Origin of the sequence: Nocardiopsis salina YIM 90010 (genome assembly GCF_000341025.1) — a bacterium.
GTDB classification, from domain to species: Bacteria; Actinomycetota; Actinomycetes; order Streptosporangiales; family Streptosporangiaceae; genus Nocardiopsis; species Nocardiopsis salina.
Genome location: NZ_ANBF01000099.1, coordinates 1 through 52,944, shown reverse-complemented (window position 1 = coordinate 52,944; position 52,944 = coordinate 1). Strand labels below are relative to the sequence as shown.

At 70.3% G+C, this 52,944-nt stretch carries 40 protein-coding genes and 4 pseudogenes; 26 read left to right on the top strand and 18 right to left on the bottom strand.

What is annotated here, in order from left to right; genetic code table 11:
• Positions 1-616: Lrp/AsnC family transcriptional regulator (locus D474_RS0111450; RefSeq protein ID WP_017613709.1), on the bottom strand; the 616-nt coding region annotated here is incomplete at its 3' end.
• Between the two features lie 127 nt (positions 617-743).
• On the opposite strand from D474_RS0111450, the gene D474_RS0111445 reads away from it, so the two are divergent.
• Together D474_RS0111445 and D474_RS0111440 are read left to right on the top strand one after the other, a co-directional pair.
• The gene (locus D474_RS0111445) at positions 744-1,976 is read left to right on the top strand and encodes a M20 metallopeptidase family protein (RefSeq protein WP_017613708.1); all 1,233 of its coding nucleotides are present in this window, start codon (positions 744-746) and stop codon (positions 1,974-1,976) included.
• Complete coding sequence (locus D474_RS0111440) at positions 1,973-3,307, top strand: MFS transporter (protein ID WP_017613707.1); 1,335 nt, start codon at positions 1,973-1,975, stop codon at positions 3,305-3,307. Before D474_RS0111445 ends, D474_RS0111440 begins: the two co-directional genes overlap by 4 nt.
• Before the next feature lie 2 nt (positions 3,308-3,309).
• Here the strand turns inward: D474_RS0111440 and D474_RS0111435 are convergent, their stop codons facing one another.
• The 3 genes from D474_RS0111435 to D474_RS0111425 all read right to left on the bottom strand — a co-directional run bounded on the left by D474_RS0111435 (position 3,310) and on the right by D474_RS0111425 (position 5,541).
• Positions 3,310-3,819 carry a MarR family winged helix-turn-helix transcriptional regulator gene (locus D474_RS0111435; protein WP_026118396.1) on the bottom strand — a complete coding sequence of 170 codons (510 nt, stop codon included), beginning with the start codon at positions 3,817-3,819 and terminating at the stop codon, positions 3,310-3,312.
• An 85-nt stretch (positions 3,820-3,904) separates the two neighbouring features.
• Positions 3,905-4,564 (bottom strand): TetR/AcrR family transcriptional regulator, encoded by a 660-nt coding sequence (locus D474_RS0111430; RefSeq protein ID WP_017613705.1) that lies wholly within the window; start codon positions 4,562-4,564, stop codon positions 3,905-3,907.
• Positions 4,565-4,578: 14 nt separating this feature from the next.
• Complete coding sequence (locus D474_RS0111425; RefSeq protein ID WP_017613704.1) at positions 4,579-5,541, bottom strand: acyl-CoA desaturase; 963 nt, start codon at positions 5,539-5,541, stop codon at positions 4,579-4,581.
• A gap of 553 nt (positions 5,542-6,094) precedes the next feature.
• Between D474_RS0111425 and glmU the strand changes: the two genes are divergently transcribed.
• From glmU to pth, 4 genes are all read left to right on the top strand, one after another.
• Positions 6,095-7,558 carry a bifunctional UDP-N-acetylglucosamine diphosphorylase/glucosamine-1-phosphate N-acetyltransferase GlmU gene (glmU, locus tag D474_RS0111420; protein ID WP_026118395.1) on the top strand — a complete coding sequence of 488 codons (1,464 nt, stop codon included), beginning with the start codon at positions 6,095-6,097 and terminating at the stop codon, positions 7,556-7,558.
• A gap of 16 nt (positions 7,559-7,574) precedes the next feature.
• Entirely contained in the window at positions 7,575-8,543 is a 969-nt protein-coding gene (locus tag D474_RS0111415; RefSeq protein WP_017613702.1) for a ribose-phosphate diphosphokinase, read from the top strand.
• Between the two features lie 369 nt (positions 8,544-8,912).
• Positions 8,913-9,557 carry a 50S ribosomal protein L25/general stress protein Ctc gene (locus tag D474_RS0111410; RefSeq protein WP_017613701.1) on the top strand — a complete coding sequence of 215 codons (645 nt, stop codon included), beginning with the start codon at positions 8,913-8,915 and terminating at the stop codon, positions 9,555-9,557.
• Between the two features lie 71 nt (positions 9,558-9,628).
• Positions 9,629-10,249 carry an aminoacyl-tRNA hydrolase gene (gene pth / locus D474_RS0111405; protein WP_017613700.1) on the top strand — a complete coding sequence of 207 codons (621 nt, stop codon included), beginning with the start codon at positions 9,629-9,631 and terminating at the stop codon, positions 10,247-10,249.
• A gap of 18 nt (positions 10,250-10,267) precedes the next feature.
• Here the strand turns inward: pth and D474_RS0111400 are convergent, their stop codons facing one another.
• Complete coding sequence (locus D474_RS0111400) at positions 10,268-11,365, bottom strand: endo-1,4-beta-xylanase (protein ID WP_017613699.1); 1,098 nt, start codon at positions 11,363-11,365, stop codon at positions 10,268-10,270.
• Between the two features lie 356 nt (positions 11,366-11,721).
• Between D474_RS0111400 and D474_RS0111395 the strand changes: the two genes are divergently transcribed.
• From D474_RS0111395 to D474_RS0111380, 4 genes are all read left to right on the top strand, one after another.
• Positions 11,722-12,546: a 3'(2'),5'-bisphosphate nucleotidase CysQ gene (locus D474_RS0111395; protein ID WP_017613698.1), complete on the top strand. Its 825-nt coding sequence runs from the start codon at positions 11,722-11,724 to the stop codon at positions 12,544-12,546.
• 49 nt (positions 12,547-12,595) lie between these two features.
• Complete coding sequence (gene cysD, locus D474_RS0111390) at positions 12,596-13,528, top strand: sulfate adenylyltransferase subunit CysD (RefSeq protein ID WP_017613697.1); 933 nt, start codon at positions 12,596-12,598, stop codon at positions 13,526-13,528.
• Positions 13,529-13,799: 271 nt separating this feature from the next.
• Positions 13,800-15,068: a sulfate adenylyltransferase subunit CysN gene (cysN, locus tag D474_RS0111385; RefSeq protein ID WP_017613696.1), complete on the top strand. Its 1,269-nt coding sequence runs from the start codon at positions 13,800-13,802 to the stop codon at positions 15,066-15,068.
• A 389-nt stretch (positions 15,069-15,457) separates the two neighbouring features.
• Positions 15,458-16,618: a S8 family peptidase gene (locus D474_RS0111380; protein ID WP_017613695.1), complete on the top strand. Its 1,161-nt coding sequence runs from the start codon at positions 15,458-15,460 to the stop codon at positions 16,616-16,618.
• 246 nt (positions 16,619-16,864) lie between these two features.
• Here D474_RS0111380 and D474_RS0111375 read toward each other — a convergent pair whose 3' ends face one another.
• The 3 genes from D474_RS0111375 to D474_RS0111365 form a co-directional block, all read right to left on the bottom strand.
• Positions 16,865-18,091 (bottom strand): phosphotransferase, encoded by a 1,227-nt coding sequence (locus D474_RS0111375; protein WP_017613694.1) that lies wholly within the window; start codon positions 18,089-18,091, stop codon positions 16,865-16,867.
• A 58-nt stretch (positions 18,092-18,149) separates the two neighbouring features.
• Positions 18,150-19,973, bottom strand: coding sequence for a hypothetical protein (locus D474_RS28365; RefSeq protein WP_051050956.1), 1,824 nt, complete (start codon positions 19,971-19,973; stop codon positions 18,150-18,152).
• Between the two features lie 203 nt (positions 19,974-20,176).
• Positions 20,177-20,569 (bottom strand): hypothetical protein, encoded by a 393-nt coding sequence (locus D474_RS0111365; RefSeq protein ID WP_017613693.1) that lies wholly within the window; start codon positions 20,567-20,569, stop codon positions 20,177-20,179.
• Positions 20,570-20,934: 365 nt separating this feature from the next.
• Between D474_RS0111365 and purN the strand changes: the two genes are divergently transcribed.
• From purN to D474_RS0111350, 3 genes are read left to right on the top strand one after another with little or no spacing between them, the layout of a single operon-like run.
• A complete protein-coding gene (gene purN, locus D474_RS0111360; protein ID WP_017613692.1) occupies positions 20,935-21,570 on the top strand; it encodes a phosphoribosylglycinamide formyltransferase in 636 nt (211 codons plus the stop codon).
• Positions 21,567-23,138: a bifunctional phosphoribosylaminoimidazolecarboxamide formyltransferase/IMP cyclohydrolase gene (purH, locus tag D474_RS0111355; protein ID WP_017613691.1), complete on the top strand. Its 1,572-nt coding sequence runs from the start codon at positions 21,567-21,569 to the stop codon at positions 23,136-23,138. Before purN ends, purH begins: the two co-directional genes overlap by 4 nt.
• Positions 23,139-23,167: 29 nt before the next feature.
• Entirely contained in the window at positions 23,168-24,025 is an 858-nt protein-coding gene (locus D474_RS0111350) for a bifunctional methylenetetrahydrofolate dehydrogenase/methenyltetrahydrofolate cyclohydrolase (RefSeq protein ID WP_017613690.1), read from the top strand.
• Positions 24,026-24,162: 137 nt separating this feature from the next.
• Here the strand turns inward: D474_RS0111350 and D474_RS0111345 are convergent, their stop codons facing one another.
• Positions 24,163-24,729: an FHA domain-containing protein gene (locus tag D474_RS0111345; RefSeq protein WP_051050957.1), complete on the bottom strand. Its 567-nt coding sequence runs from the start codon at positions 24,727-24,729 to the stop codon at positions 24,163-24,165.
• A 557-nt stretch (positions 24,730-25,286) separates the two neighbouring features.
• Between D474_RS0111345 and D474_RS28360 the strand changes: the two are divergent.
• Both D474_RS28360 and D474_RS0111335 read left to right on the top strand, forming a co-directional pair.
• Positions 25,287-25,764: pseudogene (locus D474_RS28360) on the top strand (DUF3017 domain-containing protein).
• A gap of 188 nt (positions 25,765-25,952) precedes the next feature.
• The gene (locus D474_RS0111335; RefSeq protein WP_017613687.1) at positions 25,953-27,170 is read left to right on the top strand and encodes an NADP-dependent isocitrate dehydrogenase; all 1,218 of its coding nucleotides are present in this window, start codon (positions 25,953-25,955) and stop codon (positions 27,168-27,170) included.
• A gap of 544 nt (positions 27,171-27,714) precedes the next feature.
• Here the strand turns inward: D474_RS0111335 and D474_RS0111330 are convergent.
• On the bottom strand, positions 27,715-28,980 hold the full coding sequence (locus D474_RS0111330; RefSeq protein WP_040703352.1) for an LCP family protein: 1,266 nt from the start codon (positions 28,978-28,980) through the stop codon (positions 27,715-27,717).
• 172 nt (positions 28,981-29,152) lie between these two features.
• Positions 29,153-30,244: a galactokinase family protein gene (locus D474_RS0111325; protein WP_239647042.1), complete on the bottom strand. Its 1,092-nt coding sequence runs from the start codon at positions 30,242-30,244 to the stop codon at positions 29,153-29,155.
• A gap of 210 nt (positions 30,245-30,454) precedes the next feature.
• Between D474_RS0111325 and D474_RS0111320 the strand changes: the two genes are divergently transcribed.
• The 5 genes from D474_RS0111320 (at position 30,455) to D474_RS0111300 (ending at position 36,016) form a co-directional block, all read left to right on the top strand.
• The gene (locus tag D474_RS0111320) at positions 30,455-31,564 is read left to right on the top strand and encodes a YihY/virulence factor BrkB family protein (protein ID WP_026118391.1); all 1,110 of its coding nucleotides are present in this window, start codon (positions 30,455-30,457) and stop codon (positions 31,562-31,564) included.
• A 152-nt stretch (positions 31,565-31,716) separates the two neighbouring features.
• Entirely contained in the window at positions 31,717-32,877 is a 1,161-nt protein-coding gene (locus D474_RS0111315) for a glutamate--cysteine ligase (RefSeq protein ID WP_026118390.1), read from the top strand.
• Between the two features lie 41 nt (positions 32,878-32,918).
• Positions 32,919-34,157, top strand: a complete 1,239-nt coding sequence (locus D474_RS0111310; protein WP_017613683.1) for an amidohydrolase — start codon at positions 32,919-32,921, stop codon at positions 34,155-34,157.
• Positions 34,158-34,289: 132 nt separating this feature from the next.
• The gene (locus D474_RS0111305; protein WP_017613682.1) at positions 34,290-35,390 is read left to right on the top strand and encodes an adenosine deaminase; all 1,101 of its coding nucleotides are present in this window, start codon (positions 34,290-34,292) and stop codon (positions 35,388-35,390) included.
• Positions 35,387-36,016 carry a PH domain-containing protein gene (locus D474_RS0111300; RefSeq protein WP_017613681.1) on the top strand — a complete coding sequence of 210 codons (630 nt, stop codon included), beginning with the start codon at positions 35,387-35,389 and terminating at the stop codon, positions 36,014-36,016. The genes D474_RS0111305 and D474_RS0111300 overlap by 4 nt, the downstream gene beginning before the upstream one ends.
• Positions 36,017-36,504: 488 nt before the next feature.
• Here the strand turns inward: D474_RS0111300 and D474_RS0111295 are convergent, their stop codons facing one another.
• Entirely contained in the window at positions 36,505-37,329 is an 825-nt protein-coding gene (locus D474_RS0111295) for a purine-nucleoside phosphorylase (RefSeq protein ID WP_017613680.1), read from the bottom strand.
• Positions 37,330-37,529: 200 nt separating this feature from the next.
• On the opposite strand from D474_RS0111295, the gene D474_RS0111290 reads away from it, so the two are divergent.
• The gene (locus D474_RS0111290) at positions 37,530-38,912 is read left to right on the top strand and encodes an NAD(P)H-quinone dehydrogenase (RefSeq protein ID WP_017613679.1); all 1,383 of its coding nucleotides are present in this window, start codon (positions 37,530-37,532) and stop codon (positions 38,910-38,912) included.
• Positions 38,913-39,105: 193 nt separating this feature from the next.
• Here D474_RS0111290 and D474_RS0111285 read toward each other — a convergent pair whose 3' ends face one another.
• Positions 39,106-40,374: a hypothetical protein gene (locus D474_RS0111285; protein ID WP_026118389.1), complete on the bottom strand. Its 1,269-nt coding sequence runs from the start codon at positions 40,372-40,374 to the stop codon at positions 39,106-39,108.
• Positions 40,375-40,592: 218 nt separating this feature from the next.
• Positions 40,593-42,054: pseudogene (locus D474_RS28355) on the bottom strand (dicarboxylate/amino acid:cation symporter).
• Between the two features lie 365 nt (positions 42,055-42,419).
• Here D474_RS28355 and D474_RS34065 point away from each other — a divergent pair.
• Positions 42,420-42,614, top strand: a pseudogene (locus tag D474_RS34065) (Uma2 family endonuclease); the annotation flags it as partial.
• Positions 42,615-42,814: 200 nt separating this feature from the next.
• On the opposite strand, the gene D474_RS0111275 reads toward D474_RS34065, so the two are convergent.
• The 3 genes from D474_RS0111275 to D474_RS0111265 all read right to left on the bottom strand — a co-directional run bounded on the left by D474_RS0111275 (position 42,815) and on the right by D474_RS0111265 (position 46,661).
• Positions 42,815-44,581, bottom strand: coding sequence for an acetyl/propionyl/methylcrotonyl-CoA carboxylase subunit alpha (locus D474_RS0111275; RefSeq protein WP_017613678.1), 1,767 nt, complete (start codon positions 44,579-44,581; stop codon positions 42,815-42,817).
• A gap of 239 nt (positions 44,582-44,820) precedes the next feature.
• Complete coding sequence (locus D474_RS0111270; RefSeq protein ID WP_017613677.1) at positions 44,821-45,051, bottom strand: acyl-CoA carboxylase subunit epsilon; 231 nt, start codon at positions 45,049-45,051, stop codon at positions 44,821-44,823.
• Complete coding sequence (locus D474_RS0111265) at positions 45,048-46,661, bottom strand: carboxyl transferase domain-containing protein (RefSeq protein WP_017613676.1); 1,614 nt, start codon at positions 46,659-46,661, stop codon at positions 45,048-45,050. Before D474_RS0111265 ends, D474_RS0111270 begins: the two co-directional genes overlap by 4 nt.
• 323 nt (positions 46,662-46,984) lie before the next feature.
• Here D474_RS0111265 and D474_RS0111260 point away from each other — a divergent pair, with 323 nt between their 5' ends.
• Positions 46,985-49,546, top strand: coding sequence for a phosphoenolpyruvate carboxylase (locus tag D474_RS0111260; protein WP_026118388.1), 2,562 nt, complete (start codon positions 46,985-46,987; stop codon positions 49,544-49,546).
• A gap of 70 nt (positions 49,547-49,616) precedes the next feature.
• On the opposite strand, the gene D474_RS0111255 is transcribed toward D474_RS0111260, so the two are convergent.
• Complete coding sequence (locus tag D474_RS0111255; protein WP_017613674.1) at positions 49,617-50,237, bottom strand: Uma2 family endonuclease; 621 nt, start codon at positions 50,235-50,237, stop codon at positions 49,617-49,619.
• A gap of 130 nt (positions 50,238-50,367) precedes the next feature.
• Between D474_RS0111255 and D474_RS28350 the strand changes: the two are divergent.
• The 3 genes and pseudogenes from D474_RS28350 to D474_RS0111240 all read left to right on the top strand — a co-directional run bounded on the left by D474_RS28350 (position 50,368) and on the right by D474_RS0111240 (position 52,911).
• Positions 50,368-51,212, top strand: a pseudogene (locus D474_RS28350) (biotin--[acetyl-CoA-carboxylase] ligase).
• Positions 51,213-51,290: 78 nt separating this feature from the next.
• Complete coding sequence (locus tag D474_RS0111245) at positions 51,291-51,812, top strand: PH domain-containing protein (protein ID WP_040703355.1); 522 nt, start codon at positions 51,291-51,293, stop codon at positions 51,810-51,812.
• A 97-nt stretch (positions 51,813-51,909) separates the two neighbouring features.
• Positions 51,910-52,911, top strand: a complete 1,002-nt coding sequence (locus tag D474_RS0111240; protein ID WP_017613671.1) for an adenylate/guanylate cyclase domain-containing protein — start codon at positions 51,910-51,912, stop codon at positions 52,909-52,911.
• Positions 52,912-52,944: the final 33 nt, after the last annotated feature.

The window sequence follows — 52,944 nt, the reverse complement described above, 5'->3', positions numbered from 1 at the left end:
CGGGGCGGCGGCCGAGCCGGCGGGCGATCTCGGCAGCGCTCCGGCGGCCGTCGTGGCAGAGCGCTTCCACCAGGGGTGCGTCCCGGCGCACCGGACGGGGCTGTCCCTGCGGCCCCGGGCGCGGGGAGGTCGGCCGCAAGCGCGCCTGCTGGCGGGCGTCGAGCGCGTCCAGCCGCCACCGGCTGCCCTCCCAGTGCAGCGTCGACGCAACATGCGTGCGGCACCGCACCACCCCTGGGGTCCGCGGGAGGTCGTCCAGCACCAGGCGCGAGAGCGCGGCCTGGTCGGGCACCATCACCGTCAGGAACAGGTCGGGGTCACCCGCGGTCTCCTCCACCGACACCGCGCGCGGGTCGCCGCACAGCACCTCGCGTACGCCGTGCCGGTGCGGCGCCTCCACGTCCACCTCGACGAACGCCAGACGCAGGTCCTCGGCGGTTCCGGTCGGGTAGGCGCTCATCCACGCCACTCCCTGCTCGCGCAGGCGTTCCCACCGTGCCGCAGCGGTCGCCGGTCCCACGCCCAGCGTTCGGGCGATCTCGGTCCAGGTCGCACGCGGTGCGATCTGCAGGGCGTGCACCAGGGCGCGGTCCCGTTCCTCCAGCGGACCTTGCACGGAAACCCTCCTCGGTCGCCGCTCGATGATCGAATCGTCCAGAACCCACCATCGTTCTTCTCGTGTTCGGAAAATACCCGGTGACCCGTTTCCTTCGATGACTCAGGTCACACAGGGAGAACAGCGAATGACGACGTACGACGACTCAGCGGAGCTGGGCGACGACCTGGTCGCCCTCCGTCACGACCTGCACCGGCACCCCGAGATCGGGCTCGACCTGCCCCGGACCCAGGAGCGTGTCCTGCGCTCCCTCGACGGTCTGCCTCTGGAGACCTCCACCGGGACCGGGTGCTCCTCGGTCACCGGGGTGATGCGCGGGGGAGATGCGCCACCGGTCCTGCTGCGCGCCGACATGGACGCTCTGCCCGTGCAGGAACGCACCGGCCTCGAGTACGCCTCCCGCGTCGACGGCGCCATGCACGCCTGCGGCCACGACCTGCACACCGCGATGCTGGTCGGCGCCGCCCGCCTGCTCGCCGACCGCCGCGGCGAACTCCCGGGTGACGTCGTGTTCATGTTCCAGCCGGGGGAGGAGGGCTGGGACGGCGCCGGCCTCATGCTGGAGGAAGGCGTCCTGGAGGCTGCCGGCCCCTGTGTGGGCGCAGCCTTCGGGATGCACGTCTTCTCCGCGGTCCTGCCGCACGGACACCTCGCCACCCGGCCGGGCCCGATCCTGGCCGCCCAGGACGAAGTGCGCGTGACCGTCCGCGGCTCCGGCGGGCACGGTTCCACCCCGCACCGTGCCAAGGACCCGGTCACCGCGGTCAGCCAGATGATCGTGTCCCTGCAGACCATGATGACCAGGGAGTTCGACGTGCTCGACCCAGCGGTGCTCTCCGTCGGGTCGCTGCACTCGGGGGCGGCCGCCAACGTCATCCCGGACACCGCGAGCTTCGCGGCCACCGTCCGAACCTTCTCCGACGCCACACGCGACCGCCTCCTGAGCACACTGCCGCGTCTGGTCCACGGCATCGCCTCCGCCCACGGTGTCGAGGTCGATGTCGAGGTCCTGCCCGGCTACCCCGTCACCGTCACCGACCATGGCGAGACCGCGTTCGCCGCCGGCACCGCAGTGGGCCTGTTCGGGGGCGAGCGGCACCACACCCTCGAGAAGCCGCTCATGGGCTCGGAGGACTTCTCCAGGGTCATGCAGGCGGTACCCGGCAGTTTCATCGGCCTGGGCGCCGCACCGGTCGGCGCCGACCTCGAACAGGCCCCCTTCAACCACTCGCCGCTGGCCGTGTTCGATGACGGCGTGCTGCCGGTCGGTGCCGCCCTGTACGCCGAGCTGGCCCTGCGCCGCTTCGCAGCGGCCACCTCCCCCTCCGGGGCCGCCGGAGCCGAGGGGGCGGACCGATGAGCACCGCGAGCACCACCGACGTCCCCCTCCGGGTGCGCCGCAAGGCCGTGTTCGCCGCGTCCCTGGGCAACTTCATCGAGTGGTTCGAGTTCACTCTCTACGGGTTCTTCGCCGCGATCATCGCGCTGAACTTCTTCACCTTCGACGGCGGAGAGTCCTCGCTCGTGGCCACGTTCGCCGCCTTCGGGGTCTCCTTCGTCTTCCGCCCCCTGGGTGCGATCGTCTTCGCCCACTTCGGCGACCGCACGGGACGGCGTACCACGCTCTCGGTGGCCGTGATCAGCATGTCACTGGCCACGTTCGCCATCGGTGTCACCCCGAGCTACGAGACCGCGGGCGTGCTCGCACCGGTGCTGTTGGTCCTTGCCCGGCTGGTGCAGGGCTTCTCCGCAGGCGGGGAGTTCGGCGGCGCCACCTCGTACATGGTCGAGTACGCGCCGAGAGGCCGCCGGGCCTTCTACGGCAGCTGGCAGTTCTTCACCCAGCTCCTCGCGGGTCTGTGCGCCGCCTGTACGGGCGCGGGGCTGAGTGCGGTGCTGACCGAGGTCGACCTGGTCGAGTGGGGCTGGAGGATCCCGTTCGTGCTCACCCTGCCGCTCGGGCTGATCGGCCTCTACCTGCGACTCAAGCTGGACGAGACCCCGGAGTTCACCGAACGCCGACGGACCCCTCAGCCGAAGGCGGTCGGGAGTGCTCCGATCCTGGTGGCTCTGGGCGACCACTGGCGCATCCTGGCCTCGATCATCGGCTTGATGATCACCGGGACGACGATGTTCTACATGATGCAGGCTTTCTGGCCCGCGTTCCTGGTCGAAGAGGTCGGGATGCGTCTCGCGGACATGTACGGGGCGATGATCGTGGGCATCTGCGCGAACCTGGCCCTCATCCCGCTGTGGGCGGTGCTCTCCGACCGCATCGGGCGGCGCAAACCCTTCCTCGTGGCGACCCCGGTGCTGCTCCTGATCGTGGCCGCGCCCGTGTACTGGTTGCTGCTCCAGGGCGAGTTCGCCACGGCGGTGATGGGTTACCTCCTCGTGGCTCTGGCAGGCTCGCCGATGATGGGGGTCCTGGCCACAGCGATGGCCGACTCCTTCCCCACTGCGGTGCGCTACAGCGGGCTGTCGCTGGCCTACAGCCTGGCGGTCTCGATCTTCGGCGGCTTCACCCCGCTCGTGCTCTCCGCGATGGTCGAGGGCACCGGGAACCTGATGAGCCCGGCCTATTACCTCATGGCCACAGCGGTCGTCTCGACCGTGGCGGCGGCGCTCTTCGGGGAGCCGGCCCTGGGCCCGGAACCAGCATCCGAACCGGATCGTGTACCGGCCGACTGAGCTCAGCTCTTGGGGCTCTCCGGCCCCTGGTCGAGGGGCGCGAGCAGGCTCCGTAGCAACGCGGCGAGCTGTTCGCGGTCCTCGGTCTCCATGGGGGTGAGCAGCCCCTCCTCGTAGCTGACGAGGGAGGCCAGCGCGGCGTCGATGCGTTCGGCCCCCTTGTCGGTCAGCCGCACGAGCACCCCGCGCTTGTCGGCGGGGTCGGGACGGCGGCGCACGAACCCGGCCGCGGCGAGGCGGTCCACCCGGTTGGTCATGGTGCCGGAGGTGACCAGGGTGGCGCGCAGCAGCCGGCCGGGGCTGAGCTCGTAGGGCGGGCCGGAACGCCGCAGTTCCGCCAACACGTCGAACTCCCACGGTTCGATGGCGTGCTCGGTGAAGACGGTGCGGCGGGCACGGTCAAGGTGCCGGGACAGACGCGAGACACGGCTGAAGACCTCCAGCGGCCGCACGTCGACGTCCGGACGCTGGGTCCGCCACGCCTCGATCAACCCATCCACCTCATCGCGCATGGGTACCAGCCTATCTCTTGACATCAAGATAGTGGGGCGGGTATGCGAAGTGCACACCCGCCCCACGAGGCTTCCGTCCCCAGGTTCAGCGCTTCGAACGCCGTTCCTTGGTCTCCAGTTGCGGTTTGGACTCCAGGCTGGACAGCCCGTTCCAGGCCAGGTTGACCAGGTGGGCGGCCACCACCTCGCGGCGGGGTTTGCGCACCTCGAGCCACCACTGGCCGGTCAGGGCCCACATGCCCACCAGTGCCTGCGCGTACATCGGAGCCAGGGCGGGGTCGTAACCGCGCTCCTCGAACTCGGCCACCATGATGTGCTCGACCTGGCTGGCGATGTCGTTGATGAGGCTGGCGAAGCTGCCCGTCCCCGAGGCCACGTGGGAGTCGCGGGTCAGGACCCGGAACCCGGTGGTGTTCTCCTCGACGTAACGAAGCAGCGCCAGCGCTGCCTTCTCGATCTTGCTGCGGGCGTGATCGGCGGTCAGGGCCTCGCCCATCATGTCCAGCAGGGTGCGCATCTCACGGTCCACCACAACCGCGTAGATGCCCTCCTTGCCGCCGAAGTGCTCGTAGACCACGGGCTTGGACACACCGGCACGCGCAGCGATCTCCTCGACGGAACTCGCGTCGTAGCCGCGCTCGGCGAACAGCTCGCGCCCGATCTCGAGCAGCTGTTGCCGACGCTCCTTGCCCGTCATGCGCTTGCGGCGCACGCGGACCTTCTGATCGCTGTCGGCTGCTCCCATGATGGCTACCGATCCTAGACCGTCACGCGCTTGGCGGCGAGTCGTTCCTTGTTGGGCCAGCGGACCTTGGTGGCCCAGCCGAATTTCTCGAAGATCCAGATGAGACGGGCCGAGATGTCGATCTGGCCCTTGAGGACACCGTGCCGCGCGCAGGTCGGGTCGGCGTGGTGCAGGTTGTGCCAGGACTCCCCGAAGGAGGGGATGGCGAGCCACCACACGTTGCGGGAGCGGTCGCGGACCTCGAAGTTCTCCTCGCCGATGGTGTGGCAGATGGAGTTGATGGACCACGTCACGTGGTGCAGCAGGGCCACGCGCACCAGGCTCGCCCAGAAGAACGCGGTGAAGGCGCCCCACAGGGACATGGTGACCAGGCCGCCGATGAGTGCCGGCGCGAAGAGGGAGAAGAGCACGATCGGCAGGAAGAGCCGGTCGATGAGGACGATGTCCTTGTCCTTGAGCAGGTCGGGGGCGAACCGACGCGGCGAGGTCTTCTTGTCGTCCAGGTACATCCACGCCATGTGTGCGTAGTAGAGGCCCTTGGCGACGGACTTCCAGTCGTCGCCGAAGCGCCACGGCGAGTGCGGGTCGCCCTCGGCGTCGGCGTACTTGTGGTGGCGCCGGTGGTCGGCCACCCACTTGATGACGCTGCCCTCGATCGCCATGGAGCCGGCGATCGCCAAGGCGATCTTGAGCGGCCGCTTGGCGCGGAAGGAACCGTGGGTGAACAGGCGGTGGTAGCCGACGGTGATGCCCAGACCGCTGATCAGGTAGAAGACCGAGGCGATCGCGATGTCGACGAAGGTGAGCCCCCAGCCCCAGAAGAAGGGGACGGACGCCAGGAGGGCGATGAGCGGGGTGAACACGAACGCGAAGACGGTGTAGCGCTCCGCTTTGCCCCGGGGCTCGGGCTCGTACTCGGGGATCGGTTCGCGCTTCTTCTTGGTTTCGCTGGTCGGGATGTCAGGAGCAGCGGTCATGGTTCAGAAGTACCTCGTTGCGGGGGCCGGTAGACGGTGTTTTCCCAGTTCGGGACGGTGTCAGGCCGGGCAGGCCCAGCCCCTCGCGGCGTCCCAACCTATACCTACGTAACCGTAACCTACGTAGGCGTAGGCTTGGCAAGCCCCCGTGAAGACGCGCTATGTTTGATCCGGAGCAGACGGATGTGGCGACTTCTCGCCCGCCGCTTTCCCGGATGATGTAATGGCAGCATGTGGGGTTTTGGTCCCTATCGTCCAGGTTCGAGTCCTGGTCCGGGAGCTGGGAAGGCCGCCGCCCCGAGTGCGGGCACCGGCGGTACTGCCGACGCGGCCCATCTCACACAGCGCACGGCGAGCGCCCCGCGACGGGCGCGGGCGGCTCCGACCCCCCTTCCACCGGGCGTGACGCCCGCTGGGGCGGATGTGACGCGCATGTATCCTTCCCATGTTGGCCGCAGGTCTCGACGGCCGCCCGTGCGGCACCCGCGGGTCGCGCGCCGCCGAAGGGTGAGCCGACACTTCAACCGCCAGCTATCACGAGGGGTCTCCTTCTGTGAGCGTGAACCGACCGGCTGCCGTCATAGTCCTCGCAGCGGGCGAGGGCACCCGTATGAAGTCGAAACTTCCCAAGGTCCTCCACGAGATCGGCGGCCGCAGCATGCTCGGCCACGTCGTCGCGGCGGCCCGGGACGTCGACCCGAAGCATTCGGTCGTCGTGGTCGGCCACGCACGTGATCAGGTCCGTGAACACCTGGCGCGGGTGGCCCCCGGGGTCGACACCGCCGTCCAGGAGGAGCAGAACGGTACCGGCCACGCGGTGCGCATGGCGGTCGAGCACCTTGCAGAGACCGGAGCCGACCTCTCCGGAACCATCGTCCTGACCTGTGGGGACACCCCGCTCCTGCGCGGTGGGACCCTGAGCGAGCTGGTCGCCGCCCACCAGAGCGAGAGCAACGCGGTGACCGTGCTGTCCGCGCGCGTTCCCGACGCCCACGGCTACGGCCGCATCGTGCGCGACGCCGACGGCTCGGTGACCGGCATCGTCGAACACGCAGACGCCTCCGAGGACGAGCGCGCGATCGACGAGATCAACTCCGGCATGTACGCCTTCGACGGCTCTCTGCTGGCCAAGGTCGTGCAGCGCCTGTCCACCGACAACGCCAAGGGCGAGGAATACATCACCGACGCCCTGTCGATCCTGCGCGGCGACGGCCACAGGGTCGGCGCCTGGGCCGCCGACGACCGGCACGAGGTCCAGGGCGTCAACGACCGGGTCCAGCTCGCCGAGGCCCGCCGCCTGCTCAACGAGCGGGTGGTCGAGCAGCACATGCGCGCCGGGGTCACCGTGGTGGACCCCGCCACCACGTGGGTCGACGTCCAGGTGCGCATCGGTGCCGACACCGTCGTCGAGCCGGGCTGCCGGCTCATGGGAGAGACCGCCATCGGTGAGGACGCCCTCGTGGGGCCCCGAGCCGTTCTCACCGACACGACCGTCGGTGACGGCGCCGAGGTCCGGGAGACCACTGCCGACCGGGCCGAGATCGGGCCCGGGGCCGGCGTGGGCCCCTACACCTACCTCCGGCCGGGTACCAGCCTGGCCGAGCGGACCAAGGCCGGTGCCTTCGTCGAGGTCAAGAACGCGACGATCGGCACCGGCTCCAAGGTTCCGCATCTGACCTACGTGGGAGACGCCGACATCGGTGTGAGCAGCAACATCGGCTGCTCCTCGGTGTTCGTCAACTACGACGGGGTCAACAAGTCCCGGAGCACCATCGGCGACCACGTGCGTATCGGCAGCGACAACACGATCGTCGCCCCGGTGCATGTGGGCGACGGAGCCTACTCCGGCGCGGGGAGCGTCGTTCGCGAGGACGTCCCGCCCGGGGCACTGGCGGTTTCCGAAGGGCACCGACAGCGCAACATCGAGGGTTGGACCCAGCGCAAGCGGCCCGGGACGGCCGCCGCGGACGCGGCGGACCAAGCGGATCGGCACAGAGCCGACGACAACCAGCAGTGAGTGTGGGGGAAAACACGTGACCGGGATGAAGGCCACCGGCCAGAAACAATTGATGCTCTTCTCGGGGCGCACGCACCCGGCCCTGGCCGAGGAGGTGGCGAAGGAACTGGGGATCGACGTGGTTCCCACCCGGTTCGACACCTTCGCCAACAGTGAGATCTTCGTCCGTTACCTGGAGTCGGTGCGCGGCAGTGACGCCTTCGTCCTCCAGACCCATGCGGACCCGGTCAACGAGTCGATCATGGAACACCTGATCATGGTCGATGCGCTCAAGCGGGCCTCCGCCAAGCGCATCACCGTGGTCACCCCGTTCTTGGGCTACGCGCGCCAGGACAAGAAGCACCGCGGGCGCGAGCCCATCTCGGCCCGCCTGATGACCGACCTGTTCCGTACCGCGGGCGCGGACCGGATGATGGCAGTGGACCTGCACACCGACCAGATCCAGGGCTTCTTCAACGGCCCGGTGGATCACCTGTTCGCCCTGCCGATCCTGGCGGACTACGTCGGCGGTCAGCTGGACCTGTCGGACATCACGGTGGTCTCCCCGGACGCCGGCCGTGTGCGCACCGCCGACCGCTGGGCCGACCGTCTGGGGTCGCCCCTGGCCATCATCCACAAGCGCCGTGACCCGGACGTGGCCAACCAGGTCAAGGTCCACGAGGTCGTCGGTGAGGTCGAGGGCCGCACCTGTGTGCTGGTCGACGACATGATCGACACCGGTGGAACCCTGGTCAAGGCCGCCGAGGCCCTCTTCGAGCAGGGGGCGAGCAAGGTCGTGGCCGCTGCCACCCACGGTGTGCTGTCCGGTCCGGCCGCCGAGCGCCTGCAGAACTCGCGGATCTCCGAGGTGATCGTCACCAACTCGCTGCCGATCCCGGAGGAGCGTTCCTTCGAGAAGCTCACGCAGCTCTCGATCGCCCCGCTCGTTGCCCGCGCCGTCAGTGAGGTCTTCACCGACGGTTCCGTCACGAGCCTGTTCGAGTAACCTCTCCCGGAGAGGATCGAGCCACCCCCCGAGCAGGCGTCGCCACACACCGTCTCCGGCGGGCGTCCCCCTCATGGGAGCCCGCCGGTGGGTGTGTACGGAGTCGTCGGTGAAGCCAGTAGACTTGGCCGAGTGTCCCCGTGTCCAGCGGAGCCCGTTCGGGCTGCGCGGTGAAGCGCGGGCAGGGGTGCGCGACGAGCGTTCCCGGGCCGGACGGGTCCGGTGACGGCTCGCCGGGCACGCCTGGAACCAGGGTGGTCGTGTCCCCCGGACGGGGTGACCCCGCCGTATCCCCGCCGCGGCGGGATTCGTTCGTACTACTGGAGTCGTGTTCCCCGTGCTGCGGGGTTGAACCCGAGGAGTTTTGTCGTGTCCGAGGTACGTATCGCTGCCGAGCCCCGCACGGAATTCGGCAAGGGCGCCGCTCGTCGCGTCCGCCGCGCGGGCAAGGTGCCGGCCGTCCTCTACGGCCACGGCACCGAGCCCCGCCACCTGAACCTGCCGGGCCACGAGCTCATGCTCGCCCTGAAGACCCCGAACGTCCTGATGCGTATCGACGGCGTGGGCAAGGACAACCTCGCCCTGCCCAAGAGCGTTCAGCGTGACGCCATCAAGGGCTTCGTGGAGCACGTCGACCTGCTGGTCGTCGCCAAGGGCGAGAAGGTCGAGGTCGAGATCCCCGTGACCGTGACGGGTGAGGTCCAGACCCCGGGTGTGCTCAACCAGGAGCTCGTCGCCGTGGCCGTCGAGGCCGAGGCCACCCACATCCCCGAGGGCGTCGAGATCGACGTCGAGGGCCTGGAGTCCGGCGAGATCCGGACCGCGGGTGACCTGAAGCTGCCCGCCGGCACCACGCTGGTGACCGACGCCGAGACCACCGTTCTGACGGTCTACACGCCGCAGACCGAGGACGAGGCCGCCGAGGAGGAGGCCGCCGAGGAGGAGGCCGCCGCCGAGGGCGAGTCCGCTTCCGAGGGGCAGGCCGAGGGCGAGAAGGCCGAGGCCGCCGAGTAGGGCGCCTGCACCAACGCACGACGCGCGGTTCCGGCTTCCGGGGCCGCGCGTTCGTCGTAGGGTCGGGTTCCATGAAGCGCCTGCTGGAAGCACTGGGGATCAGGAAGACCGAAGACATGACCGAGCGCTGGCTGGTGGTGGGGTTGGGAAACCCCGGGCCGAAGTACGCCGGGAACCGGCACAACGCCGGGTTCATGGTGGTGGACGCCCTGGCGGCCGCCGAGAACGAGCGGTTCAAGGCGCACCGGTCCAACGCCGAGATCGCCGAGACCCGCCTGGACGGGGTTCCGGCGATCCTGGTCAAGCCGCGCACGTTCATGAACCTGTCGGGCGGCCCGGTGGCGTCGCTGGCGCGGTTCTACAAGATCCCGTCCGAGCGCACCGTCGTGGTGCACGACGAGATGGATGTGGACTACGGGGCTCTCAAGCTGAAGAAGGGCGGCGGCTCGGGAGGCCACAACGGTCTCAAGTCCCTCACCGCCTCCCTGCCCGGCCCCGACTACCTGCGTGTGCGCTTCGGTGTGGGCCGCCCGCCCGGCCGGATGGACCCGGCTGCCTACGTGCTGCGTGACTTCGCCTCCCCCGAGCGGGCGGAGCTCGACCTCAACGTGGAGCGGGCCGCCGACGCGGTCCGGACGATCCTCACCGACGGCCTGGCCAAGGCGCAGAACATCTTCCACACGGCCGCTTGAACCGATCTGTGCGCGGCGTCAGCCGGAGGACCGCAGGGTCTCCCGGAGGGCGCCGTAAGCGGGTTTCGGCTTCAGGTCGTCGTCCATGATCGCGCCCGCACCCTTGCCGGGGAAGGTGCTCGGGATCCACGAGTACCGGTCGGTGTAGCCCCAGACGGTGAAGGACGTACAGCTGTCGGCGTTCAGGCACGCCTGCAGGGCGCGTGCGTAGAAGTCGGCCTGTTCCGAGAGCTGTTCCTCGGTGCCCCCGTCGCCCTCGCCGGATGTCTCCACACGCACGTCGACCTCACTGAGCGCCGTCCGCAGGCCGAGGTCGCCGAACCGGTCGAGGTTCTCCTCCATGCTCTCCGGGTAGCCGGCGGCGGGGGTCAGGTGCGCCTGCACCGAGAGCCCGTGCACCGGGACCCCGTCGGCGAGCAGCTCCCTGACGAGGTCGAGGTAGGCGTCGCTCTTGTCGTTGACGTCCTCGATGCTGTAGTCGTTCAGGAACAGCTCGGCCTCCGGGTCGGCGGCGTGCGCCCATCGGAAGACGTCGGAGATCACCTCCGGGCCGAGTTCGCGCAGCCAGATGTTTTCCTCGGTGCGCAGCCGACTGTCGTCGTCGATGAGCTCGTTCCCCACGTCCCACTGGTGGATCCTGCCCTTGTAGCGGCCCACGACCGTGGTGACGTGCTCGTGCAGGATCTGTCTGAGCTCCTGCTCGCTGTAATCGCCCTCTTCCAACCAGTCCGGGTTCTGCTGGTGCCAGAGCAGGGCGTGCCCGCGCACCTCCTGGTCCTTGCGGGCGGCGAATTCCACGATCCGGTCCGCGAGGGAGAAGTCGTACGTGTCCTCGGACGGGCGCAGCTCGGACCACTTCATCCGGTTCTCCGGTGTGAGGGAGTCGAACTCCTGGCCGAGGAGGGCGGTGTAGGCCTTGTCGTGGGTGAAGGGGTCGGGGTGGTCCTCGGCGTCGAGGTGGCCGCCGCCCGCGACGGAGCTCCCGATGTGGAATCCCTGCGGGGCGCTGTCCCGCAGGGTGAGGTCCGCCTCCCCGGCCGCTCCGGGGGCGAGCGGTAAGAGGGCGAGGGCCAGAGCGGTGGCGGTGATCGAGGTGGCCTGGCGTCGCTTCGGCATGGGTGCCTCTCGAATCGTCTACCCGGTGGACGGGCCGACCGGGCTCTTGGTGTCGATATGGCCAGATTCCTCCGCTTTGCTGGACCCACCCGCGCAACAGGCCGGTACTTGGGGCGATTTTTCAACTACTTTCAGTTACTGTTCTCTGCGTCGAACGTGTCTGTGGCCGGGGGTTGCCCCCCGAGGGTCGGTTGCCGGTTCCGTACCATGGGGACCGGAACGGGCGCGTTCGAGGGTGTGCGGGTCGGCGGAGGTTCCGGACCGTGTTGGGAGGATTCGGGCCGTCCGGACCCGCGTACGTGGAAAACTGGGCGCCGACGCCAGGCCTCCACCGCCAGTGGACGACGTGGCCGGCGATGACCAACCGTGGGGCGGGAGCAGACGAGTCGGTGAAGAGCATCCGGAACGATCATGAGGTGGCCCGTGACCTCGCGGGCGAGGCGGGACAGCTGCTGCTGCGCCTGCGCGCCCGGCACGGCTTCGACGAGCCCGAGGTGCTGCGGACGCTGGGGGACCGCACGTCGCACGAGTTCCTGTTCTCCGCGCTCGGGCGTCTGCGCCCGAGTGACGCGGTGCTGTCCGAGGAGGGTGTGGACGACGAGGCGCGGCTGAGCTCCCGGCGGGTGTGGATCATCGACCCGCTCGACGGAACGCGCGAGTTCGCCGAGCCCGGCCGCACCGACTGGGCCGTGCACGTGGCTCTGTGGGAGAACGGCGAGCTGGTCGCCGGTGCGGTCGCCCTGCCCGCGCAGGGCAGCACGCTCTCCACGGTCGACCCGCCGTGGCTTCCCGAGGAGCGCCCCTCCGACCAGCGCCTGCGCATCACTGCGAGTCGCACACGGCCGCCGGAGTTCGTACAGCGCATGGCCAACCAGCTCGGCGCCGAGGTCGTGCCGATGGGCTCGGCCGGTGCGAAGATCTGCGCGGTCCTGCTCGGTGTGGCCGACATCTACGTGCACTCCGGCGGACAGTACGAGTGGGACAGTGCAGCGCCTGTCGCAGTGGCGGGTGCGGCCGGTCTGCATGCCTCCCGTGTCGACGGTTCCGAGCTGCGTTACAACCGGGCGGACCCCCGGCTCCCGGATATCCTTGTATGTCGATCGGAATTGTCGGGTATGTTGTTGGCAAGCATCCGCGACGGCGCGGATCTGGACAACGCCGGGCCGCACGCGGGGGGCTGACCCGTACGCCCCACCGCCGTCGGCCAAGTCGGTACACGAAGGCGGATTCATGGGTCAGGCGAGTCAGCAGGCACCCGGGCGTCACCAGCTGTCCCAGCTGGACGTCCTGGAGGCCGAAGCCATCTTCATCATGCGCGAGGTCGCTGCCGAGTTCGAGCGACCCGTGCTGCTCTTCTCCGGGGGCAAGGACTCCATCGTGATGCTCCGCCTCGCGGAGAAGGCCTTCTGGCCCGGGGCCGTGCCGTTCCCCGTCATGCACGTGGACACCGGGCACAACTTCCCCGAGGTCATCGAGTTCCGGGATCGTCGCATCGCGGAGGCGGGGGTACGCCTGGTCGTTGCCTCCGTCCAGGAGCAGATCGACGCGGGCAAGGTCAGTGAGCCCACCGGCCGCTGGGCCAGCCGCAACCGCCTGCAGACCTCCGCGCTGCTGGAGGCGATCGAGGACAACCAGTTCGACGCCGCGTTCGGCGGCGCACGACGCGACGAGGAGAAGGCCCGCGCCAAGGAGCGCGTCTTCTCCTTCCGCGACGAGTTCGGTCAGTGGGACCCGAAGAACCAGCGCCCCGAACTCTGGAGCGTGTTCAACACCCGCATCGAACGCGACGAGCACATCCGGGTCTTCCCCATCTCCAACTGGACCGAGCTCGACGTGTGGGCCTACATCAAGCGGGAGGGGCTCGAACTGCCGTCCATCTACTTCGCACACGAGCGCGAGGTCTTCGAGCGCGACGGGATCCTGCTCTCCGACTCGCCCATCATCAACCGGGGCGAGGGCGAGGACGTGTTCACCGAGACCGTCCGCTACCGCACCGTCGGCGACCTCACCTGCACCGGTGCGGTCAAGTCCGATGCCGTGGAGATCGACGACATCATCACCGAGATCGCGGCGACCCGGCTCACCGAACGGGGCCAGACCCGGGCCGACGACCGCGCGAGCGAGGCGGCCATGGAGGACCGCAAGCGCGAGGGCTACTTCTGACCTTCGGGCCGCCGCTCCGCTCCGGCCCACCCGTCACCGTCGACGGGCGCCCGGAGGCGCGGTTCTTCCGCGGGCGGGCGGTGCCAGAAGGCACGCACTCGGTTTCTCCGCGGTCGTCCTCGTTCCTGCAGGGCCCGCTCGGGTGCCTCCGGAGCGTGCCGACGCCCGAACGGTGGCCCCGTCGGGACGAGCTCCACGCCCCTCGGCGCTCCACTCCTACGGCCCGCGCCCACATCATCAGTCCCCTTCGCACACAGGACCTGGTCCAGCTATGAACAACGACATCCTGCGGTTCGCCACGGCGGGCTCCGTCGACGACGGCAAGAGCACCCTCATCGGGCGGCTGCTCTACGACTCCAAGTCCATCTTCGAGGACCAGCTCGACGCGGTGGAGCGCACCAGCGCCGCGCGCGGTGAAGAGCGGGCCAACCTGGCACTGCTCACCGACGGCCTGCGGGCCGAGCGGGAGCAGGGCATCACCATCGACGTTGCGTACCGCTACTTCGCCACACCCAAGCGCACCTTCATCATCGCCGACACCCCCGGGCACGTGCAGTACACCCGGAACATGGTCACCGGCGCCTCGACCTCCGACCTCGCGGTCATCCTCGTGGACGCGCGCAAGGGCCTGCAGGAGCAGAGCCGACGGCATGCGTTCCTTGCCAGCCTGCTCCAGGTCCCGCACCTGGTGCTCGCGGTCAACAAGATGGACCTGGTCGACTACTCCGAGGAGCGGTTCGAGGAGATCCGCCGCGAGTTCTCCGAGTTCGCCGCCAAGCTCGACACCCGTGACGTCACGTTCGTGCCGATCTCCGCTCTGCACGGCGACAACGTGGTCACCACCTCCGAGAACATGCCGTGGTACGAGGGCCCCTCGCTGCTGCACCACCTGGAGAACGTGCACATCGCCTCCGACGACAACCTCGTCGACGCACGTTTCCCCGTGCAGTACGTGATCCGGCCGCAGAAGTCCGACGACCCGGAGCTGCACGACTACCGGGGTTACGCCGGGCAGGTGGCCGGCGGTGTGTTCCGTCCGGGCGACGAGGTCGTGCACCTGCCGTCCGGGTACACGAGCCGGGTCGCCAAGGTCGTCAGTGCCGACGGGGACCTGGAGGAGGCCTTCCACCCGATGTCGGTGACGCTCCTGCTGGAGGACGACATCGACGTCTCGCGCGGCGACATGATCGCGCGCGTGAACAACCGTCCCGAGTCGGCCCAGGACGTCGACGCGATGGTCTGCTGGATGACCGACAGCCGCAAGCTCACGCCCCGTTCGCGGCTGCTGGTCAAGCACACGACGCGCACAGCGAAGGTGATGGTCAAGGACCTCCACTACCGCTTGGACGTCAACTCGCTCTCACGCGACCAGGAGGTCGAGCACCTGGAGCTGAACGAGATCGGCCGGGTGCGGCTGCGTGCCACTCAGCCCCTGTTCGTCGACGAGTACGCCAGGAACCGGCAGACCGGCGGGTTCATCCTCATCGACGAGGCCACCAACACCACCGTCGGTGCGGGCATGGTCGTGAACGCAGAATGACCTGAGAAGTCCTTAAACATTCTCATGGGTGAGAAAACTGTATCCCCTCCGGGGTTGTATTCCCGGTGGATGTTTCGGAGATGCAGATAGTCCTCCGGTCATGGGACCTCATCCCGATTCGGGGTCGCTCGCACATTCGGTCGCGGGCGGCCCCGAGTCGTGTGCGGAGGGTTCGATGACGGGCGTGTGTACCTTGTATGACTGTCGAACCCGATCCCCGCCCGGACATGCAGTTCGACCTTGAATCGAAGAAAAATTGGACCGGAGTATGGCAATCCCCCGATTTTCTTACTAAAGTGTCGAACTGCGCTAAAGGTGCAGCAGTGCGAATACGCACCGTAGCGCCCAAGGTGCTCATATCCCCGCTAACCCCCTCAAGGAGAAACACCTTGAAGAAGCACCCAACCCCCAAGGCCGTGGTCGGTTTCGTCGCGGCGGGCGCCCTGTCGGTCCCCTTCGCCCTCGGCGGTGCTACCGCTGCCGGCGCCGATGACCTGGCCCCCCTGCACACGAGCGCGGACGCGGTGGCAGGCGAGTACTTCGTGGTCCTGGAGGACGGCGTCAGTACCGCTTCGGTCACCCCCTCTGCCCTCGGAATCTCCGCTGACCAGGTCAACCACTCCTACGAGGAGGTGCTGAACGGTTACTCGGCCTCCCTCAGCGAGGCCGACGTGCAGGAGATGCGCGCGGAGTCCTCCGTGGCCTACATCGAGCAGGTCGGCCAGGCCGAGGCCTTCGTGCCGTGGGGCCTGGACCGCATCGACCAGGAGGACCTGCCGCTGGACGGTGAGTACTCCACCGAGGCCGACGGTTCAGGGACCACCTCCTACGTCCTGGACACCGGCCTCGACGTCGATCACCCCGAGTTCGGTGACCGTGCCGAAGCCGGTTGGGACGCCTACGGCGGCGACGCCGAGGACGTGCAGGGCCACGGCACGCACGTGGCCGGCACCGTCGGTGCCGACAGCTACGGCGTCGCGCCCGGCACCGACCTGGTCGGTGTGAAGGTGCTGGACGACCAGGGCTCCGGTGACTACGACGACATCATCGCCGGTGTCGAGTGGGTGGCCGAGAACGCCGACGACAGCTCGGTGGCCAACCTCTCGCTCGGCGGCCCCGAGTCGCCCGCCCTGGACGAGGCCGTGAACGCGCTCGCCGACTCCGGTGTGTTCGTCGCGGTTGCCGCGGGCAACGAGGGCCAGGACGCCGGCAACGTCTCCCCGGGCGGTGCCGAGGGCGTCGTGACCGTCGCCGCCTCGGACGAGAACGACGGCTCGACCTTCTTCACCAACTACGGCAGTGCCGTGGACATCTACGCTCCGGGCGAGGACGTCGAGTCCACCGTGCCCGGCGGCGGCACGGACACCATGTCCGGTACCTCCATGGCCAGCCCGCACGTGGCCGGTGCCGCGGCGCTCTACCAGGACGCCAACGGCTCCGCCGACCAGGACACCGTCCTGAGCTGGCTGGTGGACAACGCCGGTGAGGACAAGCTCGACAGCGTGCCCTCCGACACCGTCAACCTGCTGCTGAACGTCGAGGGCCTGTAAGGACCGCGCCGGTGCCCCTGGCGTGACCTGAACCGGGAGTGCGGTCTCCGCCTCCCGCCCCGCTCCGCGGCCCCGAGCCGACCGGACCCTCCGGCTCGGGGCCGTTGCCGTGCGCGGGTCCTGCTGGGTGTGCTCGCGGTACCCGGACGCGGGCGCGGGACGACGGGTCTGGGCTGCGGGCGGCGTGGCGGTGGTGCGGGCATCGGCTCCTCACCTCGGGTCGGACGGGAACAGCTGGGCAACAGGTCAGTCGGCGTGTGCGGCCTCGTGGCCGGCCCGGACCCGGAGGCTCTCCAGGGCGGGCAGCAGCCAGTCGTCGACCGCGGCCATGGCAGGGCCGCCGTGCCCCGGTTGCAGATCGGCCAGGAAGCGTGTGGCCAGGTCGATCAGGTACAGCGCCATGACCGTGGACACCGTGTGCGGGCGCAGTCCGGTCTCGGCCATGAGCGGGTCGCGCAGCAGCCGGGACCCGGTCTCCAACCACCGGTGCACACCCGGGTGGACGCCCGACTGCACGCTCTCGTTGAGGTCGTAGTGCAATGCGTCGAAACCGGCGGGTGCGTCCAGGGCGAGGCGTTCCCAGTCCCACACGAACGCGCGCCGGGCCGTGCTGGCCACGTTCCACCGCGTCAGGTCCCCGTGCCAGGCGCCGAAGGGAACCCGCACGTCCGGTAGCCGACGCAGCGCTGCGCGCAGGGGCGGGGCCTCGGGGCGTGCGCCGAGCATGACGATGCGTTCCTCGAGCGCACTTCGGTAGGGGCTCTCGGACAGCCAACGTGTGCGCACGGTTCCGAGCCCGACGATCTGCGCGACGCACCGCAGGAGCTGGCGCCGGGTCGGACGGTCGGTCTGGTCACCGATGGGGAGCGCCTCCTGCACCAGGAGCGGCTGCCCGTTCCACTCGCCCTCGTGCATCAGCCGCGGGACCGTGACGTCCGGCAGCGGGGACTCGGCCAGGTGCCGCAGCGCCCGGCTCTCGGCGCGGACCAGGCGCGAGGTCAGGCCGTTGGTGGCGATCTTCGCGTACCCGATGGTGCGTCCGCCCGGGGTGAGCAGCAGCAGGACCGGCTTGCGATTGGCGCGGGGCGGCCCGAGGTGGATCGCAACCGACACCTCCCTGTCCAGCGCCGAGGCGAGCGCGTGCTCGATGCCGGGGCCCGCGCCCACGTACAGGCGGTCGCGCAGCAGCAACGGTGCCAACCCGGTCGTGAACGCCCCGCTCAGTACCAGAGAACGCAGACGCTCGCCGATCGAGTGGTCCTGGGAGAAGGAGGCGATCCCCCGGGTGGCGGCGGTGCGGTCGTGTGCCGGCAGGATGATGCGCGGGTTCCGGGCGTTGGGCACTGGAAGGTACTGGTTGCCGCGCTCGCGCCGGGCCAGCCGGGTCCCGGCGAACTCTCCTGGGCCCAGCAGGCCTCCGCACGGCCACAGCACGGCCGCCAGGTCGGTCAGATACGTGGATTCACTGTTCACCGAACACCCCCGCGAGCACGGATGGACAGAGCTGCGACGTGGAGGCCGGTTCGCGGCATCAGCGCCCGGCCCCCGTGGCGGCGTCGACGCCGGTCCCGGTCCCGCTGTCCGCCTCGGAGCCCGATCCGGACCCGGCTCCCTCGGCTTCGTCGTCCGCGTCGGTGTGGGAACCGGACACGGTCTCGACGCCGGCCTCGTCATGGTCGTCGGGCACAGCGCCCGTGTGTGTCCGGGGGGCTGTGGGTCCTCCGGCTGCCCGCTCCCCGTCCACCGGCGCCTCCGTGAGGTCGTGCTCGGCGACCCTGCAGGCCGGTACGGCCCCGCCCGGAGCGGGCGCCGACGCAGGCGCCGACACGGGTGAGCGAACCGGGGCCGCGGGCTCGGCCGCGTGCACCAGAACCACGACGCCGGGCACCTGCGTCCCGGTCAGTTCCGCGACTCGCACGAGCGCGGCCAGGTCCTCCCGGCGCGAGCGTCCGAGCTCCACCACCGGGACGAGCGCGTCGGCCACACCCATGAGGGCCTCGACATCGGCCCGCCCGTTCCCGGCAGTACTCGTCAGGACCGCGTGGTCGATGTCGGAACGCAGCAGGTCCAACAGGTCGTGCACCACGGTGGCCTGCACGGGCGCGCTGGTGCCGGGCCGCCCGTGCCGCAGCACCCTCAGGCGGGGCACGGAATCGGGGCGCACGACGAGCGCGTCCGGATCCTCACCGTCCACCAGTGCTTCGGTCAGGCCGGGGCCCTCGGGCAGTCCGAGCGGCGCGGGGGAGGCGTCCGCGCACACCAGGAGTGTCTCGGAACCGGTGCGGGCCAGCGCGGCGGAGAGGTCGACGGCGGCCCGTGGCCCGGAACGCCCCGGTGTGACCGAGACGGCCAGGACGACGCGGGCGTCCTCCGTCTCCCCGGCCCCCTCTTCCTCACCCGCGGGTGCGCGGGCGCGCAGCCGCGAACGCAGCAGGTGCGCGCACGCGTTGGCGCGCTGTCCGGCGGAGCTGTGCTGGTCGAACGGTTCGCACAACAGCTCGTCGAGGCGCGCGGACACGGGCAGTTCCATGAGCACCGGGCTCCCGGACAGCCGCGCCGCCTGGGCGCCGTCGCGCACCCGCGGGTCGAGGCGGTCGCGCACGAGAGCGACGGCGAGGCCCAGTGCCAGCCCGGCCGCGGGACCGCCGACCAGCCACGGCAGCGGCGAGGGCGCGGAGGCGGAAGCGGGGGTGTCAGCGGGATCGACGACCGTGCCGGGGTCGGTGGTCTGCGCCATCGCGGTCAGTGACGCGACGACCCCGCCCAGGTCGGTGATCTCCTCCCGGAGGGCCTCGGTACGTGCTGCGTCGCCCTCGACCTGTGCCAGCTGGGCGTGGAGGCCCTCCTGTTCGTCGCGCAGCCCCTCCAGGTGCGTGGCCAGCAGGGCCTGGGTCTGCTGGGTGCGGGTGGACAGGTAGGCCTCGGCCCACGCGTCGGCGCCTTCCCGGGCCTGCTCCGGTGTGGATGCGGTGTAGCCGATCTCGAGTACGTCGCCGTCGGGGTGCGCCTCCACGTGCACTCGTTCGGCCAGGTCAGCAGGGGGGAGGCCGATCTCGTCGTGGGTTTCGGACACCACAGCGGCGGTGCGCTCGGACCCGGCCAGCTTCGCCTCGGCTTCCAGATCGAGGCTTTGGCCGGGGGCACCGTCGGGGGCCCCTCCGGCCTCGGCCGCGCCCGGCGGCCGTACCTGGACCGCGGTGGTCGAGGTGTAGGCGGAGGGTAGCGCCGCCAGGGCCGCGATGGCCACGATCAGGCCGCCCAGCAGGCCGGACAGGACGATCGTGCGGCGGCGACGGACCGGTGCGGTGCGGTCTTTCGGGGCCGGAACTGCGGAGCCGGGGGCGTCGGTGTCCATCGGGTCCCCTCCGGGCAGAGATCGGAGCACTTTTAGTGAACGATTGCATACTAAGTGTAATCCCTTTGGGTGTGCCCGCTGGTTTGCGAAGCAGCCGTTTCTTCAAGGGCAAGCGACCGGAAAGCACACCCGGCCCGGACACGACGGAAGGGGTGGCGGAACCCCGTCCGCCACCCCTTACGGAAGCCCGGTGCCCGGTCGCCCTAGCCGCCGATGACCTCGGGCGGAAGCCCGGTGCCCGACTCCCACGCCTGGTCGCACGCGTCCTGGGTGGAGACCGTCTGCGCCCGCGCCGTGCAGTCCCGGTAGTCGGCCACCTGGTCCTGGTACAGGAACAGCACCGCCGCCATCGCCGCCGACAGCACGATGCCGACCGAGCCCACGAACACGCTCGCCATCGCCATCGGAGCCGTCACGCTGCGTCGGCGCGCGGCACGGCGGGCGCGGAAACCCTGGACCAGACCGAAGGCCGACAGGAAGATCCCGTACGGCGGGAGCAACAGGCCCACCGCGCCGAAGAACAGGCCCCACAGCCCGCCTCTCTCGGACTTGGGCGGTTGCCCGTCGTTCTGCGGCTCCGGGCTGTTCTCGCTCACGGGTGACTCTCCTTCGGTGGCGCGCGGGAGTGCGCCGTGTGTGGCCGGCTCGCTCTGGTGCTGCGGTCGGCGGGGCGTCCACCGAACGCGCACGGGCGGAGCGTACCCGGTCACGGTCTGCGGGCAGCGGGCCGGGAACCGGGAGAGCCGTCGCACAACCCCAGGTCCCCGTCGGTCCGACGCTACCCGGACCGATAGGGTGGGAAAGCGGACGGGGCCCCTGCGGTCCTGGTTCTGGTGCCGCCCGCGTGCGGCGCGTACGAGTTTCCCCGGATGCTGCGCTGTCCCCCAGCGCCCCCGGGAGCGGGAGCCCGGCTCCCGTGCTGTTCTTCTACACACGAGGGAGAAGCACACTGTCCGCGCGAGTGGTGGTTCTCATATCGGGCACGGGCAGCAACATGGCCGCCCTGCTGGACGCCTGCAGGTCTCCCGAGTACGGGGCGCAGGTGGTCGCCGTCGGATCCGACCGGCCCGGTGCCGGCGGGCTCGAGAAGGCGGAGGAGGCGGGCGTCCCTGCGTTCGTGGTCCCCTTCCGCGATTACGCCGACCGGTCCGAGTGGGACACCGCGATGTCCGAACGGATCGCCGATTTCGAGCCCGACCTGGTGGTCTCCGCCGGGTTCATGCGCATCCTCGGTCCTGCCGTCGTCGGCCGCCACGCCGCGGTCAACATCCACCCGGCGCTGCTGCCCTCCTTCCCCGGCGCGCACGCCGTACGCGATGCGCTCGCCCACGGTGTCCGGTTCACCGGCACCACCATCCACTTCCTCGACGAGGGGGTCGACTCCGGGCCGATCATCGACCAGGTCCCGGTCCCCGTCGAGGACGGCGACGACGAGGCTGCCCTGCACGAACGCATCAAGACCGTGGAACGGCGCATGCTCGTCGACACGGTCGGTGAGCTCGCGCGGCGCGGCTGGACCGTCGACGGCAGGCACGTGCGGCTCGGCCGCACCGGACCGAGCCCCACTGACGCGAGCGAGACGAAGGAGACCCCGTGAACCAGCGGGCCATCAGGCGTGCGTTGATCAGCGTGTACGACAAGACCGGTCTGGAGGGCCTGGGCGCCGGGCTGGCCCGGGCAGGCGTGGAGATCGTCTCGACCGGCTCCACCGCCGCGCGGCTGCGCGAGGCCGGGATCGAGGTCACCCCCGTCGAGGAGGTCACCGGCTTCCCCGAGATCATGGGCGGGCGCGTCAAGACCCTCCACCCCCACATCCACGGCGGGCTCCTCGCCGACCAGAACGACCCCGGGCACGTGGAGACCATCGAAGGGCTGGGTATCGCACCCTTCGACCTCGTCGTGGTCAACCTCTATCCCTTCGGCGACACCGTGGCCTCGGGCGCCTCCGAGGCCGACTGTGTCGAGAAGATCGACATCGGTGGCCCCGCCATGGTGCGGGCCTCCGCCAAGAACCACGGCAGTGTCGCCGTCGTCGTCGATCCCGGCGCCTACGAGGAGACCCTGCAGGCGGTGAGCGGCGGCGGGTTCACCCTCGACCAGCGCAAGCGCCTGGCCGGGCAGGCCTTCCAGCACACCGCCTCCTACGACGCGGCCGTGGCGACCTGGTTCGCCGAGTCCTACGCACCCGACACCGAGTCCGGCGGGTCCGGTTGGCCGGCGTTCTTCGGGGAGGGCTTCGAGCGCGACCAAGTGCTGCGCTACGGCGAGAACCCGCACCAGAAGGCGGCCCTGTACACGGCTGCCGAGTCCGCCGGGAGCGGGTTGGCCGGCGCGGAGCAGCTGCACGGCAAGGCGATGAGTTACAACAACTACGTCGACGCCGACGCCGCCCTGCGCGCCGCCCACGACTTCACCGAGCCGTGCGTGGCCATCATCAAGCACGCCAACCCCTGCGGGATCGCGGTCGGCGCCGACAACGCCGAGGCGCACCGCAAGGCCCATGCCAGCGACCCCGTCTCCGCGTTCGGGGGTGTGATCGCCACCAACCGCCCGGTCGAGGCCGCTCTGGCCCAGCAGATCGTGGAGATCTTCACCGAGGTCGTCGTGGCTCCCGCGTTCTCCCCCGAGGCCGTGGACGTGCTCACGCGCAAGAAGAACATCCGCCTGCTCGTGGTCGAGAACGCCGAGGGTGTGACCGGCGGTGTGGAGCGCCGCCAGATCAGCGGCGGCCTGCTCGTTCAGTCGCGCGACGCCGTCGACGCCCCGGGCGACGACCCCGGGAACTGGACCCTGGCCTGCGGCGACCCCGCCGACGAGCAGACCCTCGCAGAGCTGCGCTTCGCCTGGCGCGCGGTGCGTGCGGTCAAGTCCAACGCGATCCTGCTCGCCTCGGACCGCGCCACCGTCGGTGTGGGTATGGGTCAGGTCAACCGGGTCGACTCCGCCCGTCTGGCCGTGAACCGTGCCGGGGACCGTGTGCGCGGCTCCGTGGCTGCCAGCGACGCCTTCTTCCCCTTCCCCGACGGGCTGGAGATCCTCACCGCCGCCGGTGTGCGCGCGGTCGTCCAGCCCGGTGGGTCGGTGCGGGACGACGAGGTCGTCGCGGCCGCCGAGGCCGCCGGGGTGACGATGTACCTCACCGGCACCCGGCACTTCTTCCACTAGGCCATCCGGATCGAAGACGAGGAGTCTCAATGAGCGCGACCGTGCTCGACGGCAAGGCCGTCGCCAAGGCCATCAAGGAGGACCTGGCCGAGCGGGTCTCCAAGCTGCACGCCAAGGGTGTGACGCCCGGGCTCGGGACCGTGCTGGTCGGTGACGACGCGGGCAGCCACACCTATGTGCGCGGCAAGCACCGCGACTGCGCACAGGTGGGCATCGCCAGCATCCGCCGCGACCTCCCGGCCGACGCCACCCAGGAGCAGGTGGAGCAGGCCGTGCGCGAGCTCAACGAGGACCCGGCCTGCACCGGCTACATCGTGCAGCTGCCCCTGCCGCGCGGGCTCGACGAGGGGCGTGTGCTCGACCTCATCGACCCTGCCAAGGACGCCGACGGCCTGCAGCCCGCCAACCTGGGCAAGCTCGTCCTCATGGAGGAAGCGCCGCTGCCCTGCACCCCGCGCGGGATCGTGGAGCTGCTGCGCCGATACGACGTACCGCTCCGGGGCGCCGAGGTCGTGGTGGTCGGCCGCGGTGTGACCGTGGGGCGTCCGCTGGGCCTGCTGCTGACCCGCCGTTCCGAGAACGCGACCGTCACGCTGTGCCACACCGGGACCCGTGACCTGTCCGAGCACACCCGCAAGGCCGACGTCGTCGTGGCCGGTGCCGGTGTGCCCGGCCTCGTCACTCCCGACATGGTCAAGCCGGGCGCCGCGGTGCTCGACGTCGGTGTCACGCGCACCGACGAGGGGCTCGCGGGGGACGTCGCCCCGGGCGTGGAGGAGGTCGCCGGGTTCCTGTCGCCCAACCCGGGCGGCGTCGGCCCGATGACCCGTGCAATGCTGCTGGTCAACGTGGTGGAGAACGCCGAGCGCCGGGCCGCTGCCCTGTAGCGGGCCGCTTGCCGAGTGTGGGGCCCGTGCCGGTGCGCGGGCCCCACACGTGTCCGTGCCAGGAGGGTGTGACCCCCGCTGACCGCACGTCCCCGCACGCGCCGGGGATGCGCGCGTGCGCGTTCACGGCAGAGGGCTCAGCTGGCCCAGCGTGCGGTGGCTCCCATCGGCATCGGGCGGACCAGACCCAGCGAGACCACCTCGTTGGCCAGCCGGGTGCGGCGGTTCTGTCCCTCGGGTATGCGGAACTTCTGGTACAGCCGCAGCAGGTGCTGCTTGACCGCGGCCTCGGTCACCACCAGGGACTCGGCGATGTCACGGGCAGTGGCCGGCGCAACGAACGCCTCGTCCGACAGCGCGGGCTGGCACAGGACGGTGAGCACGTCGAGCTCGCGCCTGGTCAGGTCGGGCACGGCCTCGCGCCGCAGTTCGAGATCGGGGCGCATCTGCTCGCGGGGCAGGCCGCCCACCCGGCAGCGTGCGCTGCCGAACGTGAGAACGTCGCCGTCCTTGAGTACACGGCGGGCCACGGGGCGCCCGTTGACCCGGGTTCCGTTACGGGACAGTCCCAGGTCGACGACGTAGACGTAGGGTCCCCGGCGCACCAGCTCGGCGTGCAGCTGCGAAACGGTCAGGTCGCGCAGGTGTATGTCGGCGCCCTCGCCGCGGCCGACCGTGGTGACCTCGCTCGTCAGGGAGCGCATGTCACCGGAGGAGTCGATCTTGAGGTAGGGGCCCTCTGTGTTGCTGTCCTCCGTCGGAGCGGCCGTGGCCCGAGGGTGCTGACGACGGTGGGGGAAGGACGGTCGGGGGGTGGTGGTCTGGTCCGCGCTTGGAGTGGGCTTCATGGGGGTGGTCCTCGCTCACCGTGGCACTGGAACACCACCTGGGTTACCCGGGCTGCACTGCTTCTACGCGCTTACTCCGGAGTTAGGCGGACAAGGCGCGGCAAATACGGCTCTGTGGCCGTGGCGGGGCGGGAATCGGTTCCCGGTCGTTCTTACGGGAGCCGGACCGTTACCGTGAGCTCTGGGGCCGGGGCGATGCGGGCCAATACAATGACCGTGGTCCTTCCCGGCCGTCACGGTCCGCCGACGACCTCGTCCTGTGCTCGGGACCGGAACCGGGCGGCACAGCCGAGCCGCTCCGTTTCGGACATCCCGTGACGTGCGCGTGGCCGGACTGGGCCAGAGGGTCGGCAAGCGACCGTGGAACGAGCCGCGCGGCGGCCAAGCACACGAACCGAACAGGTCGGTACGCGGTGGACAGGGCGGAGCAGACGCAAGTGGCGGACTCGGGCACGCCGGACGGCGACGTCCCCCAGGACAACACCCCCGGCGACGGCGAGGACCGTGCCGAGGCCACCCCGGGGGAGACGGAGAACACCCCCGAAGAGGCACCGGAGACGGGGGGCGAGCTGACGGAGGAGACGGGAGCCGACGAGCCCGCTCCGTCGAAGATCCCCCCGTGGCTCACCCAGGTGCCGTACTCGCTCGTGCTGTCCGGCCTCGCGGCCGGCATCGCGGTCGTCGGGTTCGCCTACTTCAAACGCGGANAACCGCGCCCCCGCCATCATCGCCGCTGCGCTCATGCTTGCGGCGGTGTTCCGCCTGGTCCTGCCCAAGGACTGGATCGGCATGCTCGCGGTGCGCCGCAGGTGGGTCGACCTGACCGTGCTGGTCGGGATGGCGTGCTTGCTCATCGTGCTCGCATGGGTGGCGCCGCAACTGTCGACCTAGGCGTCGAATAAGCTTGATGTCGAGATACCGCGACACCGACAAGACACCGCCTCCCCGGTGTGCACGGACACCGGGAGGGATCACGGGATTGCCGTGCGCGGAGAACCCGCCGCGCCCCGGTCACGAGCCGGGGCACGGCACCCGCTGCACGAGGCGGTTGCCGAGACTGAAGGGACAGCCACACAGCCATGGCCAAGATCAAGGTCGAGAACCCCGTAGTCGAGCTCGACGGTGACGAGATGACCCGGATCATCTGGTCCTTCATCAAGGACCGACTGATCCTGCCCTACCTCGACATCGACCTGAAGTACTACGACCTCGGCATCGAGGAGCGCGACCGCACCGACGACCAGGTCACCGTCGACGCGGCCAACGCCATCAAGGAGCACGGCGTCGGCGTCAAGTGCGCCACCATCACGCCGGACGAGGCGCGGGTCGAGGAGTTCGGCCTCAAGAAGATGTGGCGGTCGCCCAACGGCACCATCCGCAACATCCTCGGCGGCGTCGTCTTCCGTGAGCCCATCATCGCCGAGAACGTCCCGCGCCTGGTGCCGGGCTGGACGCAGCCGATCATCATCGGCCGCCACGCCCACGCGGACCAGTACAAGGCCACGGACTTCAAGGTCCCCGGCCCGGGTACGGTCACCATGACCTACACGCCCGAGGACGGCAGCGAGCCGATCGAGTTCGACGTCGCCGAGTTCCCCGAGGCCGGCGGCGTGGCCATGGGGATGTACAACTACCGCAGGTCCATCGAGGACTTCGCGCGCGCCAGCCTCAACTACGGCCTGGACCGCAACTTCCCGGTCTACATGTCCACCAAGAACACGATCCTCAAGTCGTACGACGGCATGTTCAAGGACGTGTTCCAGGAGATCTACGACAACGAGTTCAAGGACAGGTTCGAGGCTGCCGGCCTCACCTACGAGCACCGCCTGATCGACGACATGGTCGCCGCGGCGCTCAAGTGGGAGGGCGGCTACGTCTGGGCCTGCAAGAACTACGACGGCGACGTGCAGTCCGACACGGTCGCGCAGGGCTTCGGCTCGCTCGGCCTCATGACCTCGGTCCTGCGCACCGCCGACGGCCGTACCGTCGAGGCCGAGGCCGCCCACGGCACCGTCACGCGCCACTACCGCCAGCACCAGCAGGGCAAGCCCACCTCGACCAACCCGATCGCGTCCATCTTCGCGTGGACCCGCGGTCTGGAGCACCGCGGCAAGCTCGACAACACTCCGAAGGTGGTCGAGTTCGCCCAGACGCTCGAGGACGTCGTCGTCAAGACCGTCGAGGGCGGCCAGATGACCAAGGACCTCGCGCTGCTCGTCGGCGGTGACCAGGACTGGCTCACCACGCAGGAGTTCCTCGCCGCGCTGGACGAGAACCTGAGCAAGCGCCTCGCCTGAGGACCACCCCACAAGGAGCGGGCCCCGGACGGGGCCCGGATCTCCTCCACGCGGCGGATGGTCATCCCTTTGCCGTTTCTCGTGCGCCCGGTCGGCCCTGAGCGGGGTCCGGCCGGGCGCACGCGTGTGAGCGGTCCGGGGGACTTCGGGAGATTTCCCGGGCGCGTTTTCCGTGTTCGTCGGGCATGCCGTGTCCTTCGGTGGCACGATGAGGGGGCGCTCCGCCCTCTGCTCCCCGTGGATGCGACCTATGACACGTGCATACGATTCGCGTCTTTGGCGAACTTTGACTTATTGTGGAGTCACGCCGGTGAGAACCGGCAGGCCAGAGCGGGCTCAGACCCGCAGGCCACAGACCGACGTGCCGGCCGTGCGCCCGCTGGGGGGTAGGCGCGCACAGCTCGGAACGTCACAGAAGGGCCCGTCACTCCGGTGGCGGGCCCTTCGTCTTCGTCAGGGGGGTCTACGCGGGGAGCCCGGTGCTAGAACACCGGCCCCGGCCCCCGTGTCATCGGGGCCGGGGCCGTGGTGAGGAGCCGAGGGCTCAGTCCTCCATGGCCTCCTCGGGGATGGGCTCGCCCTCCCGCATCGCCTCGAACATCATCTCCGAGCGCGTCTCGTCCCAAGTCACGACCGCACCCACGTCCGGCATGGTCGGGGTGTCCCCGACCGGGATCGCCGTCGTCTCGATACCGCCGCGCATCGCCAGCAGCATGCTCGCCAGGTGCCGGAGCTTGTCGCCCTCGTCGACGGTGAACGTGTCGGTTCCCGCGATCACCAGTGGACCGGCGCGGAACGGGTTGAACATCGTGGAGGGCGCACTGGCCTCCTGGATCAGGGCAGAGAAGAACTCCCGCTGGCGCTGAATGCGGTCGAGGTCGGCGCGCGGGGTGGCACGGGTGCGCACGTAACCGAGCGCTGTACCGCCGTCCATTTCCTGGCAGCCGGCCTCGATGTCCAGGCCGGCCTTGGGGTCGGCGATCGGTTCCTCGGGGCACAGCTCCACGCCGCCGACCGCATCGACCAGGTCCACGAACCCGCCCATACCGATCTCCACGTAGTGGTCCACCGCCACACCCGAGGCGCGTTCGAAGGACTCCACCAGGGGAGCGGGGCCGCCGCAGACCTCCTCGCCCTCCTCGTCGGTGCCGCACACCGAGTCGGCGTAGGCAGTGTTGATCTTGTTGTCCGCGTAGCCGGGCACGGCCATGGGGACGTAGGAGTCGCGCGGCACGCTGACAATGGTGGGATCGCCGTCGCGCGGGGTGTACAGCAGCATGATCGTGTCGGTGCGCTGCCCATCGGCGTCGCCTGTGGCGAGTTCCTCCATCTGGTCGTCGTCCATGCCGTCGCGGCTGTCGGAGCCGACGATCATGTAGAGGTCGCCGCGGCTCTCGTCCGGGCGGCCGTCGTAGTCCTGCAGCGCCTCGACCCGGTCCAGGCGCGAATCGGCCCACAGGTAGAAACCGAGCGGCACGATCAGTACGACCACCAGGATCATGACCAGCACGGTCGTGAACCTGCGCTTGCGGCGCTCGCGGGCCCGGCGCTTGATGCCGCGCCCGTCGTACTCGCGTGCGTCGGAGTGTGTGGGGCGGCGCCGCCTTTGCCGGCCCGCCGGCGGAAGCTCGTCGGCGGGCGGCATCCGCCGGGTCTCGCCGACCACCCGCTGCTCGGACTCACGGGGACGGTAGAGCTTCTCGAACTCGTCGGGGGTGCCCGGCCCTCCTCCGCTGCCGCGGCGGAACACCCCGCCGCGGTCGTGTTCCCCGGTCGGGCCGTCCCCGCCCGGGTCTCGTCGATCAGCCATGGATTCTGCCCGTCCCCGTTCCGCGTGATGCCTTCGCCTTCACCCCTGTGGGATCGCCAGACAGCGTAGCCGGGTTCGCACGTGTTTCCGGATTCGCCCCTGTCGGTGCGCATACCTCCTGCCACGCAGGCGATCCAGGCTTTCTGTGCTGAAGGCGACCCCGGTGTCCGGTTCAGCGCAGGCGGTGTGCGCCGGCGGCGGCACGCGCTGTGCGCAGGCGCGGGGCGCGGGGGCCCCGGTCGGCGAAGGCGCGCTCCGTGTTGTCGCGCACACGCTCCAGCCGATCGGTACCTACCAGGGCGAACGCGGTCCCCCGCCAGCCACTCATGCGCACGCCGCGGGCGCCCGCGCGCGAAGCGGACTCGGCGGCCAGATCCACGTCGGGGGTGGGCAGATCGAAACGGCGCAGCGACAGGTGGGAGGCGGACAGAATCGGGCCGACCTCCCCGAACCGGTCGGCGCGCAGCAGGCCCACGGCGGCGTTCAGGCGGTGGACCTCGGTGACCGCGTACTCCACGCGGCGGGCCATCCCCGCATCCGGCATCCGGTTCAGCGCTGCGGGCAGGTCCTGCACGGCGCGCAGCGGCCCCAGGATCCCCGCGGCCCGCCGGAGCTCGTCCTCCCGTGCCCGGCGCAGGCCGCGGCGGGGTCGGGACCCGGTGTCGGCCACGAGCAGGTGCAGGTCCTCGGCGGCCAGGTCGAAGGGCAGCACCGTCGTGCGCAGGTTCTTGTGGTTGACCCGGACCGCACACCCGGGGCGGGCCACCAGCGCGACCCGCTCGTCGGCGTCGGCGCCCTCCGGCGGAGGCGCCCCGCCCAGGTCGGCCAGGGCCAGCGCAGTTGCGGTCCGGAGCGCGGCCGCGTGCCCCAGGGAGGCGTGGGCGGGCAGGTCCGAGGCGACGACGGCACGGACCCCGGTTCCACGCGCCAGTACCCCGTCGCGGTGGGCGCGGTCGACGGCGGCGGAGACCTCCGAGGCGGTCGCGGAACGCGCGCGCAGGGGTCCTTCGGGGGAGGCGGCCTGCACCTTCCCGTCCTCGGCCGGTCCGAGCGCCACCCGCACACCCCAGGGCAGCGCGGCATACAGGCCGACGCCCTCGCTGACGGCCGTGTGCTCGCCCATGAGCGCCAGGCGTCCGGGAGCGTGCCAGACCCCCGCGGGCGGCACATGGAAGCGCTGTGTGAAAGCCTGAGCGAGCGCGTCGGGGTCGGGAGGGCTCTGCGGCCAGGCACCCCTCGGTCCGGCCGGGCGAAGGCCCAGCACCGCGCGCCACCGTGTCCCCGTGCCCCCCACCGCACGTCCCCTTCCCCGCTGTGTCCCCCGGTCCACCCTCCAGGATGCACCGCCCCGGGCGCAGGTCGTGCGTGGGCGTGGTCATTGCGGGCATCGGGGAACACACTCGTAGGCTGTGGCTCCCGAGAACGCCGAGCGCCGTGCCCGGGGCGGTGCCGCCGGGGACGGGGGAGGGGACAGATGACGTCGGTGGCCGAGCGGGCCCGCGGAGTTGCGCAGCGCGCACAGAACACCGCGATGGACTCCTACTGGGACCTGCGGCAGCGCAGCCCCGCCGTGGACCACCTGGTGCGCGCCGGTGAGCGGTACTCCGACCAGAACGGGACCCAGCTCGCCGGCGCGGTGACCTACTTCGCGTTCCTGTCCTTCTTCCCGATCCTCGCGCTCGCCTTCGCGGTCGTCGGTTACCTCACCGCGGTCGACGTCGAGCTGCAGCAGTACCTGAACGAGGCCCTGGACGAGGCTCTGCCGGGGTTGTCGGACCAACTGCCGGTGGAACAGATCGCGAACGCGCGCGTGGGCGCCGGCCTCATCGGTGGTCTGGGCCTGCTCTACGCGGGTCTGAACTCTGTGGCGGCTGCGCGCGAGGCCCTGCACGCCATCTGGTTGAACAGCCTGCGCCAGGGCCCCAACTTCTTCGTACGCAAGGGTGCCGACCTGCTGGTCATGATGGGCCTCGGTACCGGGCTGCTGCTCACGGTCGCCCTCACCAGTGTGGGTCAGACGGCCACGTACTGGGTGCTCTCGCTGGTGGGTCTCGACGGGTCGGTGGTCGCGGGGCTCGCCCTGCGCCTGCTGGCCCTGGTGGTGGCGACCGCCATGAACGTGCTGGTCTTCGTGCTGGCCTTCTCCCTGTTGTCCGGGGCAGGGCGCCCCACCCGCCCGATGTGGTGGGGCGCGCTCATCGGCGCCGTCGGGTTCGAGCTGCTCAAGAGCGCCGCCACGCTGCTGCTTGCCGGCACGCTCACCAACCCCGTCTACGCCTCCTTCGCGGTGCTGGTCGGTCTGCTGGTGTGGATCAACCTGGTCATGCGCCTGGTGCTCTTCAGCGCAGCGTGGACGGCGACGTGGCTCCCGGTCCTGCCTCCCTACACGGGATCCCTGCCGCTGCCGGAGGAGAACGGCCTGGACTGGACCCGGCGGGTGAAGGTGCTGCGCCCGTCGCCGGAGGCCGTGGCCGAGCGCCGTCTGGCCCAGCGCATCCTCGCGGCGCTCGTGGCGACCGTGGCGGCGGCGCTCGCGGCCGGTGCCGCCGCGGTGCTCACGCGCGGCAGGGACGATCGCGGCTGAGGCCCGTCCTGCTGGTGCTGGACGAGGGCGCCCGCTCTCGGCGGTGTAGTCGCTCCGTATGCGGCGGGCTCCGGCGGGGTAGTCCTCCTCTGCCCCGGTTTGCCGGGAAAGGCGGCCCGGAAAAGGCCGCGGGACCCCCTGGAGGACGGAAGATGGCCATTTCGTTCACGTCATCCGAACGCCCGACGATCGGAGTGGAATGGGAACTCCAGCTCGTCGACCATAAAACCCGACACCTGCGTCAGGAAGCGAACAAACTTCTCACTGCACTTCCGGATCTCAGTTCCGGAAGTGACCACCCTCCCTTGCGCCACGAACTGATGCAGTCCCAGATCGAGGTGGTCACCGGCATCTGCGAGACGGTCGAGGAGGCCAAGGGCGACCTCTCCCGCACCATCGCCCGCGTGCGCGAGGTCCTCGACCCCTGGGGCACCACCCTGACCTGTTCGGGCACCCACCCCGTCGACGACTGGCGCGACCAGGAGTTCAGCCCCGGTGAACGCTACGCCGAGCTCGTCGACCAGATGCAGTGGCTCGTCCGGCGCATCCTCACCTGCGGCGTGCACGTCCACGTGGGGGTCCGCGACCGGGAGAAGGCCGTCCCCATCGTCAACGCGCTCTCCCGTTACCTGCCGCACTTCCTCGCCCTCAGTGCCTCCAGTCCCTATTGGACCGGAGGGGACACCGGGCTCGCCTCGGCGCGGTCCATCATCTTCGGAGCCCTACCCACCTCCGGGCCGCCCCCCAACCTTCCGGACTGGCAAGCTTTCGAGGATTACCTCGAAACACTACTCAGGGCGGGTACCATCGCCTCTATCAAGGAAGTGTGGTGGGACATCCGTCCGCACCCCGATTTCGGCACGATCGAGATCCGGATGTTCGACGGAATTCCCACGCTGCGCGAGGTGGGAATGGCCGCCGCGCTCTCCCAGAGCCTGGTGGAGCTGTTCGATCACCAGCTCGACCGCGGGTACGGGCTACCCAGTCCGCCCCCCTGGGTCGTGAAGGACAACAAGTGGCGGGCCACCCGCTACGGACTCGACGCCCGGGTCATCACGGACAGACACGGAACCACCGTGCCGCTCCGCGACGACCTCTACGAGCTGGTTCGGGAGCTGCGGCCCACCGCGGCCCGCCTGGGCTGCGCCGAGGACCTGGACCTGGTCTCCGAGATCCTGGACAAGGGTGCCTCCTACGAACGCCAGCGCGCGGTCGTCGCGGAAGGCGGGTCGGTCTCCGACGTCGTGGATCTGCTCGCAGCCGAACTCCGTAGCGGTGATCCCACTCGCGCTGTGTCCGTGTCGGCGACGTAGCCGGCTGCGCGGTAAGACGTGAACGAAGAGGGGATCCTCGCATGCAGGGACATGACCTGCCGGAACAGTTGACGGCCTTCTTGGCCCGCAACGAGCGAGAGCTCATCGGCTTTCGCCGGGACCTGCACATGCACCCCGAACTCGCCTTCGCCGAACACCGCACCACCGGCCGCATCGCCGAACGCCTCAGGGCAGCCGGCCTGCAGCCCCGGGTCCTTCCCGTGGGCACCGGCCTGGTCTGCGACGTCGGCTCCGGCCCCGGGCCCGTCGTGGCCCTGCGCGCCGACATCGACGCCCTGCCGCTGACCGACGAGAAGGAGGGCTCGCCGTACCGCTCCACCGTGCCGGGGGTCGCGCACGCGTGCGGGCACGACGTGCACACCACGGTGCTGCTGGCGACCGGCCTGTTCCTGGCCCAACAGGAGCGGGCCGGGGCTCTGCCCGGACGGGTGCGGCTGTTCTTCCAACCTGCCGAGGAGCTCCCCGGTGGTGCAGTCGAGGTCGTCAGGGCCGGGGAGATGGAGGGCGTGGAGCGTGTCTTCGCCCTGCACTGCGATCCCCGGCTGACGGTCGGCAAGGTGGGGCTGCGCACCGGCGGGATCACCGCCGCCTGTGACCAGCTGCGTGTGCGCCTGTCGGGTCCCGGCGGCCACACCGCCCGCCCGCACCTGACCGCGGACCTGGTCTACGCGCTGGGCAAGGTCGTCACCGAACTGCCGGCGCAGCTGTCCCGCCTGGTCGATCCCCGCGCAGGGTTCAGTCTCGTGTGGGGCCGGGTCAGCGCGGGCTCGGCGCCCAACGTGATCCCCGACGACGCCGTGGCCGAGGGGACTGTGCGCTGCCTGGACGACGAGGCCTGGCACGAGGCGCCCGACATCGTGAAGGGTCTGGTGGAGTCGGTGGCCTCCGCGTACGGCGCGCGCCCCGAGGTGACCTACCGGCGTGGGGTCCCGCCCACGGTCAACGAGGCCACCAGTGTGGAGGTCATGCGCGAGGCCGTCACCCGCGCCCTGGGCCCGGACGCGGTGACCTCGACACCGCAGAGCCTGGGCGGGGAGGACTTCGCCTGGTACCTGGAGCATGCTCCCGGGGCCCTGGCCCGGCTCGGCACCCATTCCCCGGACCGGGACGGCCCGATGCTCGACCTGCACCGCGGCACCTTCGACGTCGATGAGCGCGTCATCGGTGTCGGTACCCGGTTCGCCGCCACCACCGCGCTCACCGCCCTCTGGGAGACCGCGCGGAGCGGGGAGCGCGTCGACAGTGAGGCCATGGCCTGATCCGGAGCTCCGCGGCAGGTGGTGGGTCCGCGCAGTGCCCCGACGGCGCGGACCGCCCCATCTGCCGGATTTTCGGTAACTTCCGCCCGGGGGTGGCGAGCGCGTCCGACGGCGGGTGGCATGCTGTGATCCATGAACCAGCCACTGACTGTTGAGCAGATCCGACAGGCGCCGAAGGTGCTCCTGCACGACCACCTCGACGGCGGGCTGCGCCCCGAGACCGTCGTCGACCTGGCCCGGGAGTCCGGATACACCGGCCTTCCCACCTACGACCCCGTGGAGCTGGGGAACTGGTTCCGCGAGGCCTCCGATTCCGGGTCCCTGGACCGGTACCTGGAGACCTTCGCGCACACCACCGCGGTGATGCAGTCCCGCGAGGCCCTGGTGCGCGTGGCCGCCGAGTGCGCCGAGGACCTGGCCGCCGACGGCGTCGTCTACGCGGAGACGCGTTACGCCCCCGAACAGCACCTGGAGGGCGGGCTCTCCCTGGAGGAGGTCGTCGAGGCCGTCCAGGAGGGCCTGGAACTGGGTGAGAAGCGCGCTGCCGAGCAGGGCAACTCCATCCGCACGGGGCAGCTCGTCACCGCGATGCGGCACGCGGCGCGGTCCTCCGAGATCGCCGAGCTCGCGGTGCGCTACCGCGACGCCGGGGTCTCGGGCTTCGACATCGCCGGTGCCGAGGCCGGGAACCCGCCCACGCGCCACCTGGACGCGTTCGAGTACCTGCGTCGGGAGAACTTCCATTTCACGATCCACGCGGGTGAGGCCTTCGGGCTGCCCTCCATCTGGGAGGCCCTGCAGTGGTGCGGGTGCGACCGGCTCGGCCACGGCGTGCGCATCGTCGACGACATCACCGTGCACCCGAGCGGTGCCCCGACCCTGGGCCGGCTCGCGCAGTACGTGCGTGACAAGCGAGTCCCGCTCGAGATGTGCCCGAGCTCGAACGTGCAGACCGGCGCGGCGTCCTCCATCGCCGAGCACCCCATCGGCATGCTGCGCGACCTGCGTTTCCGCATCACCGTCAACACCGACAACCGGTTGCAGAGCGGAACCGACCTGTCCGGGGAGTTCGCCAAGCTGAGCGAGGCCTTCGGGTACGGCTGGGACGACCTGCAGTGGTTCACGGTCAACGCCATGAAGTCGGCGTTCCTGTCCTTCGACGAGCGCCTGTCCCTCATCAACGGCATCATCAAGCCGGGGTACGCCCGCCTGAAGTGGGCGACCGACCAGTGACCGAACCGCAGAACACCACGCACTACGCCACGTCCACACGGGTCATCGGGGTCGTGTGGACGGTCATCGCGCTGCTGCTCCTGGCCGACGTGCTGCTGCGCGGTGAGGGGCGTATGGCGTGGATCGCCGGCGCCTTCCTCGTGGCGAGCATCGCCGGCGTGTACCTCGTGTGGTTGCGGCCCCGGGTGGTCTCCACCGAACGCGGGATCCGGGTCGTCAACCCGTTGCGCGAGGTCTTCGTGCCCTGGAGCGCGGTGTCGTGGATCGACGTGGTGGACGTGCTGCGTGTGCACACCTCCGCGGGTCCGGTGCGTTCCTGGCCGCTGCGGGAGTCCAAGCGCTCCAAGGTGCGCGAGAACCTGCGCCGGGACGCCGGCCACATCGACACCGACGTGGACGACGACCCGACGCAGGCCCGCCCGGTCGACCTGATGGCGCGTGATCTGCGCCGCGACGCCGAGCGGTACAAGGCCCGCCCGTTGAGCGGCCCGATCCGGGACGCCGCCGAGGCCGGGCCTGCAGCGGTCGGTGCCGAGGACCGGCCCCAGGTGATGGTCCCGGTCGAGGTGATCGTGGTCCTGAGCCTGACCGCCGCGTTGCTCGTGGCGGTGTTCCTCCTGGCCTGACCCGGGCATACGCAACCCTGCTCCGGACCCGGTCCCCGATCTCGGGGGCCGGGTCCGACGCATGTGGACAGAGGGGTTGACGCTGCACCACCGGCTCTGGTTAGGTAAGGCATGCCTAAGGGGACATGCTCCGGGGCGGGCTTCGCGCGGATGGCCCGCTCCGGAGCGACCCCCTCAGGCACGTGCGGTTCGTCCGCTCGACGGGAAGAGAAGGTGACGCCCGCCGTGAGTCCAACGGGGTCTGCGGGGACCCTGCACGGTGGTCGCCACCCGGGCACGAGGACCCGACCCGCCCTGGCTGCGCCCGGCGCCGTCCACCCCACGGCCTCGGGGTGCATGCTCGCCACGCCGGACGCCGGCGCCGCCAGGGCGGGGCCTCTCCCCAGGGGGCGGAACCCCCACAGACGCGTCCCTCCTTGGCGCACACACGCCGTCGGCCCGGCCGGAACTCTCTCCCCGGCCGGGCCGACGGTGTGCGGATCCCCGTTTCAGATGCGTGTGAGCACCCGGTTGAGGAGTTCGCCGAGCCGGTGTGCCCGCTGGGTGACCACCTCCAGGGCGCGTCCCGACTCGAACGGCTCGAAGACCGAACCCAGGGCGTCGTTGCTGGCGATCGCCAGGCCCAGGACATCGGCCCCGGCCTCGACCGCCGCGATGGCCTCCAGCGCGATCGACCGGCCCACCAGGTCCGCACCCGCCTGGCGCAGCACGTTCAGCTCCGCCGGGGTCTGGAACTGGGGGCCGACCGTGGACACGTACACACCCTCGGCCAGAGACGGATCCACCTCGCGGGTGACCTCCCTCAACCGTGTCGTGTACGTGCCGGCCAGGTCCACGAAATCGGCGCCCACCAGCGGTGAGCGCCCGGTCAGGTTGATGTGGTCGCGTACGACGACGGGCTGGCCCGGTGCGATGTCGGCGCGCAGCGAACCGGCCGATCCGGTCAGGACCGCCGTCCGTGCGCCCGCGGCCACACCGGTGCGTACCGCGTGCGCCGCGTCCATGGGGGAGTACCCCTCGTAGAGGTGGATCCGGCCCATGAAGACCACGACACGCTTCTCGCCCACCCACATGCTGCGCACCGCCGGGGTGTGGCCCTCGGCGGTGGGAGCGTGGAAACCGGGGAGATCGGTCACGTCCAGTTCGATGTCGGGCGTGCCCAGCGTCTCGGCCGCGCCGGCCCAGCCCGAGCCGAGTACCATCACGGCGTCGAAGGAATCGGCCCCGGCGCGCGACAGCAGCTCTTGTGCGGCCGATTCCGCCAGTGCCTTCGCCTTCTCGGTGGTCCTGGGCGGCTGCTCTGTATCGCTCACAGAACGCATGCTATCTCTGTGTATCTGCATTGTTCCGGAGCGCAACGCTGGGCGGGGGTGGGTGTCAGGCGGGCGGAACGGGCGCTCGCATGGCCGACAATGGGAGGAAGCCATAAAACCAGGTGGAGCCCGGCCATGCCCGAACATCGTCCCTGACCGGGAACGGGTGTGCGGGCCGCCCGCAGAGGGAGTGAAGCAGCGTGACGAAGGTCGTGATCATCGGAGGCGGTCCCGGGGGCTACGAGGCGGCACTGGTCGCCGCGCAGCTCGGCGCGGACGTGACGGTGGTGGAGCGCGACGGCATCGGCGGCGCCTGCGTCCTCACCGACTGCGTCCCTTCCAAGAGCCTCATCGCCACCTCGACCCGTACCACCTACGTACGTGAGGCCGACCACCTCGGCATCCACATCCCCGGAGTGCACGAGGAGCGGTCGGACGTCGAGGTGCACGTCAGCGAGGTCAATCCCAGGATCAAACGCCTGGCCGAGGCGCAGTCCGAGGACACGCACGCCCGTCTCGCCAAGGAGGGCGTCAAGGTCATCCGCGGGGAGGCACGGCTGGTCGACCCGCACATCGTCGCCGTGGACGACGAGCGGATGCGCGCCGACGTGGTCCTCCTGGCCACCGGGGCCCACCCGCGTGAGCTCCCCACCGCGCGCCCCGACGGCGAGCGCATCCTCACATGGCGCCACCTCTACGACCTGGACGAGCTGCCCGAGCGCCTCATCGTCGTCGGTTCAGGTGTGACCGGTGCCGAGTTCGCCAGTGCCTACCAGTCGCTGGGCTCCGACGTCACGCTGGTCTCCTCGCGCGAGCTCGTCATGCCGACCCAGGACTCCGACGCCGCCGGGGTGCTGGAGGACGTCTTCGCACGCCGCGGCATGACGGTGCTCAGCCGGACCCGCGCGGAGTCGGTCGTCAACACCGGCGAGGGTGTGCAGGTCACGCTCTCCGACGGCCGTGTGGTCGAGGGCAGCCACTGCCTCATGACCGTCGGCATGATCCCCAACACCGAGGGCCTGGGCCTGGAGGAGGCCGGGGTGCGCCTGGCCGACAACGGGTTCATCGACGTAGACCGCGTCTCACGCACCACGGTCCCGGGTGTCTATGCGGCCGGCGACTGCACCGGTGTGAACATGCTCGCCTCCGTGGCCGCCATGCAGGGACGTATCGCCATGTGGCACGCGCTCGGCGAGGCCGTCGCCCCGCTGAAGCTGTCCACGGTAGCCTCCACCGTCTTCACCCACCCGGAGCTGGCCGCCGTCGGCGCCAGCGAGGACGACGTGCGCAGCGGCCGCATCGACGGGCGTTCGGTCACCCTGCCCCTCAACACCAACCCCCGCGCGAAGATGAACGAGGTCAACGACGGCTTCGTCAAGCTCATCTGCCGTCAGCACACCGGAATCGTGCTCGGCGGCGTGATCGTCGGACCGCGTGCCAGCGAGCTCATCCTCGCGGTGTCGGTGGCGGTGCAACAGCGCCTGACCGTGGACGACCTCGCGCACACCTTCGCGGTGTACCCGTCGTTGTCGGGCAGTGTCACCGAGGCCGCCCGCTCCCTCATGCTGGCCTCACCGGAGTAGGGCGGCGCCCCGAGGGGCTCCGCTGCGGCCCCCGTTCCCCGGTGGTGGGACGGGGGCCGCCGTGTGTGCGGGGGAGGGGCGCCCGCGGGGGGCCGCGTACGGAGGGGCCGACACGAAGAACGGGCGCGCCGAGTCCTGCTCGACGCGCCCGTGAGGGAGCGTGGGGTACGGGGACGGCCTGTGGGGCCGGACGTCAGAAGTCGAAACCCCCGAAGTCGCCGAAGTCGCCTCCGTCGAAGTCGCCGCCGGCGTCGCCCATGTCCTCGGCACCGCCGCCCATCATCCCGGCACCCATCATGGACCCCATCATCGAGCCCATCATCATGCCGCTGAACATGCCCATCATCATGGTCATGCCGAAGTAGCCGTTGGCGTAGGGCGAGTAGGCGGGGCCGGCCTCGTAGTACGGGCGGCGCTCACCGTCGACCTCGACCATGCGCACGTCGGGCTGGCCGCCGACGCGCACGGCCTCCGCGCACTGGTCGCACGCGGTGACCTCACGCGGGCTGCCGCCGGGCGGGGCCCAGCTGATGTCCTGCGTGGAGGGCCCGTGCTGCGGGTTGAAGAAGCAGGGGCCTCGGCGTTCGGGCACTTCCTCGCCGCGCAGGCGCGCACGGGTGGCCTTCATGTAGTACCGGCCGTCCTCGAGGGCGCCGGTGACCATGCGGACCTGCTCTGGCTCCTGGATGGTGTCGAGGAGGGCCTTGGCCTGGTCGTAGGAGTCCATGGCCCGCGTGTAGTCCTCGCGGGTGGGCTCGTCCACCTTCGACAGGTCGATCTCGAGCCGTGAGACGTCCTCGCCGAGGCGCACGACGTCCTCGGTGGCCATCTGCTTGATCTCCTCGAGCTGCTTGGCCTTCTCGGCCTCGCGCTTCTTGCGCTGGTTGTAGACGTACCAGCCGCCGGCAGCGGCGAGCAGTACGAGGATGGTGAGCAGGACGAAGCCGGAGGTGGCGTTGGCGTCCTGGGCCTCCTCGACCTCGGTCGTCGCCTCGGGGACGGCTGCGAGCGTGTCGATGGGGTTGGGATCGCCGGCGGCGGCGCCACCCTCCTGGAGGGACAGCTCGCGGATCTCCTGGGTCTCCTCGACGTTGGGTGAGGTGACCTCGAAGCTGTCGGAACCGGAGAGAACTCCGTAGACACCGTCGCCGACCTCGTCCATGACGGGTTCCATGAACGCGTTCACCCCGGCCTCGGAGGTGGTGTTGCCCCCGGGGACGAGGACGTAGTAGACGGGGGTGTCGGCCTGGGCGGCCGCGTTCTCCAGGACGGCGATCTCTCCCTCGGGGATCGCGTCCTCGCCGGTGCCGACCTCGATCGCGGGATCGACGTAGACGCCCTCGTTCTCGAGTTCGCCGACGACGTCCTGGGTGTCGGGCAGACCGGCGGCTTCATCGGTGTCGGCGGCAGCGGGTGCCGCGGCGGCGGTCATCACCCCGGCCGCGAGGCCGGCGGTGAGCATTGTGGGTGTTACCAAGCGGCGCAACATGATCGTTCCTCTCGCCTCCCTCATCCACGAGGACGAACCGCGCATCCTCACAGTTCCCGGATGTGCCCGGTATCTCGCCGCGGGGTGGGTGAACCGCCGGTGCGAACTGCAGGAACGCCCCTGTTCCGGGGGTACACGGGGGCGGCCCGGAACCGGGGTCCCGGGCCGCCTCTGCGGTGGTCCTGTTCTCCTCAGTCCTTGGCCGGGGCCCCGGAGGTCTCCGGTTCCTTCTCCTGGGATCCGGACCCCTGCCCGCCGTCCGCGCCCGGGGAACCGTCGGTGCCCCCTTCGCCGGAACCCTCGGCGGTCTCCTCCGCGAGCTCCTCCTCCGACGGGACGAAGCCGGTACGTCCGCGCGGGGCGTTGTAGCGCTCCAGGTCGATGATGCCCTCGCGCTTGGCGACGATGGCTGGGATCAGCGCCTGTCCGGCCACGTTCACGGCGGTGCGGCCCATGTCGAGGATCGGGTCGACGGCCAGCAGCAGGCCCACGCCCTCCAGGGGCAGGCCCAGCGTGGACAGGGTCANCGGCGGTGGCGGCCGAGCCGATGACCGAGACCAGGGCGATGAGCAGGTAGTCGGTCAGGCCCAGGCTGATGCCGGGGAAGAACTGCGCGATGAAGATCGCCGAGACGGCCGGGTAGATCGCGGCGCACCCGTCCATCTTCGTGGTGGTACCGAACGGCACGGCGAACGCGGAGTAGTAACGCGGGACACCCAGGTTCTGCTCGGTCACCTTCTGGGTGATGGGAAGGACGCCCATCGAGGAGCGCGAGACGAACCCGAGCTGCACCGTCGGCCAGACCCCGGAGAAGTACTTGGCCGGGGAGAGCCCGTGCAGGCGGGCCAGCACCGGGTAGACGACGAAGAGCACCAGTGCCAGGCCGACGTAGATCGTGAGCACGAACTGGCCGAGCGCGCCGATGGTGTGCCAGCCGTAGCTGTAGACCGCGTTGCCGAGCAGGCCGACGGTGCCGATCGGGGCGAGGCGGATGATCCACCACAGCGCCTTGAGCACGACCTGCAGGGCCGAGTGCATGAAGTTGATGAAGGGCTCGGCCGGCTTGCCGACCTTGATCGCGGCGATGCCGAGCACGACCGCGATGACGATGAGCTGCAGGACGTTGAAGGACAGCCCCGTGGCCAGGTCGTCCCCGGCGCCGGTGGTCTCGGCCTCTAGGCCCAGGATGTTCTCGGGGACCAGGCCTTCCAGGAAGTCCAACCAGGACACGTCGCGGTCGGGGCCCTCCTGGGTGGCCGGATCGACGCCGCTGTTGACGCCGGGGCGCATCGTCAGGCCGAGCGTGATGCCGATGGATACGGCGATGAGCGCAGTCAGCGCGAACCACAGCAACGTCTGGCCGGCCAGACGGGCGGCGTTGGTGACGTTGCGCAGATTCGCGATCGAGGAGACGACGGCCAGGACGATCAGGGGCGGCACGACCGTCTGCAGCAGTGTCACGAACGTGCTGCCGAACAGGTCGAGCGCGGTGGCCAGGCCGTTGGTGGCCTCGCCCTCGGCGTCGGGCGGGCTGATCTGGAAGGCGAGGAAGCCGAGGCCCACGCCGAGGAAGAGCGCGATGAAGACCTGGACGGTGAACGAGGGGATCCAGGTCCTGCGCTTCGAGGACGGGTCGGTGGTCTGTGCGGACACGGTGTTGCTCCAGATGGTGTGCGGGGCCGAGGGCACACGCAGGGCGGGGCCTCTTCGGGTGTGCTTCGGCACGGGGGGTCGGAGAGGGGATCACCGTCGGGTGACGTGGGACGGGAGCGGCCGGCGAAGGTGCCTCTGCGCTGCCCGTGGACGGGCGCGCGGGCGGGCTCGGGCCGGGGTCAGCTACACGCGTGGCTGCAGAGGCGGCACAGGTCGATGTGCCACCGTCGCGTCAGTCCCCAGATGTTCGTCACGATTGAGCACGATAACCCGGTTTGCTTACCTTTTCCATACACCTGGACCGGGGTCCCCGGCCGCCCCGTCCCAGGACCCCTGTCGCTGAGGGGTCGACGTGCTTCTTCCCGGTGGAGCGTGAGTCGAGGATCACCGGTTTCTCGCTGCGAAGCTCGTGGGCCGCCGTGGGTACAACAGGTCTGCGAGTCCGAGGGGTGATCGAGGTGGCCTCACACGAGTCACGGAGCAGAGATCGCGAGCGCAAGCCCCAGTTGTACGCCCAGGCCGGGATCCCGCACTTCTGGCTCGTCGAAGAGAGCGACGACCGGGTGGTGTATGCCTACGAGCTCGATCCCGTGAACGGTGGCTACACCAACAGCAGGGGCGAACAGGCAACGCCTGAAGGCGGACGCGCCCCGCGCGTTCGATCTCGACCTGACCGCGCTCAATGCCAGGCCCACTCGGAAGGAGTGAAACGCACGGGGGCGGGCGCCGAGCGCACCCGCCCCTTCGTGTGCCCGCGACGTCAGGCGTCCTTGATCTCGCAGACCACGGCGCCGTTGCCGACGGTCTCGCCCGACCCGACCTTCAGACCGGTCACCACACCGGCCTTGTGCGCGGTGAGCGGCTGCTCCATCTTCATCGCCTCGATGACCACGACCGTCTCACCCTCGGCCACGGTCGCGCCCTCCTCGGCCACCAGCTTGACCACCGTGCCCTGCATCGGCGAGACCAGCGCGTCGCCGCCTGCGGCGCTCGCGCCCGCGCCGCCCTTCCGGCTCGCACGCTTCTTCTTCCCGCCGGCCTGCGGCGCCGGGGCGGCGGCCGCACCCAGCGAGGCCGGGAGCACGACCTCCACACGCTTGCCGCCGACCTCGACGGTGACCCGCTCGCGCTCGGACTCCTCGGCCTCGCCCGAGGCGCCCGCCCAGGGTTCGATCCGGTTGTCGAACTCGCTCTCGATCCAGCGCGTGTACACGGCGAAGGGCTGTTCCGTCTCGGCCGGGGCGAAGGCCGCATCCTGAACGACCGCCTGGTGGAACGGGATCACCGTGGGCATACCGCCGACGGTGAACTCCTCCAGCGCCCGCCGCGAGCGCTGCAGCGCCTCGGCGCGGGTCCGGCCGGTCACGACCAGCTTGGCCACCATCGAGTCGAAGGCCTGGGGCACGGTGAAGCCCGCTTCGCAACCGGTGTCCACGCGCACGCCCGGACCGCCGGGCAGAGACATCTCGGTGATGGTGCCCGGCGCCGGCATGAAGTTCCGTCCTGCGTCCTCGGCGTTGATGCGGAACTCGAAGGAGTGCCCGCGCACCTGCGGGTCCGTGTAGCCCAGCTCCTCGCCGTCGGCGATGCGGAACATCTCGCGCACCAGGTCGATGCCGGTGACCTCCTCGGTGACCGGGTGCTCGACCTGCAGGCGGGTGTTGACCTCCAGGAACGAGATCGTGCCGTCGGTGCCCACCAGGAACTCGCAGGTGCCCGCACCCACGTAACCGGCCTCGGCCAGGATCGCTTTCGACGCCGCGTAGAGGCGCTCGTTCTGCTCCGGGCTCAGGAACGGCGCCGGGGCCTCCTCGACCAGCTTCTGGTGGCGGCGCTGGAGCGAGCAGTCCCGGGTCGAGACCACCACGACGTTGCCGTGCGTGTCGGCCAGACACTGGGTCTCCACGTGCCGGGGCCGGTCCAGGTACTGCTCGACGAAGCACTCACCCCGCCCGAACGCTGTCACGGCCTCGCGCACCGCCGACTCGTAGGCGTCGCGCACCCCGTCCATCGTGTAGGCGACCTTGAGGCCGCGGCCGCCGCCGCCGAAGGCGGCCTTGATCGCGATCGGCAGTCCGTGCTGCTCGGCGAAGGCCACGACCTCCTCCGCGGAATCGACCGGGTCGGGGGTGCCGGCCACCAGCGGGGCGCCGACCTTCTGGGCGATGTGGCGCGCCTGCACCTTGTCGCCGAGCGACTCGATCGCCGACGGGGGCGGGCCGATCCAGGTCAGGCCGGCGTCGATGACCGCGCGGGCGAAGTCGGCGTTCTCGGCCAGGAACCCGTAACCGGGGTGCACGGCGTCGGCGCCCGCGGCCTCGGCCACCGCCAGGAGCTTGCCGATGTCCAGGTACGACTCGGCCGGGGTCTGCCCGCCCAGAGCGTGGGCCTGGTCGGCGATCTTGGCGTGGGGGGCGTCCAGGTCGGGTTCGGCGTAGACCGCGACACTGCCGATGCCCGCATCGCGACAGGCGCGGGCGATGCGCACTGCGATCTCGCCGCGGTTGGCGATCAGAACTTTACGCACGGTGGAAAATCCTCCTGCAGGAACGTGGAACGGTGACGCGCCGACCGCTCGACGGGGGTACTGGACATCGAAGACAATGGGGCTGCTCGGCGGGCACACTGCCCTGCTGCGCGTCGTCCCAGTGGCACTCTCGCTGTGTTCTCGCCAGTCAACGGCACACCCGGCCGACTCCCTCCTCGGCCTTGCGAGAGCACCACTGGATACGCCGCTCGCGACGGACGGCGCCCACCAAACAGCCTCTACCGCATGCTCATGCGCCACGCGCCCGGACCGGGCCTGTGGGGAACACGGCCCCGCAGACCCTGTGCCCGGTCGCGCCAGCCCGACACGGGTGCGGGCTGCTCGGCGCCGTCGGACGCCCGGGCCGCGGCGGCGCGGGCGCTGAGCACCGCGGTGAGCGCGGCGAGTTCCTCTGCGGTGGGCTCGCCCCTGACCACGGCCAGGTGCGGCGCCTGTTCTCGCGCGCTCACAGCGGGATGTTCCCGTGCTTCTTGGGCGGAAGCTGCTTGCGCTTGCTGCGCAGCGCCCTCAGGGCCTTGGCCACCTGCTCCCGGGTCTCCGAGGGCAGGATGACGTCGTCGACGTAACCGCGCTCGGCCGCCGAGTACGGGTTCAGGAGGGTCTCCTCGTACTCGGTGACGAGGCGGCTGCGCTCGGCCTCGACGTCGTCGGCCTCGGCCAGGGTGCGCCGGTGCAGGATGTTCACCGCGCCCTGGGCCCCCATGACCGCGATCTGGGCGGTGGGCCAGGCCAGGTTGGCGTCGGCGCCCAGGTGCTTGGAGCCCATGACGTCGTAGGCGCCGCCGAAGGCCTTGCGGGTGATGACGGTGATGAGGGGGACCGTGGCCTCGGAGTAGGCGAAGATGAGCTTCGCGCCGCGTCGGATGATGCCGTCCCACTCCTGGTCGGTGCCGGGCAGGAACCCGGGCACGTCCACGAAGGTCAGGACGGGGACGTTGAATGCGTCGCAGGTGCGCACGAAGCGCGCCGCCTTCTCCGACGCGTCGATGTCCAGGCAGCCGGCCAGGTTCTGGGGCTGGTTCGCCACCACGCCGACGGACTGCCCGTCCACACGTCCGAACCCGACCACGATGTTGGCCGCGAACCGGGCGTGCACCTCCAGGAACTCACCGTCGTCCAGCACCGACTCCAGCACCGTGCGCATGTCGTAGGGCTGGTTGGCCGAGTCCGGGACGAACGTGTCCAGAGCCAGGTCGGCGTCGGTGGTCTCCTCGGCCGGCGCTTCCTCGGGCGCGACCGGGGGAGCCTCGTCCAGGTTGTTGTCGGGCAGGTGGGAGAGCAGGTCCTTGACGTAGTCGATGGCGTCCTGCTCGTCGGATCCCATGTAGTGGGCCACGCCGGAACGGGCCGTGTGCGTGGCTGCACCGCCCAGGTCCTCCATCGACACGTCCTCACCGGTGACGGTCTTGATGACGTCCGGGCCGGTGATGAACATCTGCGAGGTCTGGTCGACCATCACCGTGAAGTCGGTGAGCGCGGGGGAATAGACGTGCCCGCCGGCAGTGGCGCCCATGATGAGGGAGATCTGCGGGATCACCCCGGACGCGTGGGTGTTGCGGCGGAAGATCTCGCCGTACTGGCCGAGCGCGACCACACCCTCCTGGATACGGGCGCCGCCGCCCTCGTTGATCCCCACGACGGGGCAACCGTTCTGCAGGGCGTGGTCGAGGACCTTGACGATCTTCTCGCCGTAGACCTCGCCCAGGGACCCGCCGAACACGGTGACGTCCTGGCTGAAGACGGCGACGGGGCGCCCGTCCACCGTTCCGTGCCCCGTGACGACACCGTCGCCGTAGGGGCGTTTGCTCTCCAGCCCGAAACTGGTGGAGCGGTGCCGGGCCAGGGCGTCGAACTCGACGAACGAGCCCGGATCGAGCAGGGCGTCGATCCGCTCGCGCGCGGTCATCTTGCCTTTGGCGTGCTGTTTCTCCACGGCTCGTTCCGACCCGGCATTGACCGCCTCGTACCGGCGGCGCTGCAGGTCGGCGAGCTTGCCCGCGGTGGTGTGGATGTCGATCTCGTCCGCGGGGAGTGGTTCAGGGGCTTCGGNGAGCCTCAAAGCGGCTCGCAAGCGGCCCTCCGTTACCCGAACACATGCCGCTTCCTGCCTGGTGAGCGGAGGCCGGGGCGATCCCTGCGGCCTCCGAGGGGACGCCGTGACTCCGGGTCGTGCAGTGGAATTGAGCGCGATTCCTGTGCGAAAGCGTCGAATAATCACAATAATTCACGGCACCGGCAAATGCTGGAAATGGGCCCCGCTCGTATTACGCAGGCGACGATCTCTGTAGGGTCGGCCGCATGACAGCGGTGAACGCGGAACGCGACAGTGCACGGCAGGAAGTCCCCGAGCAGCTCCGCAACGATGTGAAACTGCTCGGCGAGATGCTCGGGACGATCCTCGCCGAGAGCGGGGGATCGGACCTCCTCGCCGACGTGGAGAAGCTCCGGCACGCGGTGATCGGTGCCCGCGAGGGAAAGGTCGACGGCGAGGAGATCACCTCCCTCGTGGCGGCCTGGCCCCTGGAACGGGCCAAACAGGTCGCCCGCGCCTTCACCGTCTACTTCCACCTCGCCAACCTCGCCGAGGAACACCAGCGCATGCGTGCCCTGCGCGAGCGCGACGACGCCGCGAACCCGCCGGCGGAGTCACTCGCCGCGGCCGTACGGGCGGTCCGTGAGGAGGGAGGCGGGGAAGAACGCCTGGACGGCCTCCTCGAAGGAATGGAGTTCCATCCGGTCCTTACTGCCCACCCCACGGAGGCCCGGCGTCGCGCCGTGTCCACCTCGATCCTGCGCATCAGTACGCAGCTGGAGGCCTGGCACGCCGCGCACGAGGGCAGCAGTGCCGCCGCGGAGGCCCACCGGCGCCTGCTCGAGGAGGTCGACCTGCTCTGGCGTACCTCGCAGCTGCGCTACACCAAGCTGGACCCGCTCGACGAGGTGCGCACCGCCCTGTCGGCCTTCGACGAGACGATCTTCTCGGTCATCCCGCAGGTCTACCGATCCCTCGACGCAGCCGTGGACCCCGAGGGCACCGGTACCCGGCCCCGGGGAGCCATGCCGTTCGTGCGGTACGGGAGCTGGATCGGCGGCGACCGCGACGGCAATCCCTTCGTCACCCACGAGGTCACCCGTGAGGCCATGGCGATCCAGTCCGAGCACGTGCTGCGCGGGCTCGAGAGCGCGTGCGACCACGTCGCGCGCACCCTGACGGCCTACTCCAACCTCACCCCCGCCGGCCAGGAGCTGCTGGAGGCCGTGGCCACCGCCAGGGCCGGGCACCCCGGGCTCCTGGCCGAGATCACCGAACGCTCGCCCAACGAGCCCCACCGCCAGTTGCTGATGCTGGCCACCGCGCGCCTGCGCGCCACCCGCGAGCGCGATGCCGACCTGGCCTATCCCGATGCGCACGCCTTCCTCGACGACCTGCGTATCGTGCAGGAGTCCCTGGCCGCGGCGGGCGCGGTCCGCCAGGCCTACGGGGAGCTGCAGCACCTGGTGTGGCAGGCCGAGACCTTCGGGTTCCACCTCGCCGAGCTGGAGATCCGCCAGCACAGCGAGGTGCACGCCGCAGCGCTGGCCGAACTGCGCGCCGGCGGGGCCCGCTCGGAGCGCACCGAGGAGGTCCTGGCCACGATCCGGGTCATCTCCTGGATCCAGGAACGCTTCGGTGTCGACGCCTGCCGCCGGTACATCGTCAGCTTCACCCGCTCGGCCGAGGACATCTCCGCCGTGCACGAGCTGGCCGGCTACGCGCTGCCCGAGGACCGCAGGCCCGTCCTCGACGTCATCCCGCTCTTCGAGACAGGCGCCGACCTCGAGGCGTCCCCGCACGTGCTCGCCGGGATGCTGGAGCTGCCGCAGGTGCAGCGCCGCCTGGACGAGACGGGGCGCCGCTTGGAGGTCATGCTCGGTTACAGCGACTCCGCCAAGGACGTCGGCCCGGTCAGCGCGACCCTGCGCCTGTACGACGCGCAGGCCCGCCTCTCGGAGTGGGCGCGTGAGCAGAACATCGTGCTCACGCTCTTCCACGGGCGGGGCGGATCCCTGGGCCGCGGCGGCGGCCCCGCCAGCCGGGCACTTCTCGCCCAGGCGCCCGGGTCGGTCGACGGCAGGTTCAAGGTCACCGAACAGGGCGAGGTCATCTTCGCCCGGTACGGCCAGGAGGCGATCGCCCGCCGCCACATCGAACAGGTGGGCCATGCGGTGCTGCTGGCCTCCACGGATGGAGTGCAGGAGCGGGAGCGCTCGGCGGCCGAGGAGTTCCGCGTCCACGCCGACACCATCGCCGAGGCCGCGCAGGAGGCCTACCTCGAGCTCATCGGGACCGAGGATTTCGCGGTGTGGTTCTCGCAGGTCAGTCCGTTGGAGGAGCTGGGCGAGCTGCGCCTGGGGTCGCGCCCCTCGCGCCGGTCGGCCGCCAAGGGGCTGGGCGACCTGCGTGCGATCCCGTGGGTGTTCGCCTGGACCCAGACCCGTGTGAACCTGCCGGGCTGGTTCGGTCTCGGTACCGGCCTGGCCGCCGTGCCGGACCTGGGGCTGCTGCAGCGTGCCTACCGCGAGTGGCCGATGTTCGCGTCCCTGTTGGACAACGCGGAGATGAGCCTGGCCAAGACCGACCGTACGATCGCCGAGCGCTACCTCGCCCTCGGCGGGCGGCCGGAGCTCACCCGCAGGGTCCTGGACGAGTACGACCTCACCCGCACGCTCGTGCTGCGGGTGACCGGTCACGACCGCCTGCTGGAGAACCGCGCGGTCCTGTCCCGCGCCGTCGACCTGCGCAACCCCTATGTGGACGCGCTCTCCCACCTGCAGCTGCGCGCTCTGGAGGCGTTGCGCGGTGAGGAGGCCGACAACCTCTCGGAGAAGGACGAGCAGCACCTCGAGCGCCTGCTGCTGCTCTCCGTCAACGGCGTCGCCGCCGGCCTGCAGAACACCGGCTGACCCCTGGCGCACACGAAGAAGGCCCCCGGAACCCAAGGAGAGGTCCCGGGGCCTGTTGTGTACTGCGGCCTCAGAGCTGGAAGGCGGGGGTGTCGATCCGGAGGTCGAACGGTTCGGGGAGGTGGATCTCCTTGCCGAAGGGCACCTTGGTGTGGTTGGTGTAGGCACCCTTGCGGGGATCGGAGTAGAGGGTGGCTTCCCCCTGCCGGGTCTCCGGATCGCACCGGTCCACGAGCAGGTAGAGGGGGACCTCGGCGCGCGCATACCCGTGCAGCTTCGGACCGCGGTCCTTGCCCGCCGTGCTCTTGGAGGTCACCTCCACCACGAGCTGGGCCTCGCCCGCGAAGTGCTCGGGGTCGCGTTCGACCGACGGGTAGGGCAGGACCACGAGGTCGGGTATGAACAGGCTGTCGTCCTGAGGCCCCCGGACGTCGATGCCTTGATAGACCTCGGACCCGTGCAGGTCTCCCTCCTCGGGAAGGGTCGCGACGAGGATCCTCTTCTGGATCAACGTGATGATGTGTGCGTGCTCGTCCGTGGGAGGGGTCATGATGCTGATGTCGCCTTCGATGATCTCGGCCCGCCAGCCTTCGGGCAGGTCCAGCTCTTCCCAGGCGCGCAACACGACGTCCCAGTGGGTGGGCAGCTCCTCCACCGTGACGGTCTCCGTCTCCGCTTCCGCGATGGTCATGTGTCGCGTCATCTCCGGTCACCGAACGTAGTGCGACACGGGCACCGTTGTGATGGTTTCAGCGTAACCCGGTGCCTCGTCGTCCACAGGGGGTTCCGGGTGGGGTTTCCGGGGGTGCTGTAATGGGTGGATGCACCCGGACCAGACCACTCGGACCCCGCTCTCGCAGGCCGCGCTGGCCGCCGCGCTCCTCCGGCCCGGAGGGCCGTGGCAGCACGTGCAGGTGCTGCCGGCGATCGCCTCCACGAACAGCGAGCTCTTCGCGCGCGCCAAGGACGGCGGTGAGGACGGCACCGTGCTGGTCACCGAGCACCAGACCGCAGGGCGGGGCCGGCTCGGGCGCGGTTTCGAGACACCGAAGGGGTCGGCGCTGACCTNCGCCGCCCGCCGGTACCGTCGGCCCGGCTGGGGTGGCTCTCCGCGCTCATGGGCGTGGCCGCAGTGGGTGCGGTACGGCGGACCGCCGGGGTCGAGGCCGCGCTCAAGTGGCCCAACGACCTCATCGTGCCGGCGGGCCGGCGTGCGGAACCCGCGGAGGGCGACGGCAAGCTCGCCGGGATCCTCGCCGAGGCCGACCTGTTCTCCGACGCTCCGGCCGTGGTCATCGGCATGGGGCTCAACGTGTCGCAGACCCGCGACGAATTCCCGGTCCCCACTGCGGTCTCCCTGCGCAGCGAGGGCGCCACCGAACTCGACCGCTCCGTGCTCCTGGGCGCGGTGCTCGGCGAGTTCGAGGAGCTCTACACCGTCTGGACCGCCGCGAAGGGCGACGCCGAGGCGAGCGGACTGGCCCCCCTGTACCGGGAGCTGTGCTCGACCGTCGGCCGGCGGGTCACCGTGCACCTGCCCGACGGCGAGCTCCTGGAGACCACCGCGACCGGTATCGACGACGAGGCACGCCTGGTGGTGTCCGGTCCGGACGGAGAACGGGCCCTGAACGTCGGGGACGTCGTGCACGTGCGCCCGAGCGCCTGAGGTGGGCCGACCGCGTTCGTCCACAGGCGTACGGCTTCGCCTTCACGGCCCCGTCCGCCTTGTGCCATGATCACCGGTATGGCTATCGCGGACCGTTATCTTGCCGACGACGAGGAGCTCGTCCACGTCGCCCGTCAGCACTGGACCGTCCTGGTGGGCGAGTTCGTGGCTCTTGTGGCCATCCTCGCCGTGGTCGGTGCCGGGCTGTGGTTCCTGCCGTGGAACGAGGATTGGTCCACCGTGGCCGCCCTCGCCATCGGGGGCGCGGGTGTGCTCGCAGCCCTCGTCCTCTGCCTGGTCCCGATGCTGCGGTGGTCCACGACCGTCTACATCCTCACCAACCAGCGGCTGATGACCCGCGAGGGCCTCGTCTCGAAACACGGCCGCTCCATGCCCCTCACCCGGGTGAACGACGTCTCGTACAACATCTCTCTGTGGGAACGCCTGATGCGGTACGGAACGTTGTCAGTGCAGTCGGCTTCGGAGAACGAGAGCATGACGCTGCAGCGCGTGCCCCGTCCCCAGTGGTTCCAGGCCGAGATCTACCGTCAGGTGAGCTCGGCGCAGACACCCGGGTACCCGTCGGGCCCACCGGTCTGATCCGGGCTCCGGGGTGCACTGCTGCCCCGGGGACGAGCCGTCGACCGAAGAACGTGCTCCCCGCTCCCTCGCGGGGACGGTCCGTGAAAGAGAACGTATGCCGTCGACCCCTGACCCGAACGAGATCGAGGCCGTCCTCCTCGGTGGTGAGGCGGTGTACACCCGGGCCCAGGCCATCGAGCTGTCCGGGGCCGACCCCGAACTCGCCGGCCGTGTCTGGCGCGCGCTGGGCTTTCCGACACAGGGCGACGACGAGGTCATCTTCGCCGAGAGCGACGTCGAGGCCCTGCGCATCACGAACTCCCTGCTCCAGGAGGGCGTGCTCGACGACGAGGGCGTGGTCCGCTTCGCGCGGGCGATGGGCCAGACCATGGCCCGCCTGGCCGACTGGCAGACCAGCATCCTGAGCACCCTCATCTTCAAGGACGGCGAGGGCGGCCCCGACAATCCGCTCATGGGCCAGGTCAAGGAGCTGCTTCCCGACGTCGAGCGCCTGTTGCTGCACATCTGGCGCCGGCAACTGGCCGCGTCGACCTCCCGCACGCTCGCGGTGATGTCCAACGGCAACGACATCGTCCCGAACTACTACCCGCTCATCGTGGGCTTCGCCGACCTGGTCTCCTTCACCACGCTCAGCCGCGAACTCGACGAGGTCGAGCTCGCCGGGGTGGTGGAGTCCTTCGAGGCCTCGGCCGCCGACATCGTCGCGTCCGGGGGCGGACGCGTGGTCAAGACGTTGGGCGACGAGGTGCTGTACGTGGCCGACTCGGCCGCCGAGGCCGCCGACATCGCGCTCCGGCTCGCCTCGGGTATCCGCACACACGTGGAGGTCCCCGACGTGCGCGTGGGCGTGGCCTCGGGCCCGGTGCTGACCCTGCACGGCGACGTGTTCGGCACGACCGTGAACCGTTCCAGCCGTCTGACCTCCTTCGCCCGGCCCGGAACCGTGCTCATCGACGACACGCTCGCCGACGAGCTCGAGGGCGCGGACGGGCTCCAGGTGGTCAAGGTGCGTGCCCGACACGCCCACGGGCTCGGCCTGATCCAGCCGTACGCGCTGCGCAGGAACTTCGAGCCCGGGGAACACCCCCAGGCCTAGATCGTTGACGGGGGGTTTGTGCCCTGGTCAGTG

Excerpts from the sequence above, each read along its gene's own strand:
- D474_RS0111445 (WP_017613708.1), top strand. The coding sequence starts at position 744 with ATGACGACGTACGACGACTCAGCGGAGCTGGGCGACGACCTGGTCGCC.
- D474_RS0111440 (WP_017613707.1), top strand. The coding sequence starts at position 1,973 with ATGAGCACCGCGAGCACCACCGACGTCCCCCTCCGGGTGCGCCGCAAG.
- D474_RS0111435 (WP_026118396.1), bottom strand. The coding sequence starts at position 3,819 with ATGCGCGATGAGGTGGATGGGTTGATCGAGGCGTGGCGGACCCAGCGT.
- D474_RS0111430 (WP_017613705.1), bottom strand. The coding sequence starts at position 4,564 with ATGGGAGCAGCCGACAGCGATCAGAAGGTCCGCGTGCGCCGCAAGCGC.
- D474_RS0111425 (WP_017613704.1), bottom strand. The coding sequence starts at position 5,541 with ATGACCGCTGCTCCTGACATCCCGACCAGCGAAACCAAGAAGAAGCGC.
- pth (WP_017613700.1), top strand. The coding sequence starts at position 9,629 with ATGAAGCGCCTGCTGGAAGCACTGGGGATCAGGAAGACCGAAGACATG.
- D474_RS0111400 (WP_017613699.1), bottom strand. The coding sequence starts at position 11,365 with ATGCCGAAGCGACGCCAGGCCACCTCGATCACCGCCACCGCTCTGGCC.
- D474_RS0111395 (WP_017613698.1), top strand. The coding sequence starts at position 11,722 with ATGACCAACCGTGGGGCGGGAGCAGACGAGTCGGTGAAGAGCATCCGG.
- cysD (WP_017613697.1), top strand. The coding sequence starts at position 12,596 with ATGGGTCAGGCGAGTCAGCAGGCACCCGGGCGTCACCAGCTGTCCCAG.
- cysN (WP_017613696.1), top strand. The coding sequence starts at position 13,800 with ATGAACAACGACATCCTGCGGTTCGCCACGGCGGGCTCCGTCGACGAC.
- D474_RS28365 (WP_051050956.1), bottom strand. The coding sequence starts at position 19,973 with ATGGACACCGACGCCCCCGGCTCCGCAGTTCCGGCCCCGAAAGACCGC.
- D474_RS0111350 (WP_017613690.1), top strand. The coding sequence starts at position 23,168 with ATGAGCGCGACCGTGCTCGACGGCAAGGCCGTCGCCAAGGCCATCAAG.
- D474_RS0111345 (WP_051050957.1), bottom strand. The coding sequence starts at position 24,729 with ATGCGCTCCCTGACGAGCGAGGTCACCACGGTCGGCCGCGGCGAGGGC.
- D474_RS0111335 (WP_017613687.1), top strand. The coding sequence starts at position 25,953 with ATGGCCAAGATCAAGGTCGAGAACCCCGTAGTCGAGCTCGACGGTGAC.
- D474_RS0111330 (WP_040703352.1), bottom strand. The coding sequence starts at position 28,980 with ATGGCTGATCGACGAGACCCGGGCGGGGACGGCCCGACCGGGGAACAC.
- D474_RS0111320 (WP_026118391.1), top strand. The coding sequence starts at position 30,455 with ATGACGTCGGTGGCCGAGCGGGCCCGCGGAGTTGCGCAGCGCGCACAG.
- D474_RS0111315 (WP_026118390.1), top strand. The coding sequence starts at position 31,717 with ATGGCCATTTCGTTCACGTCATCCGAACGCCCGACGATCGGAGTGGAA.
- D474_RS0111310 (WP_017613683.1), top strand. The coding sequence starts at position 32,919 with ATGCAGGGACATGACCTGCCGGAACAGTTGACGGCCTTCTTGGCCCGC.
- D474_RS0111305 (WP_017613682.1), top strand. The coding sequence starts at position 34,290 with ATGAACCAGCCACTGACTGTTGAGCAGATCCGACAGGCGCCGAAGGTG.
- D474_RS0111285 (WP_026118389.1), bottom strand. The coding sequence starts at position 40,374 with ATGCTCACCGCCGGCCTCGCGGCCGGGGTGATGACCGCCGCCGCGGCA.
- D474_RS0111260 (WP_026118388.1), top strand. The coding sequence starts at position 46,985 with ATGCTCGGGACGATCCTCGCCGAGAGCGGGGGATCGGACCTCCTCGCC.
- D474_RS0111255 (WP_017613674.1), bottom strand. The coding sequence starts at position 50,237 with ATGACCATCGCGGAAGCGGAGACGGAGACCGTCACGGTGGAGGAGCTG.
- D474_RS0111245 (WP_040703355.1), top strand. The coding sequence starts at position 51,291 with ATGGCTATCGCGGACCGTTATCTTGCCGACGACGAGGAGCTCGTCCAC.
- D474_RS0111240 (WP_017613671.1), top strand. The coding sequence starts at position 51,910 with ATGCCGTCGACCCCTGACCCGAACGAGATCGAGGCCGTCCTCCTCGGT.